This window comes from Pollutimonas bauzanensis, assembly GCF_900129885.1.
In the GTDB taxonomy this organism is placed as follows: domain Bacteria; phylum Pseudomonadota; class Gammaproteobacteria; order Burkholderiales; family Burkholderiaceae_B; genus Pollutimonas; species Pollutimonas bauzanensis.
In genome coordinates, this window is sequence record NZ_FQXE01000024.1 from 1 (window position 1) to 41674 (window position 41674).

Below are 41674 nucleotides of genomic sequence, written 5' to 3' on the forward strand. Positions count from 1 at the left end.
CATGGCAAAAGGTAAGTTCGAACGTACCAAACCCCACGTAAACGTAGGCACGATTGGGCACGTTGACCACGGCAAGACGACGCTGACGGCGGCAATCACGACGGTGCTGTCCAAGGCCTTCGGCGGCGAAGCCAAGGGCTACGCGCAAATCGACGCGGCGCCTGAAGAGAAGGCGCGCGGCATCACCATCAACACCTCGCACGTCGAGTACGAAACCAAGGCACGCCACTACGCGCACGTTGACTGCCCGGGCCACGCCGACTATATCAAGAACATGATCACGGGCGCCGCGCAGATGGACGGGGCGATCCTGGTGGTGTCGGCCGCCGACGGCCCGATGCCCCAGACGCGCGAGCACATCCTGCTGTCGCGCCAGGTTGGCGTGCCTTACATCATCGTGTTCCTGAACAAGGCCGACATGGTCGATGACGCCGAGCTGCTCGAGCTGGTGGAAATGGAAGTGCGCGAGCTGCTCTCGAAGTACGACTTTCCTGGCGACGACACGCCCATCATCACGGGTTCGGCCAAGCTGGCCCTGGATGGCGACGAAGGTCCGCTGGGCACGCAGGCGATCATGAAGCTGGCCGATGCGCTGGACACCTACATCCCGACGCCCGAGCGCGCGGTGGACGGGGCGTTCCTGATGCCGGTGGAAGACGTGTTCTCGATCTCGGGTCGGGGCACGGTGGTCACGGGCCGCATCGAGCGCGGCATCGTCAAGGTGGGCGAGGAAATCGAGATCGTGGGCATCAAGGACACGGTCAAGACTACCTGCACGGGCGTGGAGATGTTCCGCAAGCTGCTGGACCAGGGGCAGGCGGGCGATAACGTGGGCGTGCTGCTGCGCGGCACCAAGCGCGAAGATGTCGAGCGCGGCCAGGTGCTGGCCAAGCCCGGCTCGATCAAGCCGCACACGGACTTCTCTGCCGAGGTGTATATTCTGTCCAAGGACGAGGGCGGTCGCCACACGCCGTTCTTCCAGGGCTATCGCCCGCAGTTTTACTTCCGCACGACGGACGTGACGGGCACCATCGAGTTGCCGGCCGACAAGGAAATGGTGCTGCCGGGGGACAACGTGTCGATGAAGGTCAGCCTGATGTCGCCCATCGCGATGGAAGAAGGCCTGCGCTTTGCCATCCGCGAAGGCGGACGCACGGTGGGCGCCGGCGTCGTTGCCACCATCATCAAGTAACATTGCTAGCGCGGGCGGGGGCGGCGTTGCCCCTGCCTTATTCGTTCTTTAGGAATTCCCATGAAAAACCAGAAAATCCGCATCCGTTTAAAAGCGTTTGACTACAAGCTGATCGATCAATCGGCCGCCGAAATCGTTGAAACGGCCAAGCGCACGGGCGCGGTAGTGCGTGGTCCAGTACCTCTGCCTACGCGCATTCGCCGCTATGACGTGTTGCGTTCGCCGCACGTCAACAAGACGTCGCGCGACCAGTTCGAAATGCGTACGCACCAACGTCTCATGGACATCGTGGATCCAACAGACAAGACCGTTGACGCCCTGATGCGCCTGGACCTGCCCGCAGGTGTAGACGTCGAAATCGCTTTGCAGTAAGCTGTATCCAGCGCCTGTGGCGCAATGTGTAAAAAACGCCATGCTTGAACGCATGGCGTTTTTTTTGCCGCCGCGCGGTGGATGGCGCTGCCGCATGTAATCGTGTCCCAAGGAGCCCGTTCAATGATGAAACTCCGCGTTCTCCTTGGCATCGCCGCGCTTGCCCTGGCAAGCTTGTCGCTGCCGCAGGCCGGCGCCCAGGAGGCTCCCGGGCAGGCGGCGCCCTGCAACGGCGGCCAGGCCGTCAAGCTCGCCGATCAAACCTGGGAAAGCGCCAGTTTTACCACGCAGGTCATCCGCAAGCTCCTGTCCGGCGGCTACGGGTGCCGGACCGAGATCGTGCCTGGCACCCCCGCGGCCATTGAGTCGGCATTGGCGCAGAATGATCTGCAGATTATCGCGGAGCAATGGTCGGGCCGGTCGCCGATCATCGAAAAGGCGGTTGCCGCGGGCACGGTGCGGGTGGTGGGCGACACCCTGGAGGGCGGGGCCGAGCAAGGCTGGTACGTGCCCGACTACCTGGTCCACGGCGATGCGAAGCGCGGCATCGAGCCGCTGGCGCCGGGCCTGGATGCCTGGCAGGACCTGCCCAGATACAAGTCCCTGTTCACCGACCCCGAAGAGCCCGGCAAGGGCCGCTTCCTGAATTGCCCCACCGGCTGGGTCTGCGAGAAAACCAACAGCCGCCTGCTGGCCCTGCACGGCCTGGAAAAGGATTACACCAATTTCCGCGCCGGCACCGGCGCGGCGCTGGACGCGGCCATCAGCTCGGCCTACGACCAGGGCAAGCCCATATTGTTCTACTACTGGCAACCCGCGGGCCTGATGGCCAAGTACAAATTTCACAAGATACAGCAGGGGCCGTTCAACAAGGCCTGCTGGGACACCATCGTCAGCGGCCAGGGCCAGCCATGCCCATCGGACTTCCTGGCGGCGCACCTGGGAGTGGCGGTTTCGCAAGCCTTCGCCCGGCAGAACCCCGAACTGATCGCCTTCTTCGAGCGCCTGAAGTTTCAGCCCCCGCTGCTGAACCGCATGATACTGCTGATGACGGAGCAGCGGCTGTCGGGCGAGGCCATCGCCACGCAATTCCTGCGCGAGCACCCCGAGGTCTGGCATGAATGGCTGCCCGCCGCGGCTGCCGCGCGCATGGATGCCGGGCTGGGCCTTTCCGCAACACCGGCCCGCGCCGCGCCGGCGGCCGGGCTTGCCGGCTCCGGGAAAGCGCCGGAGGATGCGCGGCCTGCGCCGGACACCGCGGCGGACCTGCCGGGCCATTGGATATTCCCGCGGTGGTCGGGCGCCGAATTCGTCAACAGGCAATTGATGGGCGTGGTCCAGGCCTATGGCAGCACCTTCCGCGGGCTCAGCGACTTCATGCTGACGGCGGTGCTGCTGCCGGTCGAGCGCACGATGCAGGCGATACCGCCGTGGGTCTTTCTGGCCCTGGTGGCGGTATTGTCGTGGCACGCCACGCGCAAGGTCGCCGCCACCGTCCTGTATGTGCTGTGCCTGTATGCCATCGGGGCGGCAGGCTTGTGGGACAAGCTGATCCAGACCTTTTCCCTGGTGCTGGTGTCGACCGCGATATCGATAGTCATCGGCGTGCCGGCGGGCATAATCGCCGCCCGCGGCCGCATCCTGCGCCGCCTGCTGACCCCGGTCCTGGACGTGATGCAGACGCTGCCCAGCTTTGTATACCTGATACCCGTGCTCATGCTGTTTGGCCTGGGCAAGGTGCCGGCGCTGTTCGCCACCGTGATATACGCTGTGCCTCCCCTTATCCGCCTGACGATACTCGGCCTGCGCCAGGTCGATCCGAATGTCATGGAAGCCGCGCAGGCTTTTGGCGTGACCCGCTGGCAGATGCTGACCAGGGTCACCTTGCCGCTGGCGCGCCCCAGCATCATGGCGGGCATCAACCAGACCACCATGATGGCGCTGTCCATGGTGGTGGTGGCGTCGATGATAGGCGCGAGAGGGCTGGGCGAGGACGTGCTGGCGGGCATCCAGACACTGGACGTGGGCCGCGGCCTGCAGGCCGGCGTGGCGATCGTGATCCTGGCCATAGTCATAGACCGCATCACGCAGGCTTATGGCCGGCCGCGCCGCAGGCAGCGCGCGCTGCCGGGCCAGGAGGAGCTGTAATGCCGGAAATGAAAATCGAGATCCGCGATGTGTACAAAGTATTCGGACGGCAGCAGGAGCGGGCGCTGGAACTGCTGCGCAAGGGCGCCGACAAGGCCGCCGTGCAGGCGCAAACCCGGTGCACGGTGGGGCTGGCGGGCGTCAGCGCCAGCATTCCCGCCGGGCAGATATCCTGCGTCATGGGCTTGTCCGGATCGGGCAAGTCCACGCTGGTGCGCCACCTGAACCGGCTGATAGACCCTTCGGCCGGCCAGATCCTGGTCGATGGCCGCAATATCCTGGAGCTCGGCATGCCGGAGTTGCGCGAGTTGCGGCGGCATCGCATCAGCATGGTCTTTCAAAGCTTCGGGCTGCTGCCGCATATCAATGTCATCGACAACGTGGCTTTCGGCCTGTATGTGCGCGGCGAGAAGAAGCGCCAGGCCAGGCAGACGGCGATGAAATGGCTGGAACGGGTGGGCCTGTCCGAGTACGCGGGAAACTATCCGGACGAACTGTCCGGCGGCATGCGGCAGCGGGTGGGTCTGGCCCGGGCGCTGGCCATCGATGCCGAGGTATTGCTGATGGACGAGGCCTTCTCGGCGCTGGACCCTTTGATACGCTATGACATGCAGGACCAGCTGCTCGCCCTGCAGCAGCGTCTGCACAAGACCATAGTCTTTGTCACCCACGATATCGATGAAGCCCTGCGCCTTGGGCAGCACATCGTGATCCTGCGCGACGGCAAGGTGGAGCAGGCGGGAACGCCGGACGATATCAGGAACCATCCCGCCAATGAATATGTGGAGCGATTCGTTGTGCGGCGGCAGGCTGCGAGCTAGGGTTTACCGCAGCGAATGTAGCACTTGGCTATTACCCTGGATTCCGCCCGGCCCGCATAATTGCCAGGTCGGCAAAGAAAAAAGGAGTCAGGAGTGGCAAAGCTCATACACACCATGATCCGGGTACAGGACCTGCGGCGATCCATCGATTTCTACAAGACGGCCTTCAAATTCGAAGAAACGCACAGGCTTGATTTTCCATCTTTCACGCTGGTCTATCTCGGCAATCACGAGAGCCAGGCTGAAATAGAACTCACCTTCAACAAAGACAGAAAGGAGCCGTATGCGCATGGCGACGCCTATGGCCATGTGGCATTCGCCGTCCCGGATCTGCCTCAGGCCCATGCCGATATGACCGAAGCGGGCTATCGTCCCGCAGCCATAAAACAGCTCAGCCGCGACGGCGCGGCGCTGGCGGCTTTCTTTTTCATAGAGGACCCGGATGGTTACAAAATAGAAGTCTTGCAAAAGGCGGGACATTACCAATAAAGTCAATAAAGCCAATAAAGAGCGGGACAGCTCGATGGCGATCTCAGGAGACAAGCGATGAAAAAACTTTTCGATTCGACTGTTGAGCCTCAAGGGCGGGTGCCGCGGCCGGGATCGCGCCGCAGGTTCTTGAAGGCGGGCGTGGTCTTGACGGGCACGCTGGCCGGCGGCTCGATACTGGCGGCCTTCGCGCCGTCCCGCAGCTGGGCCCTGGAGGCGAAGGCGCTCGACAAGAGGCAGGCGGAAGCTCTGCTGATCGTGGCGAAGCGGCTGTACCCGCACCAGAGCCTGCCCGACGCCGTTTATGCGCTGCTGGTCAAGGATATCGATGCGGCCTGTAGCGATGCCGGCGTCCGCAAGATGGTGGAGGCCGGCGTCGACGCCCTGGACGAGAAGGCCGGAGGAAACTGGGCCGCGGCGCCGCAAGCGCGCCAGCTTGCCGTGCTGCGGGAGATGCAGGCCGACCCGTTCTTCCAGAAGGTCCGCGGGCAGTGCATTACGTCGATCTACGATAACCAGATGGCCTACAAGCACTTCGGCTATGAAGGGGAGATCTGGTCAAAAGGGGGATATATCAAGCGCGGGTTCGACGACCTGACCTGGTTGCCCGATCCGCCCGAGTCGGCCAGCCCACCGCCATATGCGGCTTGAATGCGGCGCTGGCGCGCCTGTTATCCATTGAATCCATTTCATGGCGCCCGGCGGGATGCATGCCGGGCGCAAAGGAGGCAGCATGGCTAAGTACGACGATAAAGACGATAGCGTGGTGGTCATCATAGGCTCCGGCGCCGGTGGCGGGACCCTGGCAAACGAACTGTGCCAGAAAGGCGTCAAGGTCGTCATTCTGGAGGCCGGGGGGCGGGAAAGCCCCGCCAGCTTTATCCAGGACGAATGGAAGTCATTTGGCCAGCTGGCCTGGCTGGACAAACGCACGACATCCGGATCCTGGCGCATTGCCCGGGATTTCCCCAACCTGCCCGCCTGGATCTGCAAGACCGTGGGCGGCACGACGACCCACTGGGCCGGCGCCTCTTTGCGTTTCCAGGCGCATGAGTTCGAGGCCAGGACGGCCTACGGCGACATCAAGGGAAGCAATCTTCTGGATTGGCCCATAAGCCTGGCCGAGATGGAGCCCTATTACGCCCGCGCCGAAGACAAGATGAGCGTGACGCGCAGCAATGGCATTCCCGGTTTGCCGGGCAACAACAACTTCAAGATTTTGTACAGCGGGGCAACCCGGCTGGGCTACAAGGAAGTCAGCACCGGGCATATGGCCATCAACAGCATCGCCCGCGATGGCCGGGCGCCCTGTATCCAGCAGGGTTTCTGCTTTCAGGGCTGCAAGGCGGCGGCGAAATGGTCGACCTTGTATACCGAGATTCCCAAGGCCGAGGCCAGCGGCAAGCTTGATCTGCGCACCCAATGCCATGTTGCGCGCATCGAACATGACCAGGGCGGCAAGGCGACGGCGGTGGTCTATTTCGACCGTGATGGAAAAGAGCAGCGCCAGGCGGCGCGGGTGGTTTGCGTCGCCGGGAATTCGATCGAAACGCCGCGCCTGTTGCTGCTGTCTGAATCAGCCAGGTTCAAGGACGGGCTGGCCAACAGCTCGGGACAGGTCGGGCGCAACTATATGCGCCATACAACGGGATCGGTATATGCCGTTTTCGATAAGCCGGTGCATATGTACCGGGGGACGACCATGGCCGGCATTGTCCAGGACGAGGCGCGGCACGATCCGGCGCGCGGTTTTGCGGGGGGCTACGAGCTGGAAACCATCAGCCTCGGCTTGCCGTTCTATGCCGCTTTCTTCGACCCGGGCGCTTGGGGCGGCGATTTCGCCTCCTATATGGATGATTACGTCAAGACGGCGGGCTTGTGGATAGTGGGCGAAGACCTGCCGCAGGAAACCAACCGGATTACGCTGAACCACGCCGTCAAGGATCAGTTCGGCTTGCCTGTGCCCAATGTCCACTACGACGACCATCCCAACGATGCCGCCATGCGCGATCACGCATTCAAGCAAAGCTCGGCAATATATGAGGCGGCCGGCGCGGTTCGCACATTCCACACGCCGCCTTATCCCTCGACCCATAATCTGGGCACATGCCGCATGAGCCGGAAGGCCGACGACGGGGTATGCGACAAGCATGGCCGCGCGCACGATGTGCCGAATCTATTCATTTCGGATGGCAGCCAGTTCACTACGAGCGCGACGGAAAACCCGACCCTGACCATTGTTTCGCTGGCGATCCGGCAGGCCGAATATATAGCGGGCAGCATGTCGCGCAAGGAGCTGTAGGTCCTTCATTCTTTCCGGAGGCAATATGTGCCATATCTATTCCCACACCGATCCCATCTCGTACGAATGCCGGAGCCGATCGGTGCGCATCTCCAAAGTGGTCACCAGCATCAAGCTGGAAAATCTATTCTGGGACACGCTGTCGCAGCTCGCCCACGACGAGGGAGTGACGACCAACCAGCTTATCGCAAAGCTGTACGACGAGGTCTACGCCTGCCGCAACGAGGTCACCAACTTCGCGTCTTTTCTCCGGGTGACCTGCATGCGATACCTCGAGGCCAAGGGGCAATCCATGCGGGATGCCAGGCATGTCTTGAGCAAAACCGGACAGCAGGCCTGCGCGGCCGCGCCTTCCGCGGGCAAGCTTGCGCTGCACGGCGAAAATCATGTCGAATAGGCCAATTCGCCGGCGACGTAAACCGCTTTCGTCGCCCTGTCGTCGCCCATGGTCATTTGCACGAACAGGGCTTCTTCGATGTTCTGGCAATGCTCCATGCGAAAGGCGATGAGGGGGGTGGACTTGAGGTCCAGCACCAGCAGATCCGCCTCCATGCCCGGCGCGATGCTGCCTATCCTGTCTTCGAGGTACAGGGCCTGGGCGGCGCCCCGGGTCGCCAGGTAGAAGGCTTTGGCCGGCGACAGCGAATAGTGGCCCAGCTGCCCTATCTTGTAGGCCGCGCCCATGGTCTGCAGCATCGACAGGCTGGTCCCCGCGCCGACATCGGTGGCCAGGCCCAGCCGCAGGGGCTGGGCCGGATCTTTGGCGCGGGAAAAATCGAACAGGCCGCTGCCAAGAAAGCTGTTCGAGGTCGGGCAATGCGACACGGCCGAGCCGCTTTCGGCCAGGTGCCGCCATTCCGCTTCCTCCAGATGGATGGCGTGGCCGAAAATGGCGCGCGGCCCGGTCAGGCCATAATGGGCATAGACGTCCAGGTAATTGCGCTGGCCCGGATACAGGCTTTTCACCCAGGCCAGTTCATGCTTGTTCTCGGCAATATGGGTCTGCATATAGGCTTCGGGGTAGCGCTTCCATAGCGCAGCCGCGGCCTCCAGCTGCTGCGGCGAGCAGGAAGGCGCGAAGCGCGGCGTGATGGCGTAGGACAGGCGCCCGCGCCCATGCCAGCGCCGGATCAGCGCTTCGGAATCATCGTATCCCGACTGCGCCGTGTCGGTCAGCGCCGCCGGCGCGTTGCGATCCATCAGCACCTTGCCCGCGATCATGCGCAGGCGGCGCCTGCCGGCGGCCTCGAAGAACGCATCGACCGATTGCGGGTGCACGGTGCAGTAGACCGCCGCGGTGGTGGTGCCGGCGCGCAGGCATTCGCCGAGGAAGAAATCCGCCACCGATGCGGCGTGGCCGGCATCGGCGAATTGCTGTTCGGTAACGAAGGTGTACTGATTCAGCCAGTCGATAAGCTGCTTGCCGTAGGCGCCTATCATTTGCGTCTGCGGATAGTGCACATGGGTATCGATAAACCCGGGCAGGATCAGCGCGTCCGCGTAATGATCGACTTCATGGCCGCGCAGTTGGCCGCGATTGGCCTGGAAGTCCCCGGCGGCGGCGATTACGCCATTTTCGATCAGGATGAGGCCGTCCGGCTCGTAATGCAGCGCGGTCGTGTCGCCGGTGAGGAAGGGGTCGTCGACGAAGGTCAGATAGGGGCCGCGTATGGCTTTCAAAGAGGCATTGTCCGCCATGTAGGGATTCTCTTGGTGAGGTGGGCTGCGGCCGCGTCGGGATGTGGAGCCGGCGCAAGCATCATAGAGGAATCATAAAGGAAGTCGGCCAGAGCGGGTAGGCAGTCTGCGCCTTGCCGGCTTCGATTCGAGCCCGGCCTGGCGGCCCTATGGCCGTCCCGCCGCGGGTGCGACTGTTGCTTTCGCGCCCTGCGGGATCCCTTTACGGGTATCTACCCGTTCCCCGACTTGCTTAGGCACCCGTAGATATGCTAAAGTGCTACGCTTGACCAAAAAAGTTTTGGATTCAAAAAAATCGTGTATGCAGAGGGCTTGCATACGGTAATTAGCCCCGACCAATCGCAGTCGGGAATGGAGAAAACGATGTCGAACTCGACACCTACGCCTGCCGCCTATCGGCTGGGACTGGTTGGGCGCAAAGTCGGCATGACCCGTATTTTCACCGAGGAAGGCGAGTCCATCCCGGTTACAGTACTGGACGTGTCGAACAACCGCGTTACCCAAGTCAAGTCACCAGAAATCGATGGCTACGCGGCAGTGCAAGTTGCCTATGGCACACGGCGCGCTTCACGCGTGACCAAGCCACAGGCAGGGCATTACGCCAAAGCCGGCGCTGAAGCCGGCAGTATCCTCAAAGAATTCCGTCTAGATCCCGCCAAGGCCGCTGAATTTACAGCAGGTTCTGTCGTGGCCGTCGAAAGCGTATTCGAAGCGGGGCAAAAAGTTGACGTCACTGGCACGACGATAGGTAAAGGCTTTGCCGGCACCATCAAGCGCCATCACTTCAAGTCGCAACGTGCTTCGCACGGCAACTCGCGTTCGCACCGCGTTCCGGGTTCCATCGGTCAAGCACAAGATCCAGGTCGTGTGTTTCCGGGCAAGAAAATGTCGGGCCACCTTGGTGATGCGACCCGTACCGTTCAAAATCTAGACATCGTTCGCGTCGACGCGGAACGTGGCTTGCTGTTGGTCAAGGGCGCAGTCCCAGGCCACAAGAACAGCGACGTCATCGTGCGTCCCGCCATCAAGATGTCGGCCAAGAAAGGAGCCTAATCATGGAACTCAAGCTCCTGAATGACCAAGGTCAATCCGCAAGTACGTTCGCTGCTCCTGACACGATTTTCGGCCGCGACTTCAACGAAGCGCTGGTGCACCAGGTCGTCGTGGCTTTCCAGGCCAATGCGCGCAGTGGCAACCGCGCCCAGAAGGGTCGCGATACGGTCAAGCACAGCACTAAAAAGCCGTGGCGCCAAAAAGGCACCGGCCGTGCCCGTTCGGGTATGACATCCTCGCCTATCTGGCGTGGAGGTGGCCGTGCGTTCCCGAATTCGCCTGAAGAAAACTTCACGCATAAAGTCAACAAGAAAATGTATCGCGCCGGCATTCGCGCGATCCTTTCCCAGTTGGCTCGCGAAGACCGCATTTCCATCGTCGACACTTTTGTTCTTGATGCGCCCAAAACCAAATTGGCCGCGGACAAGCTCAAGAGCATGGGCCTCGAATCGGTGCTGATCATTACCGACGTGCTCGACGAAAATCTGTACCTCGCAACACGCAATCTGCCGCATGTTGCCGTGGTTGAACCGCGTTATGCCGATCCGCTGTCGCTGATCCACTACAAGCAAGTGCTGATCACCAAGACGGCTATCGCTCAACTCGAGGAGATGTTGGGATGAAAGCCGAACGCTTATTGCAAATAATCCTGGCTCCCATCGTGACTGAAAAAGCCACGTTCGTTGCCGAAAAAAATCAGCAAATCGCTTTTCGCGTCGCTGCCGATGCAAGCAAGCCCGAAATCAAGGCTGCCGTTGAACTCTTGTTCAAGGTGGAAGTTGAGTCGGTGCAGGTCTTGAACCGCAAGGGCAAGGAAAAGCGCTTTGGCCGTTTCATGGGTCGCCGCCGTAACGAGCGCAAAGCATATGTTTCGCTCAAGCCCGGTCAGGAACTCGACTTTACGGAGGTGAATTAAATGGCACTCGTAAAAGTCAAGCCGACTTCGCCCGGTCGCCGCGGCATGATCAAGGTGGTAACGCCTGGTCTGCACAAAGGCGCCCCCTTCGAAGCTCTGCTCGAAAAACAAACACGTGGTTCCGGCCGCAACAACAATGGCCACATCACTGTGCGCCATCGTGGCGGCGGTCACAAGCAGCATTACCGTCTGGTCGACTTCCGTCGCAACAAAGACGGCATTCCTGCCAAAGTTGAACGCCTGGAATACGATCCCAACCGCACGGCGCACATTGCCTTGTTGTGCTATGCCGACGGCGAGCGCCGCTACATCATCGCTCCCCGCGGCCTGGAAGTAGGCGCAACGCTGTTGTCCGGCCTGGATGCTCCCATCCGCTCCGGCAATACGCTGCCCATCCGCAACATACCAGTGGGCTCCACCATACACTGCATCGAAATGCTTCCGGGCAAGGGTGCGCAAATGGCTCGCTCCGCCGGCGCTTCGGCTGTCCTGATGGCCCGCGAAGGTACTTATGCCCAGGTGCGTCTGCGCTCTGGCGAAGTCCGCCGCGTCCACATCGATTGCCGCGCCACCATAGGCGAAGTCGGCAACGAAGAACACAGCTTGCGCCAGATCGGCAAAGCCGGCGCCATGCGCTGGCGTGGTGTGCGTCCTACGGTCCGTGGCGTTGCCATGAACCCGGTGGATCACCCGCACGGTGGTGGTGAAGGCCGCACTGGTGAAGGTCGCGAACCGGTTTCCCCATGGGGCACTCCGGCCAAGGGCTTCAGAACCCGTCGTAACAAGCGCACAGACAATATGATTGTCTCGCGCCGCAAGCGCAAGTAAGGGGCGAACAACATGTCACGTTCGATCAAGAAAGGCCCATTCGTCGACGCGCATCTGATCAAGAAGATCGATGCCGCTGTCGAGGGCAAAGACAAAAAGCCGATCAAAACCTGGTCGCGCCGTTCCACCATCCTGCCCGAGTTCATTGGGCTGACGATTGCTGTGCACAATGGCCGCCAGCACGTTCCCGTGTACGTCAACGAGAACATGGTCGGTCACAAGCTCGGCGAGTTCGCACTGACCCGTACGTTCAAGGGCCATGCTGCGGACAAAAAGTCCAAGAGGTAAGTGATGGAAACTACAGCTATTATCCGTGGAGTCCATATCTCGGCCCAGAAGACACGTATTGTTGCGGATCTGATCCGCGGCAAGTCGGTTGCCCAGGCGCTGAATATCCTGACTTTCACACCCAAGAAGGCCGCGGGTCTGCTCAAGAAAGCTCTTGAGTCCGCGATCGCCAACGCCGAGCACAACGACGGCGCCGACATCGATGAGCTTAAAGTCACTACGATTTATATTGACAAGGCTCAGTCGATGAAGCGCTTCTCCGCCCGTGCAAAAGGCCGCGGTAACCGCATCGAGAAGCAGACTTGCCACATTGTGGTCAAAGTCGGCGCTTAAGGAGTCACAATGGGACAGAAAATACACCCGATTGGGTTCCGCCTCGCGGTTAACCGCAACTGGACTTCGCGCTGGTATGCGGACGACAAGGCCTTTGGCGGCATGCTCGCCGAAGACATCCGTGTGCGCGAGTATCTGAAGAAAAAACTGAAAAGCGCTTCTGTCGGTCGCGTGATTATCGAGCGTCCTGCCAAGAATGCCCGCATTACCATTTACTCGGCTCGTCCGGGCGTGGTGATCGGCAAGCGCGGCGAAGACATCGAAAACCTCAAGTCCGATCTGCAACGCTTGATGGGCGTGCCTGTGCACGTCAATATCGAAGAAATCCGCAAGCCCGAAACCGATGCCCAGCTTGTCGCCGACTCGATCGCCCAGCAGCTCGAAAAACGCATTATGTTCCGCCGCGCCATGAAACGCGCCATGCAGAATGCAATGCGTCTTGGTGCCCAAGGCATCAAGATCATGAGCGCAGGACGTTTGAATGGCATCGAAATTGCCCGTACCGAATGGTATCGCGAAGGCCGTGTGCCACTGCACACCCTGCGCGCCAACATCGACTACGGCACTGCCGAAGCCCAAACAACCTACGGCATCATCGGCATCAAAGTCTGGGTCTACAAGGGCGACATGTTGCCTAACGGCGAAATGCCCCCCGAGACCGCGGCTCCCCGTGATGAAGAGCGTCGTCCGCGTCGTGCGCCTCGTGGCGACCGTCCAGACAGCCGTCGTCCCGCTGGTGCTCCCGGACGTGGTCGCGGCCCTCGCAAGCCAGACGCCGCGCCGGCGCCTGAAGGAGAATAACCATGCTGCAACCAGCACGCAGAAAATACCGCAAAGAGCAAAAAGGCCGCAATACCGGCCTGGCCACTCGCGGTGCAGAAGTTTCGTTTGGCGATTTCGGTCTGAAGTCCATCGATCGTGGCCGCCTGACGGCACGCCAAATCGAAGCCGCTCGTCGTGCGATCAACCGCCACATCAAGCGTGGCGGCCGTATCTGGATCCGCATCTTCCCCGACAAGCCGATTTCGCAGAAGCCTGCCGAAGTCCGCATGGGTAACGGCAAGGGCAATCCGGAATACTGGGTCGCAGAAATTCAACCCGGCAAGGTGCTCTATGAAATGGAAGGTGTAAGCGAAGAGCTTGCACGTGAAGCTTTCCGCCTGGCCGCCGCTAAGTTGCCATTGCGCACGACCTTCGTGTCGCGCCACATCGGCGCTTAAGGAGACCTCATGAAAGCCAGCGAACTCCGTTCCAAAGACGCCACCGAGCTCGGTAAAGAGCTCGAGAGCCTGCTGAGAGCACAATTCAACCTGCGTATGCAGCGTGCTACCCAGCAGCTTTCCAACACCAGTCAAATTGGCAAAGTCCGCCGCGATATCGCGCGCGTCCGCACCATCATGACTGAGACCGCAGGAAAGTAAGATGAGCGAAACTCAAAACACCCAGCCAGCCAAGCGCCAACGTACCCTCGTTGGCCGGGTTGTGAGCAACAAGATGGACAAGACTGTCGTGGTCAGCGTTGAGCGCCGCGTCAAGCATCCCGTCTTGGGCAAGATCGTCATGCGCTCGAACAAGTACAAGGCGCATGACGAGACGAACCAGTACAACGAAGGTGACATGGTCGAAATCGCGGAGGGTCGTCCGATCTCCCGCGACAAGTCATGGACTGTCGTGCGTTTGCTCGAAGCCTCGCGCGCCATCTGAAGTCAGATAGGCCGGAAAATCCCTACACGCAGATAATGCGGTAGGGATTTTTTTACGTCCCGCCATCTTGAAATGATATGCCCCTAGCTGGAAAGTGTATTTCTACTAGTCTCCCGTGTTTGTATAGTATGGCGATACCAGCTCTCGCCACGAGAGCGACGACCAAAGGAGACTATCAAATGCAATCCCCCAATAACCGCCGCCGCGTGCTGCAGGCGCTTGCGCTGGGCACCGCCCTGCTCGCCTGTTCCGCAAGCCGCGCCGAGAACCCGGCGGTGCGCCTGGTCGTGATCGTCGCGCCGGGCGGCAGCGCCGATGCATTGGCGAGAATGGTGGCGGACAAGGTCGGCCAGCGCCTGCAGACGACATTCATTGTCGAGAACAAGCCGGGCGCCGGCGGCAACATTGCCGCCCAGTCGGTGGCCCGCGCCGCGCCCGACGGCAACAACCTTCTGGTGACGGCGAACAATCACACCATCAACCCGTCGCTGTTTCGCAATGCGGGCTACAAGATAGAGGATCTCGCGCCGGTGGCCCAGCTGATGCAGGGCCCGTCGGTAATCGTCGTGCCCAACGATTCCAAGTACCGGACGCTGGAGGCGCTCATAGCCGACGCGAAAAAGAATCCGGGCACGGTCAGCTACGGCAGCGCCGGCATAGGCACGCCCAGCCATATCGCCGGCGAAATGCTGGCCACGGCGGCCGGCGTCAAACTCGTCCATGTGCCCTATCGGGGTTCGGGGCTGTCCCTGAACGACGTTGCCGGCGGCCAGATCCCGGTGGTCATTGCCAGCCTGGTGGCGGCGATGCCGCTGGTCAAGGCGGGCAAGGTCAAGGCGCTGGCGGTCACCTCCAAAGAGCGCTGGCCCGTCACTCCGGAAATCCCGGCCGCATCGGAGTCCGGCCTGCCGGGTTACGAACACATCACCTGGCTGGGCCTGTTTGCGCCCAAGGGGACGCCGGCCGCGCGGGTATCCGAACTCAATGCGGCGACCCGGGCGGCGCTTTCGGAGCCGGACATGAAAGAGAGGGTGAAGACGCTAGGCGGCACGGTAGGGACTATGGATGTGGCCGCGTTCACGGCGTTTGTCGATTCGGATTACACCGCCTCCAGGAAATTGGTGGAAACCTTGGGCATGCGCGCCGATTGACGGCGCCGGCCAACCCCTTATGCGAGGTATTGAATGAAGCACCTTCCTATTCCGGCTGGCGCGCCAGCCGGCGCGACCCCGCAGGGCGCCGCGCCCCGCCGCCAGCCGCTGGCCGCCATGCGGGTGATAGACCTCACCCAGGTGATGGCCGGCCCTTATTGCTCCATGCTGCTGGCCGATATGGGCGCCGACGTCGTCAAAGTCGAGCCCCCGGTGACCGGAGACCAGACACGCGGCGCGATGGGATTCAAGCTGAAAGGCAATGACAGCCTGGGCTTCCTGAACCTGAACCGCAACAAGCGCAGCATCGTCCTGAACCTGAAGACCGATGCCGGCCGGGAGGTCTTGCTGCGCCTGGTGAAAGACGCCGATGTGCTGATCGAGAACTTCCGGCCTGGCGTCATGAAGCGGCTCGGGCTGGACTACGAAACGCTTGCCGGGCTGAACCCGGGATTGGTGTACGCCAGCATTTCGGGCTTTGGCCAGACCGGCCCGCTATCGCAGCGCCCGGGCTACGACCTGATGGCCCAGGCGATGTCGGGCATCATGAGCGTGACGGGGCATCCCGGCGGCCCGCCCGTCAAGGCGGGCGTCCCCGTGGGCGACATAGGCTGCGCGCTGTTCACCTCGTATGCCATTCTGTCGGCATATATCGGCAAGCAGGCCGGCGGGTCGGGCCAGTATATCGATGCCTCGCTGATGGATACCGCGATGGCGTTTTCGGTATGGGATATCTCCGAATATTGGGGCACGGGGAAGATCCCCACGCCGGTGGGCACCGCCAACCGCATGAGCGCGCCATACCAGGCCGTGCAGGCCAGCGACGGCTATTTCGTCATGGGCGCCACCAACAACAAACTGTGGAAACTGCTGTGCGAAGTGATGGATCGCGCCGAGCTGCTCGGCGACGAGCGCTTCAAGGATATCTCGGCGCGGCTGGCCAATCGCGAAGTCCTGATCGAGGAACTTGAAAAGACCTTTGTTACCCGGACGCGCCAGGAATGGACCGATACGCTGGTGGCCGCCGGCATTCCGGCCAGCCCCATGCAGTCGTATCCGGAAGCGTTTCAAAGCGATCATGCCGTCCACAGGGAAATGCGCATCGACATCGATCATCCGGTGGAGGGCAAGATTCCGAATATCGGTTTTGCGGTCAAGCTGTCGGGCACGCCCGGGCAGGTCCGCATGCCGCCGCCGCTGCTCGGCGAACATACACAGGCCATTCTGGCCGAAATCGGCATAGACGGCGCCGAGCTTTCAACGCTGACCGAAGCAGGAGCATTCTCATCATGAGCGAAGGCAACGTTACACTATCCATCAGTGGCGGCGTGGCGTCGGTGCTGTTCGACCGGCCCGAGGCGCGCAACGCCATGACCTGGCGCATGTACGACCAGCTCGCCGAAATCTGCGGCGTGCTGCAAGCCCATCCCGGCGTGCGCGTGGCAACCTTCCGGGGCGCGGGAGGGCGGGCTTTCGTGGCCGGCACCGATATCGAGCAATTCCGCGAATTCGCATCCGGGGAAGACGGCGTACGCTACGAGGAAACCATCGAGAGCCGCATCACGCAGCTCGAAAGCCTGCCGTTTCCCACTGTCGCCGTGATCGACGGTTACGCCATGGGCGGAGGGCTGGCCATAGCCGCCGTCTGCGACTTCCGTATCGCCACGCCGCAGGCCAGCTTCGGCGCGCCCATTGCGCGTACCCTGGGCAATTGCCTTTCAAGCGCCAATACCGCGCGCATCGTGGCTGGCTTCGGCGCGAGCCGCGCCAAGCGCATGCTGATGCTAGCGCAGACCATAGCCGCGGCCGAAGCCTGCGATTGCGGCTTCGTGCATTTGATCAGCGACCCTGCCGAACTGGACGCCAAGGTCCTGGAGCTATGCGAAAGACTGGCCAGCAACGCGCCGCTGACGATGCAGGTTGCGAAAGAAACCATACGGCGCCTGGTCGCGCACGGCTTGCCATCCAATGACGACCTGGTGCGCATATGCTATGGCAGCCGCGACTTCAAGATAGGCGTGGAAGCATTCCTGGAAAAGAAGACGCCTACCTGGACGGGAGCCTGATCCGGCATATTCCGCGGCGCCCCATGCGCCCGCGCTTCAGATGGGCCGCGCGCCCTGCCAGCCGCCACTGTGCAGCAGTCGATGGAAAACCGCCAGCAGCGTCTCCTGCACCGCCAGCAGCGGCGGTTCCTTGGGCGCTTCCGTGGCGCGGCAAAGGGCTAGGGTGCGGCTGAGAGTAGGCTCGATCAGCAAGGCGGGCACAGTGCCTTTCATATCGGGGCAGGAATGCAGCGCCGACAGCGGCAGGACGGTGGCGCCTATTCCGGCCTGGGCCAGCCGTATCATGGTCGCGGGGGAAGAGCACTCCGCCACGACATTGAGTTCGATATCCAGGGCGCTGCAGGCGCGCTCCAGATTGGTGCGCACCGAATTCGGAACCGCGGGCAGCACGACAGGCTGCCGGTGCAGCGTCCTGAGGCGGCGTTCCTTGGCCGTCCAGCCGGCAGCCGCATCGATGACATAGAAATCCTCGACCAGGACGGGAAGGGCATCGATGCCGCGCGGCACCTGCTCGACATACAGCAGGGCCAGGTCGAGCCGCCGGTTCACCAATAGTTCGGCCAGGTGCGAGCTGGGGTATTCGATCATGCACAGCATGATCCCCGGGTAGCGCTTGCGCAGCGCGCCCACGAAGTCGACCGACAGCATCTGGGCCACGCTGACCGGCACTCCCAGCGTCACATGGCCCTGCACTTTGCCCTCGGCGCCGCGGCCGATGAGCTTGAGGCCGTTGATCTGGATCAGCGCGCCGCGCGCCTGCCGGTAAAAGCGCAAGCCTCGCTCGGTCGGGACCACGCCTTGCGAGCTGCGGGTGAAAAGCTGGCAGCCGACTTCCTTTTCGAGGCGGGCGATATGCAGGCTGAACGCGGACTGCGCGATATGCATGGCGTACGCCGCCTTGGACAGGCTGCCGAGCTCCACGGCCTTGATGAAATACTCGAGCTGTTTCAATTCCATGGAATGCGATAGTCCCGGACCACTAGCCCTTGAGCTCGCGGCGCAGGATCTTGCCGACATTGCTGCGCGGCAGGTCGTCGCGGAACTCCACCGACTTCGGGGTCTTGTAGCCGGTGAGCATGCTGCGGCAGTGCTTGATCAGGGCTTCTTCCGTCAGGCTGTCGTTCTTGCGGATGACGAACAGCTTCACCACTTCGCCCGAATGCTCGTCGGGTACGCCGATGGCGGCAGCTTCCTGCACGTCGGGATGCTGCATGGCGACCGCTTCCACTTCATTGGGATATACATTGAATCCCGAGACCAGGATCATGTCCTTCTTACGGTCCAGGATGAAGATATAGCCTTCTGGATTGACATAGCCGATATCGCCAGTGTGCAGGAAACCGTCCGGATCGAAGGCCTTGCTGGTTTCGTCCGGGCGGTTCCAGTAGCCCGGGCTCACCTGCGGCCCGCGCACGCAGATTTCGCCGCTTTCGCCCTGGGGCAGGTCGCGGCTGTCGATGTCGCGTATGGCAATTTCCGTGGACGGCACCGGCAAGCCGATGGAGCCGTTGAAATCCTGCCTGTCCAGGGGATTGATGGTGACCGCCGGCGAGGTTTCGGTCAGGCCGTAGGCTTGCGCGATGGGCTTGCCCGTGACCTTCAGCCAGCGCTGCGCAATGACTTCCTGCACCGCCATGCCTCCGCCGAGGGTCAGGCGCAGTGCGGAGAAATCCAGCTTGGCGAATTCGGGATTATTCAACAAGGCGTTGAACAGGGTGTTTACGCCGGTGATCGCCGTGAATCTGACCTTGCCCATGCTCTTGACCAGGTCGGGGATGTCGCGCGCATTGATGATAAGCAGGTTTTGCGCGCCGAGTTTCATGAAGGTCAGGCAATTGGCCGTGAGGGCGAAGATATGGTAGAGCGGCAGGGCGGTGACGATGCATTCCCCGCCTTCGCTGACATAGGGCTGGACCCAGGCGTGGGCCTGGCATACATTGGCCACCATGTTGCCGTGGGTCAGCATGGCCCCTTTGGCCACGCCCGTCGTGCCGCCGGTGTACTGCAGAAAGGCCAGGTCGGAGTGGCCCAGCGGCGCCGGGGCATAGGGCGCTTTCCTGCCGGCCGCCAGCGCATGTTTCAGGCTTACCGTGGCTGGCAGGCTCCAGCTTGGCACCAGTTTCTTGACATGCCGTACCACCAGATTGGTCACCGCGCCTTTCACCGTGCCCAGCATCTCGCCTATCGAAGTCACCACAATATGCTTGATGGCGGTTCTCGGCAGCGCTTTCTGCAGGGTGGCGGCGAAGTTTTCCACGATGACTATTGTTTCGGCGCCGGAATCGGCCAACTGGTGTTCCAGTTCGGTGGCGGTATACAAAGGATTGGTGTTGACCACCACCGCCCCGGCGCGCAGTGCGCCGAAAAGGCAGACCGGATATTGCAGCAGGTTGGGCATCATCAGGGCCACGCGGTCGCCTTTCTTGATGCCGATGGCATGCAGCCAAGCCGCGAAGTGGCGCGCATGCTCGTCAAGCTGCCTGTAGCTGAGCGTGGCGTCCATGCTGATATAGGCTGTTTTATCCGCGTACCGCGCGCAGCTTTCTTCAAGCAGGGCGACCAGCGAGCCATAGGCGTTTGCCTGCTCGGTGATGTCGGCCGGTATGCCCGGTGGATAATGATCAAGCCAAATGCGTTCCATACTGCCTGCCCCCTCTTGTTTTATTTTCGCCCCAGCAAGGCTTGCTTCAAGGACTCTTGCGCGGGCTTTTCTCCCAGCCATACGCGCATGAGCGCCGCCGGCAAGTGCGGGTCCTTGACCTGTCCAAGCTCGCGGCCCTTGAATGATACCGCTATACCCGTCGCGTTGAAGTCCAGTTCGATCGTATCACCGTTGCGGCCCGGCCCGGCGCTCTTCATGATCTCCCTGAACTGGGCGATGGCGCTGTCCATCTGCCTGAGTTCCTGCGCCGGGTTGTTGGCCTTCAGGCCCTCGTCCAGCGCGTCGAGCAGGGCTGCGCCATCGATGCTGCGCAATAGCGTCAGCTGCAGGCGGCGCGGCTGGTTGCTGTGGATGATGGCCTGGGCGTCGGGGGTCGGGGCGGCGGTGTAGAGGGCCGCCGCATAGACGTCGAAGACGAAGCGCTTGCGCACGCCGGCGCCATTGAGGAACAGCGGCTGCACATCGGTCGATACCTGGTTGGCTATCTTGACGCCGCCGGCCTGCGCCGCCGCGGCAAGGGGCGCCAGGCACAGGCCGCCCGCAAGAACCGCCAGGGCGAGCAGCGCCTTGGCGAATAAGAAGGTCTTCATGGTTTCTCTCCTGGTTCTTTTTCCAGTATTTTTTGTTTGTAGAATGCCTTGTCGGCGATATATACCATGCGTTCCACCACGGTGTATATCGTGCCGGCCTTGTCCTTGAGCTCCACCGTGTAGCGGCGCGATGTCTCGTGATGCGCATCCAGCTCGGCATTGATATGGGCGAGCTCGGCCGGATCCAGACGAAAATCCGCATAAAGCGTGCAATACGCCGGCTTGCGGTAGCGTATGGCCGCGGCCTTGTCCCAGATGACGACATCGCGGTGCAGGTTCGCAAGCAGCATTATCACGTGTGCGCCGTCGGTGACGGCAAATAGCGACCCGCCGTATAGCGAGCCCACGAAATTGCGCGTGCGCCGGCTCAGCGCCAGGCGTATGCGCACGTGCAATATGTCGCGCGAAATGAATTCAACCCGGCCGCCTGTGCCGCGAAAGGCCGGGTTGAGGTTGAAGCCCGCGCGCAGGACCCTGGCGCGCCAGCGCAGCGGAATCCGCTTGAGCGTGGAGAGCTTCATGCCAGGCTACGGACAGCGCGGATCAGAAGCGATACGACAGCTGCACCCCCAGCAGATTGGCGTTGGAATCGTAATCGCCGCGGACCGCGCCCTTGCCGGCGGCCGAGTTGTTGATGGATGTGCTCTTGACAAAGAGATGGGCATAGCCGACGTCCACGGTAGTGCGCTCATCGAAATTGTACTGCGCGCCGATGGAGACCCAGTAGCGGTCATTGTCCGGTAGCGAGGTCGGACGATGATTGTCGCTATGCACCGGCGATTGGTCCCAGGCAATGCCGCCTTTCAAAGTCCACTGGCGATTCCACTTGTAGTTGGCGCCCAGCGCTACCCGCCAGGTATTGCGAAAACGCAGGTCGAGACTGTCCTGGCCGAGCGCGCCGTTGTCGATATCCAGTGACGGTATGCTGCTCCATCCCGTCCACGAGACGTCGGCCAGCAGTTGCCATTGGCTGTTGAGATCATGCACGACGCTCAGGACGGCGCTGTCGGGAAGCTTCACCGTGGTGCTGGCATTCGCATTCCTGGGGGGCACCGCGGCGGCATAGGGGCTGGGGACGTTATGGTTCCTCAGCCTGGTCGTCCCGTCCGCGTCTATCTTGACCCTGGATCGATACGCCAGGCCTATGCGCGTTGCGGGCGTGGCCTGGTACAGCGCGCCCAGGTTCCAGCCCCAGGCGTCGCCGTCCATTTTCACCGTGGCGTCCAGGTCGCCGAGGTACATGCCGTTAGGCGCCAACGCGGGCACCGCGCGGCTGAATTCGGCGTCCAGCCGCATCCAGTTGACCCCGGCGCCAAACGACAGCTGGTCATTCACCTTGTAGGCGATGGACGGATTGACATTGACGCTTCTAATGTCGAATTTCTTGGAGTGGTAGCGGCCCGTCCAGTTGTCGTCCTCGTACTCGGTCATCAGGCCGAAAGGCGCGCCTATGCCCAGGCCCAGGTACCAGTTGGGGTTCAGTTCCCACGAAATATAGGCGTTGGGCACCACGCCCCAGGAACCCGCATCCCCGCCGTTGCCGCCTGTGCTTCCCGGCACAGTGCTGCCATCGTTCTTGAACTTGAACGACGGCCGGATGGCGGTCGCGCCGCCGGATACATTGACGCCTGGCAGGCGCGTCATCCCGGCGGGGTTGTAGAAGATCGTGCTGGCGTTTTCGGCCAGGGCGGCAGAGCCGGCATAGGAGTTGCCGATGCCGCTGGCATTCTGTTCCAGCAATTGAAAACCGGCCGCATGAACGCTTGCCGCGCCCATGCCCAGAACGACGGCCGAAACGATACGTAACGACGTTGCTGCTTTCATATGTCACCTCCGGTTGAATCAGATGTTTGCTCTGATTTCTGATGAGTCACTCTTTTCTTATGGAACTGCCTGATGCCGCCTGGTAACGCCATGGCGTTCGCCGCTGGCATGAACGCCATGTAAAACAATGGCCGCGCGCGCCGTCCCCAAGCGGGCGCGCGGCAGGGTTCTAGTCCTTATGTACTAAGCCTTGCGTAGCAAGTATCCTGCCATGCTCTTGCGCCGCATAATGCAAAGGGCCTCCTGTGAATGGGGCGAAACCTGTGCCGAAAACAACACCCGCGTCGGCAAGATCGGCGTCGGCCACCACCCCGCTATCCACCTGTTCCCGGGTTTTCTCGATGAGCGGGGTGAGCAGCCTCTGCGCCAGGCCGGCGGGAATGGGACCTGCGCCCTGCTTGACCGGCTTGTCGTTCTTCCAGGGGTAGAAGCCCTGGCCGGACTTGCGCCCGAGTTGCTTGCGCGCCAGGCGCGTTTCCAGGCAGGCGGGCATGCTGGCGGCGCCTGAAAGCTGCCGTCCGGCGTCGCGGGCGATGTCCAGGCCGACCGTGTCGATGAGCTCTATCGGACCCATTGGCATGCCGAAGGCCAGCATGGCGGCATCGATGGTCTCGGGCTTGATGCCTTCGTCGACACAGCGCATGGCTTCCAGCATATAAGGTGCAAGCACGGCGTTGACCAGAAAGCCGGGCGTGCTTTGCACCGGCAAGGGCAGCTTGTCGATCTGGCCCACGAAGGCATAGGCGGCGGCTTTTACGCCGGGATCCATTTCGGCCGTTTCGACCACTTCAACCAGAGGCATCCTGGCGACGGGATTGAAGAAATGCAGACCTATCAGCCGTTGCGGCGCTTGCAGGCCGGCGCGCAGGGTTTCCAGCGACAGGCTGGAGGTATTGGTGGCGAGGATGGCGCCGGGCTTGAGCAGCGGTTCTATCTGGGCGTACAGGCGGCGCTTGATATCCGCGTCCTCGGTAATGGCTTCGATCACCAGGTCGGCGCGGCGGATGCCGTCGCCTTTCGGATCGGGCAGCAGGCGGTCGGCGGCGGCGCGCGCTTCCCGCGGGTCGCGCTTTTTCCGCGCAAACAGGGCGCTGGCCCGGCCCTGGGCCGCGGCGATCCGGCCGCGGTCCTGGTCCTGCAAGGTGACGGTCAGGCCTTTCAAGGCGCACCACGCGGCAATGTCGCCGCCCATGACCCCGGCCCCTATCACATGCACGTGCCCCGAGTGGCAAGCGTGGGGGCCTTTTTTCCCGTAGCCTTTCAGGCGCTCTTGCAAGCGGAACACGCGCAGCAGATTGCGCGCGGTGTCGGAACGGATCAACTGGTCGACCAGCCCGGGCGCCTCAAGGGCATTGCCCTTGTGCCGGGCCCAGATCTGCAGGATGGCCCGCGGCGCGGGATAATGATGCTGCGGGTCCCGCGCGTCGAGTTTCCTGGCTGTGCGCCGGGCCACCAGGGGGCGGGCCCAAGGGTGGTTGAGCCACCTGCCCAGGCCTTGCGCCTTGCGCCGCGGCTTGCCGCCGAGCACCAGCATTTTGGCGGCCTGATGCATGAGCCGGGGCGCCACCATGCCATCGGCCAGGCCCAGCCTGGCCGCCTTGCGGGCGTCCTGCGCCCGCCCGGTCAGCATCATGTCCAGCGCCGCCGGCGCTCCTATGAGTTCCGGCAGGCGCCGCATGCCGCCCCAGCCGGGGAAAATCCCCAGCATGACTTCCGGCAAAGCCAGGGACGTGCCGGCTTGATCGACGACCAGGCGGTATCGGCACGCCAGCGCCAGCTCCAGGCCGCCGCCCAGGCAATGGCCGCGTATCAGCGCCAGCGTGGGGTAGGGTGTCTTGGCCAGGCGGTCGAACAAGGTCCAGCCGCGCGCGACCAGTTCCCTGCCTTTTTCGGGAGTGTCCAGCCCGGCGAATTCATCGATATTGGCGCCCGCTATGAAGCCGGCGTCTTTGGTGGAATGAATCACCAGGCCGGCGGGCAGCGCCTGCTCGAAATAGTCCAGCGCCCGGCTGAATTCGTCCAGCACTTCCGCGGACAGGCGGTTTACGGGGCTATCGAGGCAGTCCATGGCCAGCCATGCCACGCTATCGGCGTCGACCCGGCAGCTGAAATTGCGCAGGCCCAGTGATTCGAAATTGCTAGTCATGGTCAGGCCTCATCGCAGGTTTCTATCAGCATGGCGCCGCCTTGGCCGCCGCCTATGCATATGGCGGCAATGCCGCGCTTGAGGCGCCGGGCGCGCAGCGCGTTGAGCAAATGCAGCACGATCCGAGCGCCTGAAGCGCCTACCGGATGCCCCAGGGCGATGGCGCCGCCGTCCACATTCAGCCGCTGCGGGTCGAGCGCGCCCAGCGCGCCGCGGCCCAAGTGTTCCTGGCACCACGCCTCATCGTTCCAGGCCGCCATGCAGCCCAGCACCTGGGCCGCGAAGGCCTCGTTGATTTCCCACAAATCCAGGTCATTCAGAGCCAATCGATGGCGGTCGAGGATGGGGGTGGCGGCGTGCACGGGGCCCAGCCCCATCACCGCCGGGTCCAGGCCGGCCCATTGGGCATCCATGATCCTGCCCAGCGGCTGGAGCCGGAAGCGCTCGACCGCGGCTTGCGAGGCCAGCAGCAGCAAGGCTGCGCCATCGGTCACCTGCGAGCTGTTGCCCGCGGTGATATTGCCCCACGGCTTGTCGAACACCGGTTTCAGCTTGGCCAATCTGGCGGGCGTGGAATCTTCGCGTATGCCATCGTCCTCGGCGTACAGCGCGCCTTTCTGGTCGACCAGGGGAACGATCTCCTGGAACGCCCCGGCGCGCTGGGCGGCCAGCGCGCGCTGATGGCTCTGGGCGGCATAGTGGTCCATGTCCTGGCGGCTCAGGTGGAAGCGATGCGCCAGGTTTTCGGCGGTCTGCCCCATGGACAGCCCTATGACCGGATCGGTCAGGCCTTTCAACAGGCCGATTACCGGCGCCAGATACTTGGGGCGCAATGTCTTGAGGGTGGCCAGTTTCTGGCCCAGGCTGCGGCTTTTGCCCCACGCCGCCAGCCAGTTGACCATCTCGTCGGTAAACAATATGGGCGCGCGCGAGAGCGCGTCGACGCCGCCCGCCAGCACCAGGTCGCTGCGCCCGGTCTGGATGGACATCAGCCCCGAATCCAGGGCCTGCATGCCGGAAGCGCAATTGCGCATAACGGTCCAGCCGGGCACCTTGTGGCCGCAGCCCAGGCGCAGGGCAATCACCCGGCCGATATTGGTTTCGTCGGGCGAGGGGGCGGCGCAGCCGACAATGACCTCGTCGAGGTCGGCCGGATCGAACGGCTGGCGCAGCAGCAGTTCGCGCCCGGCCTGGACGGCCAGGTCGGATGCGGCGAAAGGGCCGGGGGCGCTGCGCGCTTTCAGGAACGGGCTGCGCGCCCCGTCTACGATGTATACCGGTTCGAAAGCCATCAGCGCCATCCTCATGCAACTTTACGTTCTGGCGCGGGAGCTTGCCCGCTCGCGCCGCGCAGATCAAAGGGGAAGTCGTCCACCGCGATGACGCGGTCGCGCAGCGCATTGCGCTGCCGCACGATTTCGTATTCGGCCTCGCTGATTCCGCCCGCCGCGTATACGGCCTGGGCGATATCCCGCACATTGGCGGCGGGATTGTCGGCCAGCCGGCCGCTCTTTTCGAATTGGCGTATCTTGGCGTCTATGGCTTCGGTGCCCAGGCTGGCGGCAAATGCCGCCTCGATGGCGCCCACGGGCTCCATCGCGTCTTTCGGCACATAGCAGTCGTGGGTCAGCCTGTCGCGAGCGGCGCCCGGCCGGATCAGTATGCGCGCCACGGCCTGGCCGAGCTTGTCGGTGGGTTGCGCACAAGGATGTCCGAACGGAAAGACCAGGACCCGCAAGCCGCGCGCAATGGCCCGGTTGGGGAAATTGGCGAGCACGCCGTCGAAGGCCGCCTGCAGCCGGTGCATTGCGTCCTGTATGGCCCAATGCGCCAGCGGGGCGTCGGCGGCCTGCCGGCCGTCATCCTCGTAGCGCTTGAGCGTGGCCGATATCAAATACATTTGCGACAGGATGTCGCCCAGCCGGGCCGACAGGCGCTCGCGCATTTTCAAAGAGCCGCCCAGCACCAGCATGGCGGTGTCGGCGAAGACGGCGAACGCGCTGGAAAAGCGGCTGAGCTGGCGATAGTAGCGGGCCATTTCCGGCGCCACATCGGTATCGATCTTCACAAAGCGCGCACCCGTGAGGCCATGGCCCAGGGAGCGCCATACATTGCCGAGGGTGTAGCGCACATGCCCCCAGAAAGCCTGGTCGAAATCGCGCAGGCCCTGCTCGGGATCGGGATGCCGCGCCGCATGCATTTCCGCCAGCACAAAAGGGTGGCAGCGTATGGCGCCCTGGCCGAAGATGATCAGGCTGCGCGTGAGGATATTGGCGCCTTCCACGGTGATGCCCACGGGGATCTGCTGGTAGGCGCGGCCTAGGAAATTTTGCGGCCCCAGGCAGATGCCCTTGCCGCCGATGATGTCCATGCCGTCGTTGACCACGCTGCGGCCACGCTCGGTGAGGTGGTATTTCACGATGGCGGAAACCACCGAGGGCTTTTCGCCGAGGTCGACCGCGATGGCGGTCATGCTGCGCGCGGCGTCGATCAGGTAGGTGTTGCCGCCTATGCGCGCCAGCGCTTCCTCGATGCCTTCGAACTTGCCGATGGGGGTGCGGAACTGATTGCGCACCAGGCAATAGGCGCCCACTGCCCGGGCGGTCATCTTGGCCATGCCGGTAAACGAGGACGGCAGGGAAATCGAGCGGCCGGCCGCCAGGCATTCCATCAGCATGCGCCAGCCCTGTCCGGCCATGGCGGCGCCGCCTATGATGAATTCGAGCGGCATGAAGACGTCGGCGCCGCGGGTCGGGCCGTTCATGAACATGGCGTCTAGCGGGAAATGGCGGCGGCCTGTTTCGACGCCTGGGTGGGTGGCCGGCACCAGCGCGCAGGTGATGCCGAGGTCTTTTTTATCGCCGAGCAGGCCGTCCGGATCGTACAGCCGGAATGCCAGGCCCAGCAGCGTGCATACGGGCGCGAGGGTGATATAGCGCTTGTCCCAGGTAACCCGCATGCCCAGCACTTCGCGCCCCTGCCATTCGCCCTTGCAGACAATGCCGCTGTCCGGGATGGCGGCGGCGTCGGATCCCGCCCAGGGGCTGGTCAGCGCGAAGGCGGGGATTTCTTCGCCGGTGGCCAGGCGCGGCAGATAATGGTTCTTCTGTTCGTCCGTGCCGTAGTGCAGGAGCAGTTCGGCGGGACCCAGGGAATTGGGCACCATGACGGTGACCGACAGCGCCGAATTGCGGGTCGACAGCTTGGTGACCACCTGCGAGTGCGCCAGCGCCGAAAAGCCGCGGCCGCCATATTCCTTGGGAATGATCAGGCTGAGAAAGCGGTTTTCCTTGATGTATTGCCATACTTCCTGGGGCATGTCGCGCAATTCCTGCGTTACCTGCCAGTCATCTATCATGGCGCACGCTGTCTCGACCTCATTGTCCAGGAAGTCGCGTTCTTCCTGCGTGAGCGCGGGTTTGGGAATGGCGTGCAGCCTGGACCATTGCGGCTTGCCGCGGAACAGCTCGCTTTCCCACCAGACGGTGCCCGCCTCGAGCGCGTCGCGCTCCGTGTCGGACATCTGCGGAAGAATGCTGCGATACAGCGCAAACATGCGCCTCGACAGTATTGCGTAGCGCAAGGGCCGCAAGCCCAGGACGATGAATGCCGCGATGACGATGCCCGCCAGGATGATCAGAAAAGTGCTCATGAGGGGTTCCTGTTTGCCGGCGCCTTCGCGGCGCCGTATTCATGCCTGCCATGAGGCAAAGGCGCTGTCGCGCCGGGCAGGGGCGCGCGCAGCCCGCCCAGCAGGAAGCTCATGAGCCGGGCAAGCAGTTTCTGGGCGCCGTCGCCATCGCCGGGTTCGGGCTCGGGCCAGCCCATGGCCAGGCGCAGCACTTCGGTGCCGGAAATGGCGTAAGAGGTGGCGCCGAGCATGAAATGGAAGCGCCAGACGATCTCCTCTTCGGGCACGTCGGGCAGCGATTTCAGCAAGGCATGCTTGAAACGTTCGATGACGCCGGTATGTTCGTCCACGAACATGCTGCGTATGAAGCCGCCGGGGTCGGACATGCTGCGTTCCAGCAGCGGCACGAAGGCCTTTTCGCCAGGGCTGGCGCCGCTGGCATGGCGAACCAGCGGGCCGAAGAAGGCCTCGACGATGAGCGAGGGCTTGAGCGGCTGGCCCTGGGCTTCGTTTTCCAGTTCGTCCAGCAGCGCGAGCCGTTCCTGGTTCAAGGCGGTCAGCCGGCGCTCGAAGACAGCATGCACCAAGCCGTCTTTGGAGCCGAAGTGGTAATTCACCGCGGACAGGTTCACGCCCGCGGCAGCGGTGATCTGGCGCATGGAGGTGTTGTCGTGCCCTTGCTGCGCGAAGAGCTGTTCGGCGGCATCAAGGATGGTGTTGCGGGTGGATGAGCGAGAGAGAGTCATAGGGCCTAGTTCAAACGTTTGTTTGAAATATAGGCTTTATGGCGGGAAAGAGAAAGCTAGTATTTACACGTAGGCCACGGGAATGGCAGCCCGGCCCTGTCTTGCCGACGCCGATATGGCGTCGGCAAGACAGGGCCGGCAGGACGGAGCCGCCGCCCGGGCTAAGACAAGGCTGGCCCCGCGCCGGCGGGTCATGGGCTTACCCCGCCGGCCAGCGCCCTGGGGAAGTGCTGTCGGCCATTCCTAGAAGTAATAGGAAACGCCGATATAGACGGCGGGAATGAATTTGTATTTTTCCACCTTGTCGCGGAATTCGTCGAATTGTTCGTTGACGGCCTGATCGACGCGCTGAGGGTCGGACAGGCGGGCGGCATCATAGGTCGGGCCCGAAATCGCATACGATGTCCTGGGCTTGTTGGCGTAGTACACGCCCAGGTCGGCGACAAAGCCCCAAGTGTTCGCTTTTTGCTGCGCTACATTCAGCCCGTAGCCGATACCGATGTAGGGGGTCAGGGACCGGTATTTGGCTTTGGTGGTGTAGGAATCGCCCTCGCCCAATTGAAGCGTCGTGCCGTTCAGCTTGACGGCGTTGGCTTTTCCGCTCAATTCGGTATCGCGCCAAGCCAGTCCGCCGGTGAGGCGAAAACCGTTATCGACCGGAAACCAGTCCAGATAGAGGCTGGCATTGTCGTTTTTCAGCTTGCCGGAGTAGTCGATGGCGCCGGCGCTGAAATCGCGGTTGATCGAGCCGATGGTGGTGAAATCCGCGCGCAGGGTGAACGACCTGTTCAAGCCATAGGCATAGCCCAGCCCGGCGCCCAGAAACCCGGCCTTGGCATAAACGCCATGGCGGGAGTCCCGATCGGCGGCGGATGCGTCCAGGGATTGGGACAGGGCGGGGGCGCACAGCAGCGTGAACAGGGCGCCCGCGCAAAATGATTTGGATTTGAAAGACATGATCGTGGGAAGATTTTGAAAAAACAGAAGGAGCGCGAAGCTTAGATGGATTGAACGCCGTTCAATCCGTCGAATAAGGGGGGAAGTGCGCGATTCCAACATTTCCGGCCTGCGCCAGTCCGGCTGCTTGATATTATTCATCGTAGGCTGGATCAGCGCCGACGGCGCGTGATCCAGCGTGGCTGCGTGGCGAAAAACTAGATATGGGTGACGAACTTGGTGACCAGGTAGCCGTCGAAGGTTTCCGAGCCGCCTTCGCTGCCGATGCCGCTGTCCTTGACGCCGCCGAAGGGGGTTTCGGGCAGGGCGCTGCCGAAGTGATTGATGTTCACCATGCCCGCTTCGATATTGTTGGACGCCCTGGTGGCGGTTTGCAGCGAATTGGTGAACACATACGAGGACAGGCCGAAGGGCAGGGAGTTGGCGCGCCTGATGACATCGTCGGTATCCGAGAATCGCGCAATGGGGGCGATGGGGCCGAAGGGCTCCTCGGTCATGAGCATGGAGTGCTCGGGCAGGTCGGTGACGACGGTGGGGGAAAAGAAGTGGCCGGCGCGATCCAGCGGTTCGCCGCCCAGTATTACCTTGCCGCCGAGCTCGCGTGCGTTTTGCATGAATTTGGTCATGGTGGGAACGCGCCGCGCATGCGCCAGGGGACCCATCTGTGTTTCGGGATCCAGGCCGTCGCCGACTTTTACGGTTTTGAGAGTATCGACAAAGCCTTCCAGGAACTGGTCGTAGACTTTTTCGTGGACATAGAAGCGGGTGGGCGATACGCAGACCTGGCCGGCATTGCGCACTTTGAATCGCGCCAGCTGCTTGGCGGCGCGGTCGACGTCGGCGTCGTCAAAGACGATGACCGGCGAGTGCCCGCCCAATTCCATGGTGACGCGCTTCATGTGCGCGCCGGCCAGCGAGGCAATGTGCTTGCCTACGGGCACCGAGCCCGTGAAGGACACCTTGCGCACGATGGGCGAGCGGATGAGGTAGTCGGACACTTCGCTGGGCACGCCCCATACTATATTGAGCACTCCGGGGGGCAGGCCGGCGTCGTGGAAAAGGCGGGCGATGGCCATGACGGCACTGGGGGAGTCCTCGGGGCCTTTCAGGATAATGGTGCAGCCGGCGCCGATGGCGGCGCAGACTTTGCGTATGGCCTGGTTGTAGGGGAAGTTCCAGGGCGTGAACGCGGCGCATACGCCTATGGGCTCGCGCAATACCATCTGGCGGACTTCCGGGCTGCGGGGGGTGATGACGCGGCCGTATATGCGGCGGCATTCTTCGGCATGCCAGTCGGCATGATCGGAGCACGACATGATTTCGCCTACCGATTCAGCCAGCGGCTTGCCTTGGTCCAGCGTCATGTTGCGGCCGATTTCCTGGGCGCGGTCGCGTGAAAGCTGGCCCACCTTGCGCAGGATTTCCGAGCGCTGCATGGGCGAGCTGTGGCGCCAGGTTTCGAAGGCTCGCGCGGCCGCGGCCAGGGCGCGGTCCAGATCCGCGGTGGTGGCGTGGGGCAAATGGCCCAGCACGTCCAGCGTCGAGGGATTGCTGACTTCTTCCGTCTTGCGGCCTTCGCCGCTTATGAATTCGCCGTCTATATATAGTGCTAGTGTCTCGTACATATCGTGCTTTTTCTCTTTCGTCGGGAGGGGAATGGGGTCGTCGCGCCGATGGCGGCGCAGGCTAAGGACTTTATAGCATGCCTGCCGCCGTCGCCGCGAGCTTGCGTTCATGCAACGATGGGCGGCGTCCATTTCCGGATCCGCCCGGGCCGAATGGCCTAGTCATTTCGGCGGACTGTATCGTTTTTAACGAACTTTACAATTGTTGATATTAATCAGTTCACCCTATTTACGTTTATATGTAGTCATGCCAGTAAATTACAGATACAATCCGCTTTCAGATTGAAAGCCCCTGCTTCCTTCCCTCAAAAGGCGCGGCATTTGGCGGCCCCCCAACGGGGAACACGGGCGGCTTCATTCTTCCAGACGCAAGGTTATGCTCCAAGAATACGGGCCAGAAACCCGTAGCTCCGCCTTGCCACGTAGCGAGCTTATCGCGTGAATCCCCGTTATTGGTATGTTTCTCCTCCGCAGGAGTCTTGCGGACGAGCATACGATTCATACAGCACCGTTCCAAACCGGCCATTTTCTTCCCACGAGTCCTATCGGACACGACCGCGATGCGCGGGCTCAACCGCCCGGCGTACTTGCTTCAGGCGTGTTCGACGGCTCGGCGCAGCCGTGGACGCTCGGGCAGGGTGAGCTTCGTTTCCATGCTTTCCGCATGAATAAAAACTTGAATTGATTTAGGAGAAGTTCTTGTGCATTTGCGTAAAACTCTGAACGTAGCCGCGCTCGCGGCTACCGCAACGTTTGTCAATGTGGCGTGGGCGCAGTCCAGCAGTCTGGAGCAGTCGGTGGAAAAAACCGTGCTGAGCAATCCGGAGGTGCGTGCCCGCTTCCAGGATTTTCAATCGACCCTAGAAGGCCAGAATGTGGTCAACGGGGGCTTGCTGCCTCAGGTCACAGCCCAGGGGTGGACGGGGCGCGAATGGCGCGGCAGCACGTCGGAAGATGAATCGGCGCACTGGGGACGCAGCGGCTATAGCCTGCAATTGCGCCAGCTTTTATTCGATGGCTTCTCCACCATCAACAACGTGAAGCAGCTGGGCTTCGAAAAGCTGTCCGGCTACTATGAACTGCTGGCGACGGTCGACAACCTGGCCATCGAAGCGGCCAATGCCCACCTCGACGTGCAGCGCTACCGCGAAATGGAACACCTGGCGCGCGACAACTTTGGCGTGCACGAAACGACATTGAAGCAGTTGCGCGAACGCCAGGAATCCGGCGTCGGGCGGGGCGTCGATCTGGAACAGGCCAACGGCCGGCTGGCCCTGGCGCAATCCAATTTGATGACCGAGAGCAACAACCTCAACGATGTGAACCAGCGCTATCGGCGTGTCGTGGGCGAGTATCCGCCTGCGACCTTGCTGGACGCGCCCGATGTATCGGGATTCCTGCCCAAGGATCCCAAGGATTTCATGGGCTCGTTGCGCGGCAACCCTTCGATTCTGGCCAAGCAGGCCCTGGTGCAGGCCGCCCAGGCCGGCGTGTCGTCCGCCAAAGGCCGGCACGCTCCCACGCTGGAACTCCAGGCCGCCACCGGCAAAGACCGCGCCCAGCCCGGCACGCCTTACCGCGACGCGCAAAGCTCCAATGTGCAATTGGTGCTGTCCTACAACCTGTTCCGCGGCGGCGCCGACCAGGCCCGCGTGCGCCAGACCACCGCGCAATCCTATGCCGCTCGCGACGTGCGCGACTACACCTGCCGCAACGTCCAGCAAGACCTGTCCGTCGCCTGGAACAATATCATCAAGCTGCGCGAACAGCTGCCCTTCCTGCGCGAGCATGAAATGGCCACCGCCAAAGTCCGCACGGCCTATATGCAGCAATTCCAGATCGGGCAGCGCTCGCTGCTGGACTTGCTGGATACCGAAAACGAATTGTTCGATTCGCGCCGCGCGCTCGCCAATGCGGTATTCGACCTGAAAAAGGCCGAATACCGGTGGCTGGCCCTGTCGCACCAGGTCCTGCCCGCGATCGCGATTTCCCAGCCCTATAACGATGCGCCCGAAGAAGCCGCCGGCCTGGATTTTCCCGAGGAAAGCCTGACCGCCTGCCTGACGCCCGCGCCCGACACCAGCAATCTCAAGCCGGTGGCCCTGGAATACCGCAACGGCATGCTGCCTCCCGTGATCAAGACCACGGTGCCGGGCAACAGGCAGATCCAGTGAGCCAGGCGTATTGAACCGGGCTTGTCTACTTGAAGGAGCCTTATTTGGAACAGGATAAGCCGCGGAAGTCCGATCTTTCAGTGCTGGATGCCGGATTCATCCGGGTGCTGGAAGATCTGATCGATGCTTTGTTGGCCAATGGCACCTTGCGGCTTACCGACTTGCCGCCCGAGGCCCTGGAAAAGCTCAACCAGCGCAAACACACCCGCCAGCGCCTGCGCGATTCGCTCGATTTGATAGATGACGAGGACAGTCTGCTGTGATGGATGCCGTAGCCGCTAGAGCCGAACAGGTGCCGCCCCACCTGACGCATGATGATCCTCTGCTGGGATGTCTGGTCGAATTGAGCCGCATGCACGGCAACCCTTGTTCGGCCCAGGCGCTGTCTGGCGGCTTGCCGCTGGTCGACGATAAACTGACCCTGGCGCTGCTGCCCCGCGCGGCGGCGCGCGCGCATTGTTCGGCGCGGCTGTTGCGCCGCCAGCTGGACAATCTCCCGGCGGTGCTGCTGCCCGCCATCCTGGTATTGCGGGGCCAGCGCGCCTGCCTGCTGCTCGAAGCGCGGGCGGATTCCTACCTGGTGCAGTATCCGGAATCCGGCAGTCCGGTCGAGGTCGCCGCCGACGCGCTGCGCGCCGACTACACCGGCCTGGCCTACTTCATCAAGCCCTTGTTCCGCTTCGAAGCGCGGGCGCGCGACGCGACCAGGCCGCGCAGCAAGCACTGGTTCTGGGCCGTCGTGTTCGAGAACTGGCGCCTGTATCGCGACGCCATCATCGCCGCGGTGCTGATCAATATCTTCGCGCTGGTGATGCCCCTGTACACCATGAATGTGTACGACCGGGTGGTGCCCAATAACGCCATCGAAACCCTCTGGGTGCTTACCATAGGCATTGCGCTGACCATGGTGTTCAACCTGGTCCTGACTTCCGTGCGCGCCTACGTCGTGGATACCGCGAGCAAGCGGGTCGACGTCAAGCTGTCGGCGCAGATCATGGAGCGCGTGCTGGACCTGCGCATGGAAAGCCGGCCGGTGTCCGTCGGTTCCTTCGCATCCAATCTGCGCTCTTTCGAGTCGGTGCGCGATTTCATCGCGTCGGCCAGCCTGACGACGCTGGTCGATCTTCCATTCGTGCTGCTGTTCCTGGCGATAATGGCCTGGATATCGCCCTGGATGATCATTCCTCCGGCCGTCGCCATTGTGGTGGTGCTGGTCGTGTCCTTTGTCGCCCAGGCGCGCATGGGGCGCCTGGTCGTTGAATCCTTCCAGGCCAGCGCCCAGCGCAATGCGGGCCTGGTCGAATCCCTGGCGGGCCTCGAAACCCTGAAAACGCTCAATGCGCAGGGGACTGCCCAGCGCAAGTGGGAAAGCTCCACTGAATTCCTGGCCCGCATCGGCGCGAGAATCAAGCTGATCTCGTCGGTAACCGTGGCCTTCGTGCAAACCACCCAGCAACTGGTCACCATCAGCGTCATTGTCATCGGCACTTTCCTGATCCAGGACACGCAGCTGTCGCTGGGCGGCATCATTGCCTCGTCCATGATAGCGGGCCGCTGCCTGGCGCCGCTGGGCCAGGTCGCGGGATTGATGATGCAATATCAGAATGCGCGCATCTCGCTCAACTCCATCGACGGCTACATGAAAATGGCGGTCGAGCGGCCGGCGGAAAAGAACTTCGTGCCGCGTCCTTTTCTGGAAGGCTCCATCGAGTTTCGCGATCTCAGCTTCACCTACCCCGGCAGCACCCAGCCCTCGCTGGACAAGATCAACCTGAAATTCAAGGCCGGCGAAAAGGTGGGGATCATCGGGCGCATAGGGTCGGGCAAGACCACCCTGGAAAAACTGGTGCTGGGGCTGTACGAGCCCACCGCCGGCGCCGTGCTGATCGATGGCATCGACATCAAGCAGATCGACCCCGCCGACCTGCGCCGCGCCATCGGCTATGTGCCGCAGGACCCGGTGCTGTTCTACGGCAGCCTGAAATACAACCTGATGATGGGCGCCCCATTCGCCGACGACAGCCAGATGCTGGACGTCGCGCGCATCGCCGGCATAGAGGACTTTGCCGCCCGCCACCCGGAAGGCTACGACATGATGATAGGCGAGCGCGGCGATTCGCTGTCCGGCGGCCAGCGCCAGTCCGTGGCGGTGGCTCGCGCGCTGATCAACGACCCGCCCATATTGCTGCTGGACGAACCCAGCAGCAATATGGACAACCAGAGCGAGGCGGCGCTCAAGCGCCGCCTGAAGGACGCCTCGGCGGGCAAGACCATGGTGCTGGTCACCCATCGCACCGCCCTGCTGGAACTGGTCGACCGCCTGATCGTGATCGATAACGGCAGGGTCATGGCCGATGGCCCCAAAGACCAGGTCGTCGAGGCCTTGCGCAATGGCCAGATCGGCCGAGCCAAGGGGGCGGCATGATGTCGGGCGAATTGAGCAACGCCATGGTTTCCAGCCAAAGCGAAACGGCCGGGCGCGACGCCCACCAGGCCATAGACCTGCAGTACGCCCGGGGCTCGCGGCTATTGCTGTGGGTGGCGCTGCTGGCGGTGATCGCGCTGATGGGCTGGGCGTCATGGGGCAGCATAGACGAAGTGGTGCGCGGCGAAGGCAAGGTGGTGCCCTCGCGCCAGGTGCAGATCATACAAAGCCTGGACGGCGGCATAGTCGAACAAATCCTGGTCAGGCCGGGCCAGTCGGTCGAGGTCGGCGAGGTTCTGTTGCGCATCGACCCGACCCGCTATTCCTCGTCGCTGGGCGAGAACCATGCGGAATTCATGGCGCTGACAGCCAAAGCGGCGCGGCTCGAAGCGCTGGCCAGCGGCGAGCTGTTCAAAGCTCCCGAGGAGGTGGTGGCGGAATCCCCGCAAATCGTCGAAATGGAACGCCGCGTATGGGAAACCCGCACCCAGGAACTGAACGCCGCGGTCAAGCAGGCCCAGGACCAGCGCAACCAGCGCCAGCAGGAATTGCGCGAAACCCAGGCCAACCGCGACCAGGCCTCGTCCAGCTGCGGGCTGACCTCGCAGGAACTGCAGCTGACCCGCCCGCTGCTGAAAAGCGGCGCGGTGTCCGAAGTGGATCTGCTGCGCCTGCAGCGCGACGTGGGCCGCTATTGCGGCGAAGCCAAGGCGGCGGGGGCGCAGCTCGATCGCATACGCGCAGCCATACAGGAAGCCGACAGCAAGATAGAAGAGGCGGAACTGACCATACGCAACCAGGCGCGCGTGGAATTGTCGGAAGTGCGCTCCAAGCTGTCCACCCTGCGCCAGGGGCAATTGGCCCTAGCCGACCGGGTCAAGCTGGCCGACGTGCGCTCGCCGGTGCGCGGCACCGTAAAGACCCTGATGGCCAATACCGTGGGCGGAGTGGTGCAGCCTGGCAAAGACATACTGGAAATCGTGCCGACCGATGATTCCTTGCTGCTGGAAGTGCGCATCAACCCGCGCGATATCGGTTTCCTGTACCCGGGCCAGAAAGCCGAAGTCAAGTTCACCGCCTACGATTTCGCCATCTACGGCGGCCTGGCCGGCAAGGTCGAGCAAATTGGGGCCGACACGATTACCGATGAAAAAGGCAATTCGTTCTACGTCGTCAAAGTAAGGACCGAACGCGCTTATGTCGGGGACGACGCCCGGCCCATCCTTCCCGGCATGGTATCCGAAGTGCATATATTGACCGGGAAACGTACGGTAATGCAGTACTTGCTGAAGCCGGTGTTACGAGCGAAATCCAACGCATTTACTGAACGCTGACGGGGTAGAGGGAAGATATGCAAGCAGGTTCTGTATTGTTGATGACTCACGATGATTCCTTATGGCAGCACTGGCGCCAGTTGGACCAGGCCGCGTGGCTGCCCGCCCGCGGCCAGACCCTGCAGGACCTGTCGCGCTGGCGCGAACAGGGCCGCTCCCTGGTCGTGATTGACGCCGGCATGCCTCGCCTGCCCGCCTGGAACGACGCTTCGTGGTCCGACTATATGCGCGACCTGAAAGTGGTGGTCGCCAGCATGCGCACCAGCGATGAAGAGGGCAAGCAGGCCCTCGCCGCCGGCGCCAGCGGCTACATACACGCCTACAGCCCGGCCCAGAGCCTCAATACCATCCTGCAAAGCGTGGTCGCGGGCAATGTCTGGCTCGGCTCCACCCTGCTGGCGCGCCTGCTGCGTGAAATCGACCAGCGCATGCCCCGGCAGGGCAACTGGGACGCGGGGCTGACCAATCGCGAAAAAGAAGTCGCCCAACGCGCCGCCATCGGCCACAGCAACCAGGCCATCGCCGACTCCCTGAACATCAGCGAACGCACCGTGCGCGCGCATTTGTCCGCGGTATTCGAAAAGCTGGGCGTCAACGACCGCCTGCTGCTGGCCCTGAAGGTGCATGGCATCAACTGACGGTGAAGTGCTTTAGGTCGGGGAACGCTTCATATAAGAAGAGCTGTTACTGCGATCCGTTATTCGCGTCGCCGCGTATGCTAGCCAGTTGGCTCAACAATTCATGCAAGGCTGTTTGTACTGTATCCCAGACGACGTCAAGGTTGATGTCGAAGTATCCGTGCGCAATGCGGTTGCGCATTCCACGCATGCTTCGCCATGGCACCTCACCATGCTGTTCGGCAAAGTCGGGATGACGCTCCACTACCTTGGCTGCTGCTTCGCCGATGATGATAAGGCTCATGACCACGGCCTGCTGGGTGCGCTTGTCAGCAAGAAAAGCCTCTTTGCTCAAGCCTTTGATGAAGCCGCAGGCATCCATCGCGGCCTGCTGCATATGATCCAGGTAGTCGGACAGGCGGCTTTCATTCATACCGGCCGAGCCTCTGAAAGAACTCGGGCGCGGAATTTCGGCGGTAAATCGGAAGGCGTCAACAGATCCACACGGACGCCAAGCAGGTCTTCAAGTTCGACTTGTAAGCCGCCAAGATCGAACAACGTTGCCCCGGGAAGCGCGTCTACCAAGAGATCAAGATCGCTACCGTCATCGTCAGTGCCGTGCAGGACCGATCCGAAGACACGGGGATTGGCCGTGTGAAAACGGCGAGCGGCCTCGCGCACGGCGCGCCGCTTGAGATCGAGCGCAATAGATGGTTTCACAGGCGACCCTCACGACATAATCCGTTTCCATAGTAGCAGACCACCGGAGATGTCCGGACCATAATCCGCTTCCTCCGCTGCGCCTTACCTTGCTGACTATTAACAATAGTAAATAAACGCACAAAATCCTTCATACCTGTCGTCGCCGCCAATAGCCCGGTCCGCGAATGTTACTTAAGATTCGTCTAACTTTTTAATAATGCGTCGTTTTGTTACTCAAGCCGGACGCCGCAAACTTATCCAATATCCTCTCCGGGAGCTACACCGAACATGGCTGCTACTACTTCTCTCGTTACCCAAATCACTGGTCAAGCCTGGGTCCGCGGCGCGGATGGTTCCCTGACGCCTCTGCATCAAGGCATGCGCGTGCCGGTCGACGCCGACATTGTCACGGCCACGGGCGCCAGCGTCCAGTTGCAAGCCGACGGCGTCCCCCCGCTGACCATAGGCGAGAACCGCGATGTCCAGCTCAGCGCCGATACCGTCCAGCCCGATGTCGACCCCTCCACGGCAGCCGTGGCCCCGCCCGCCGATCCCGATGTGGCCCAGGTCCTGGCCGCGCTGAACGCCGGCGACGATCCCTTGGCTGAACTCGATCCCACCGCCGCTGTCCTGCAGGGCGGCGCCGGCGGTGACGGCGGCAGCAGCTTCACGCGCCTGGTCAGCATCGTCGAAACCACCAATCCGCTGGGCTTGGAGTACCCGCGTCCGGGAACGCCGGCGGTGGAAGATGTGCGCCTGGCCGGCACGGGTGGCGGCGAGTCCGACCAATTGCCCGCCCCCACGCTGGCGATCGCCGACGGCAACGGCATCGAGGCGGGGCAGCTTACGATAGCCGAGGATGCGTCGGAATCGGCTCCGGGCAGCTTCACCATCAGCGCGCCCGCGGGCCTGGCCTTCGTGACGATAGGCGACACCACCCTTAGCGCGGCCCAACTCGGCAACGTAGGCAATGCGCCAGTCACCATACAGACCGCCAACGGTCAAATCACGCTTACCGGTTTCGATGCCGCAACCGGCACGGTCACCTATGAATACACCGTCGGCGGCGCGCAGGATCACTCCGCGGGCGATGATACGGTCGTGGATACCGTGGCCATTACCGTTACCGACAGCACCGGCCGCCAAGTGACCGACAACCTTGGCGTTCATATTACGGATACCAATCCCATGGCCGCGAGCGAAGACGGCGGCCAGCTCGTCGAGGACAGCCAGCAGGCGGGCGAGATTTCCGGCAATGTACTGGATAACGACACCGTCTTTGATGGCCCGGGTTCAGTCAGCTGGAACAACCCGGTCAATGCCGAGGTTTTGAGCCGGCTTGAACAATTCGGCACCATCACCTTGGGCGCCGATGGGAAATGGACATTCACGCTGGACAACAGCAAGCCAGCCGTGCAGGCGCTTGCCGAAGGTCAGGAAGTTGATTTCGAGATTTCCTATACCGTAACCGACAGCGATGGCGACACGGCCAGCGCGACGCTGACTTTCAAGGTTGTCGGGACCAACGATGCGCCGACCATTACCTCTGCCGACCAGGCCGCTACGGTGACTGAGCTGGTTGATCTGGTTGATGGCGAGAACACAACGGTGCATGAAGCGGGCGGCGCGGTAACGTTTGCCGACGTGGACCTGACCGACACCCACACGGCAACGGTTGCCGCCAGGGCCGAAGGCTACGTGGGTACGCTGACGCTGGGCGCGGTGGACCAGGCCGGCAACAGCGTGGGCTGGACCTTCCAGGTCTCCGACGGCGTGCTCGATTCCCTGGCCGAGGGCCAGACGCTGACTCAATCCTACGATGTGACGATTGCCGATGGCAATGGCGGCAGCGCTACGCAGACCGTGACGATCACGATCGTGGGTACGAATGATGCGCCGACCATTACCTCTGCTGACCAGGCCGCTACGGTGACTGAGCTGGGTGATCTGGTCGATGGCGAGAACACAACGGTGCATGAAGCGGGTGGCGCGGTAACGTTTGCCGACGTGGACCTGACCGACACCCATACGGCAACGGTTGCCGCCAGGGCCGAAGGCTACGTGGGTACGCTGACGCTGGGCGCGGTGGACCAGACCGGCAACAGCGTGGGCTGGACCTTCCAGGTCTCCGACGGCGTGCTCGATTCCCTGGCCGAGGGCCAGACGCTGACTCAGTCCTACGATGTGACGATTACCGATGGCAATGGCGGCAACGCCACGCAGACCGTGACAGTTACGATCGTGGGTACGAATGATGTGCCTACGATTACCTCCACAACTCAGTCCGCCACCATTACCGAAGTCGCCGATAACGCAGTCGGCGAGAACACGACGGTGCATGAAGCGGGCGGCGCGGTGACGTTTGCCGACGTGGACCTGGCCGACACCCATACGGCGACGGCAAGCGCCAAGGGCGAAGACTACGTGGGTACGCTGACGCTGGGCGCGGTGGATCAGGCCGGCAACAGCGTGGGCTGGACCTTCCAGGTCGCCGACGGCGCGCTCGATTCCCTGGCCGAGGGCCAGACGCTGACCCAGTCCTACGATGTGACGATTGCTGACGGCAATGGCGGCAGCGCCACGCAGACCGTGACGATCACGATCGTGGGTACCAACGATGCGCCGACCATCACCTTCGCTAACGACGGCACGGTTGCGGTTTCCGAAGAAGGTTTGAACCGCTACCTGTTACGCCCCGATGGTATTCCCGATGGCGCACCGGATTCCGACACGACCAACTCCACCAAGGCCAGCGGCGCTTTCCAGGTCAACGATGTGGATCATAGCTCCGTGCTGGCGGTAAAGCTGGGTATTCCGGTCGATGCATTGACGTCTGACGGCAAGCCAGTCACCTGGACCTTGTCGCAAGACGGAAAAACA

General features: G+C 62.4%; 41 protein-coding genes. 27 read left to right on the forward strand and 14 right to left on the reverse strand.

The genetic code is table 11. The annotated features are described in order from the left end of the window. Position 1: 1 nt before the first annotated feature. The 8 genes from tuf (at position 2) to BUB23_RS25345 (ending at position 7721) form a co-directional block, all read left to right on the forward strand. Positions 2–1192, forward strand: coding sequence for an elongation factor Tu (gene tuf / locus BUB23_RS25310; RefSeq protein WP_073109947.1), 1191 nt, complete (start codon positions 2–4; stop codon positions 1190–1192). 60 nt (positions 1193–1252) lie between these two features. Further along, the gene (rpsJ, locus tag BUB23_RS25315; protein ID WP_013743964.1) at positions 1253–1564 is read left to right on the forward strand and encodes a 30S ribosomal protein S10; all 312 of its coding nucleotides are present in this window, start codon (positions 1253–1255) and stop codon (positions 1562–1564) included. A gap of 123 nt (positions 1565–1687) precedes the next feature. Next, the gene (locus BUB23_RS27900) at positions 1688–3712 is read left to right on the forward strand and encodes a glycine betaine ABC transporter substrate-binding protein (RefSeq protein WP_073109950.1); all 2025 of its coding nucleotides are present in this window, start codon (positions 1688–1690) and stop codon (positions 3710–3712) included. Beyond that, complete coding sequence (locus tag BUB23_RS25325; RefSeq protein ID WP_084136255.1) at positions 3712–4533, forward strand: quaternary amine ABC transporter ATP-binding protein; 822 nt, start codon at positions 3712–3714, stop codon at positions 4531–4533. The genes BUB23_RS27900 and BUB23_RS25325 overlap by 1 nt, the downstream gene beginning before the upstream one ends. 93 nt (positions 4534–4626) lie before the next feature. Beyond that, positions 4627–5022 (forward strand): VOC family protein, encoded by a 396-nt coding sequence (locus BUB23_RS25330; RefSeq protein ID WP_073109953.1) that lies wholly within the window; start codon positions 4627–4629, stop codon positions 5020–5022. A 57-nt stretch (positions 5023–5079) separates the two neighbouring features. Next, complete coding sequence (locus BUB23_RS25335; protein WP_073109956.1) at positions 5080–5673, forward strand: tat (twin-arginine translocation) pathway signal sequence; 594 nt, start codon at positions 5080–5082, stop codon at positions 5671–5673. A gap of 82 nt (positions 5674–5755) precedes the next feature. Continuing rightward, complete coding sequence (locus BUB23_RS25340; protein WP_073110038.1) at positions 5756–7324, forward strand: GMC family oxidoreductase; 1569 nt, start codon at positions 5756–5758, stop codon at positions 7322–7324. Between the two features lie 25 nt (positions 7325–7349). Beyond that, a complete protein-coding gene (locus BUB23_RS25345; RefSeq protein WP_084136256.1) occupies positions 7350–7721 on the forward strand; it encodes a ribbon-helix-helix domain-containing protein in 372 nt (123 codons plus the stop codon). On the opposite strand, the gene guaD is transcribed toward BUB23_RS25345, so the two are convergent. Continuing rightward, complete coding sequence (gene guaD / locus BUB23_RS25350; RefSeq protein WP_073109958.1) at positions 7709–9022, reverse strand: guanine deaminase; 1314 nt, start codon at positions 9020–9022, stop codon at positions 7709–7711. The two genes, BUB23_RS25345 and guaD, sit on opposite strands and share 13 nt — an antisense overlap. A 363-nt stretch (positions 9023–9385) precedes the next feature. On the opposite strand from guaD, the gene rplC reads away from it, so the two are divergent. From rplC to BUB23_RS25415, 13 genes are all read left to right on the forward strand, one after another. Next, positions 9386–10075 carry a 50S ribosomal protein L3 gene (gene rplC / locus BUB23_RS25355; RefSeq protein ID WP_073110042.1) on the forward strand — a complete coding sequence of 230 codons (690 nt, stop codon included), beginning with the start codon at positions 9386–9388 and terminating at the stop codon, positions 10073–10075. A gap of 2 nt (positions 10076–10077) precedes the next feature. After that, entirely contained in the window at positions 10078–10698 is a 621-nt protein-coding gene (gene rplD / locus BUB23_RS25360; protein ID WP_073109961.1) for a 50S ribosomal protein L4, read from the forward strand. Further along, a complete protein-coding gene (rplW, locus tag BUB23_RS25365) occupies positions 10695–10991 on the forward strand; it encodes a 50S ribosomal protein L23 (RefSeq protein WP_073109963.1) in 297 nt (98 codons plus the stop codon). The genes rplD and rplW overlap by 4 nt, the downstream gene beginning before the upstream one ends. Continuing rightward, entirely contained in the window at positions 10992–11819 is an 828-nt protein-coding gene (rplB, locus tag BUB23_RS25370) for a 50S ribosomal protein L2 (protein ID WP_073109966.1), read from the forward strand. It begins immediately after the preceding gene. A 12-nt stretch (positions 11820–11831) separates the two neighbouring features. Further along, positions 11832–12107 carry a 30S ribosomal protein S19 gene (rpsS, locus tag BUB23_RS25375; RefSeq protein ID WP_073109968.1) on the forward strand — a complete coding sequence of 92 codons (276 nt, stop codon included), beginning with the start codon at positions 11832–11834 and terminating at the stop codon, positions 12105–12107. A 3-nt stretch (positions 12108–12110) separates the two neighbouring features. Next, positions 12111–12440, forward strand: a complete 330-nt coding sequence (gene rplV / locus BUB23_RS25380) for a 50S ribosomal protein L22 (protein ID WP_073110044.1) — start codon at positions 12111–12113, stop codon at positions 12438–12440. Positions 12441–12449: 9 nt separating this feature from the next. Then, positions 12450–13241, forward strand: a complete 792-nt coding sequence (gene rpsC / locus BUB23_RS25385) for a 30S ribosomal protein S3 (RefSeq protein WP_073109971.1) — start codon at positions 12450–12452, stop codon at positions 13239–13241. A 2-nt stretch (positions 13242–13243) separates the two neighbouring features. Next, a complete protein-coding gene (rplP, locus tag BUB23_RS25390) occupies positions 13244–13660 on the forward strand; it encodes a 50S ribosomal protein L16 (RefSeq protein ID WP_073109973.1) in 417 nt (138 codons plus the stop codon). 9 nt (positions 13661–13669) lie between these two features. Continuing rightward, a complete protein-coding gene (rpmC, locus tag BUB23_RS25395; protein ID WP_073109976.1) occupies positions 13670–13861 on the forward strand; it encodes a 50S ribosomal protein L29 in 192 nt (63 codons plus the stop codon). Position 13862: 1 nt separating this feature from the next. Next, positions 13863–14144 carry a 30S ribosomal protein S17 gene (gene rpsQ, locus BUB23_RS25400; protein ID WP_073109979.1) on the forward strand — a complete coding sequence of 94 codons (282 nt, stop codon included), beginning with the start codon at positions 13863–13865 and terminating at the stop codon, positions 14142–14144. Between the two features lie 179 nt (positions 14145–14323). Continuing rightward, positions 14324–15295 (forward strand): tripartite tricarboxylate transporter substrate binding protein, encoded by a 972-nt coding sequence (locus BUB23_RS25405; protein ID WP_073109982.1) that lies wholly within the window; start codon positions 14324–14326, stop codon positions 15293–15295. A 117-nt stretch (positions 15296–15412) separates the two neighbouring features. After that, a complete protein-coding gene (locus tag BUB23_RS25410; RefSeq protein WP_245801389.1) occupies positions 15413–16588 on the forward strand; it encodes a CaiB/BaiF CoA transferase family protein in 1176 nt (391 codons plus the stop codon). Continuing rightward, positions 16585–17361, forward strand: coding sequence for an enoyl-CoA hydratase/isomerase family protein (locus BUB23_RS25415; protein ID WP_073109988.1), 777 nt, complete (start codon positions 16585–16587; stop codon positions 17359–17361). Before BUB23_RS25410 ends, BUB23_RS25415 begins: the two co-directional genes overlap by 4 nt. A 36-nt stretch (positions 17362–17397) precedes the next feature. On the opposite strand, the gene BUB23_RS25420 is transcribed toward BUB23_RS25415, so the two are convergent. The 11 genes from BUB23_RS25420 to BUB23_RS25470 form a co-directional block, all read right to left on the reverse strand. Beyond that, entirely contained in the window at positions 17398–18318 is a 921-nt protein-coding gene (locus BUB23_RS25420; protein WP_073109991.1) for a LysR substrate-binding domain-containing protein, read from the reverse strand. Positions 18319–18340: 22 nt separating this feature from the next. Further along, positions 18341–20002: an AMP-binding protein gene (locus BUB23_RS25425; protein ID WP_073109994.1), complete on the reverse strand. Its 1662-nt coding sequence runs from the start codon at positions 20000–20002 to the stop codon at positions 18341–18343. A 20-nt stretch (positions 20003–20022) separates the two neighbouring features. Further along, on the reverse strand, positions 20023–20613 hold the full coding sequence (locus BUB23_RS25430) for a chalcone isomerase family protein (RefSeq protein ID WP_073109997.1): 591 nt from the start codon (positions 20611–20613) through the stop codon (positions 20023–20025). Further along, positions 20610–21134 carry a DUF4442 domain-containing protein gene (locus BUB23_RS25435; protein ID WP_073110000.1) on the reverse strand — a complete coding sequence of 175 codons (525 nt, stop codon included), beginning with the start codon at positions 21132–21134 and terminating at the stop codon, positions 20610–20612. The genes BUB23_RS25430 and BUB23_RS25435 overlap by 4 nt, the downstream gene beginning before the upstream one ends. 22 nt (positions 21135–21156) lie before the next feature. Continuing rightward, positions 21157–22437, reverse strand: coding sequence for an OmpP1/FadL family transporter (locus BUB23_RS25440; RefSeq protein WP_073110003.1), 1281 nt, complete (start codon positions 22435–22437; stop codon positions 21157–21159). A gap of 169 nt (positions 22438–22606) precedes the next feature. Beyond that, entirely contained in the window at positions 22607–24583 is a 1977-nt protein-coding gene (locus tag BUB23_RS25445) for a 3-hydroxyacyl-CoA dehydrogenase NAD-binding domain-containing protein (RefSeq protein WP_073110006.1), read from the reverse strand. Between the two features lie 2 nt (positions 24584–24585). After that, positions 24586–25875: an acetyl-CoA C-acetyltransferase gene (locus BUB23_RS25450; protein WP_073110047.1), complete on the reverse strand. Its 1290-nt coding sequence runs from the start codon at positions 25873–25875 to the stop codon at positions 24586–24588. Between the two features lie 11 nt (positions 25876–25886). Next, complete coding sequence (locus tag BUB23_RS25455; RefSeq protein ID WP_073110008.1) at positions 25887–28235, reverse strand: acyl-CoA dehydrogenase; 2349 nt, start codon at positions 28233–28235, stop codon at positions 25887–25889. Beyond that, on the reverse strand, positions 28232–28960 hold the full coding sequence (locus tag BUB23_RS25460; protein WP_073110011.1) for a TetR/AcrR family transcriptional regulator: 729 nt from the start codon (positions 28958–28960) through the stop codon (positions 28232–28234). Before BUB23_RS25460 ends, BUB23_RS25455 begins: the two co-directional genes overlap by 4 nt. Positions 28961–29203: 243 nt before the next feature. Next, positions 29204–29917, reverse strand: coding sequence for a hypothetical protein (locus BUB23_RS25465; RefSeq protein ID WP_073110013.1), 714 nt, complete (start codon positions 29915–29917; stop codon positions 29204–29206). A gap of 197 nt (positions 29918–30114) precedes the next feature. Next, positions 30115–31542, reverse strand: a complete 1428-nt coding sequence (locus BUB23_RS25470) for an NAD-dependent succinate-semialdehyde dehydrogenase (protein ID WP_073110016.1) — start codon at positions 31540–31542, stop codon at positions 30115–30117. Positions 31543–32243: 701 nt separating this feature from the next. On the opposite strand from BUB23_RS25470, the gene BUB23_RS25475 reads away from it, so the two are divergent. From BUB23_RS25475 to BUB23_RS25495, 5 genes are read left to right on the forward strand one after another with little or no spacing between them, the layout of a single operon-like run. Beyond that, positions 32244–33716, forward strand: a complete 1473-nt coding sequence (locus BUB23_RS25475) for a TolC family outer membrane protein (protein ID WP_084136259.1) — start codon at positions 32244–32246, stop codon at positions 33714–33716. Between the two features lie 44 nt (positions 33717–33760). Continuing rightward, positions 33761–33979, forward strand: a complete 219-nt coding sequence (locus BUB23_RS25480) for a hypothetical protein (RefSeq protein ID WP_073110050.1) — start codon at positions 33761–33763, stop codon at positions 33977–33979. After that, complete coding sequence (locus BUB23_RS25485; RefSeq protein WP_073110020.1) at positions 33979–36141, forward strand: type I secretion system permease/ATPase; 2163 nt, start codon at positions 33979–33981, stop codon at positions 36139–36141. The genes BUB23_RS25480 and BUB23_RS25485 overlap by 1 nt, the downstream gene beginning before the upstream one ends. A 23-nt stretch (positions 36142–36164) precedes the next feature. After that, the gene (locus BUB23_RS25490; RefSeq protein WP_245801391.1) at positions 36165–37475 is read left to right on the forward strand and encodes an HlyD family type I secretion periplasmic adaptor subunit; all 1311 of its coding nucleotides are present in this window, start codon (positions 36165–36167) and stop codon (positions 37473–37475) included. A gap of 17 nt (positions 37476–37492) precedes the next feature. Next, the gene (locus BUB23_RS25495; protein ID WP_073110023.1) at positions 37493–38113 is read left to right on the forward strand and encodes a helix-turn-helix transcriptional regulator; all 621 of its coding nucleotides are present in this window, start codon (positions 37493–37495) and stop codon (positions 38111–38113) included. Between the two features lie 46 nt (positions 38114–38159). Here BUB23_RS25495 and BUB23_RS25500 read toward each other — a convergent pair whose 3' ends face one another. Further along, positions 38160–38525, reverse strand: a complete 366-nt coding sequence (locus BUB23_RS25500; RefSeq protein WP_073110026.1) for a HepT-like ribonuclease domain-containing protein — start codon at positions 38523–38525, stop codon at positions 38160–38162. Continuing rightward, positions 38522–38812 (reverse strand): nucleotidyltransferase family protein, encoded by a 291-nt coding sequence (locus tag BUB23_RS25505; RefSeq protein ID WP_073110029.1) that lies wholly within the window; start codon positions 38810–38812, stop codon positions 38522–38524. Before BUB23_RS25505 ends, BUB23_RS25500 begins: the two co-directional genes overlap by 4 nt. A gap of 270 nt (positions 38813–39082) precedes the next feature. Here BUB23_RS25505 and BUB23_RS27125 point away from each other — a divergent pair. Further along, on the forward strand, positions 39083–41674 hold a 2592-nt coding region (locus BUB23_RS27125), incomplete at its 3' end, for a retention module-containing protein (protein WP_084136261.1).

What these genes read in the sequence shown, in the direction of transcription:
- rpsC (WP_073109971.1), top strand. Translation starts at nt 12,450, where the DNA reads ATGGGACAGAAAATACACCCGATTGGGTTCCGCCTCGCGGTTAACCGC.
- BUB23_RS25345 (WP_084136256.1), top strand. Translation starts at nt 7,350, where the DNA reads ATGTGCCATATCTATTCCCACACCGATCCCATCTCGTACGAATGCCGG.
- BUB23_RS27900 (WP_073109950.1), top strand. Translation starts at nt 1,688, where the DNA reads ATGATGAAACTCCGCGTTCTCCTTGGCATCGCCGCGCTTGCCCTGGCA.
- rpsJ (WP_013743964.1), top strand. Translation starts at nt 1,253, where the DNA reads ATGAAAAACCAGAAAATCCGCATCCGTTTAAAAGCGTTTGACTACAAG.
- rplC (WP_073110042.1), top strand. Translation starts at nt 9,386, where the DNA reads ATGTCGAACTCGACACCTACGCCTGCCGCCTATCGGCTGGGACTGGTT.
- BUB23_RS25425 (WP_073109994.1), bottom strand. Translation starts at nt 20,002, where the DNA reads ATGGAACGCATTTGGCTTGATCATTATCCACCGGGCATACCGGCCGAC.
- rplW (WP_073109963.1), top strand. Translation starts at nt 10,695, where the DNA reads ATGAAAGCCGAACGCTTATTGCAAATAATCCTGGCTCCCATCGTGACT.
- BUB23_RS25470 (WP_073110016.1), bottom strand. Translation starts at nt 31,542, where the DNA reads ATGTACGAGACACTAGCACTATATATAGACGGCGAATTCATAAGCGGC.
- guaD (WP_073109958.1), bottom strand. Translation starts at nt 9,022, where the DNA reads ATGGCGGACAATGCCTCTTTGAAAGCCATACGCGGCCCCTATCTGACC.
- BUB23_RS25405 (WP_073109982.1), top strand. Translation starts at nt 14,324, where the DNA reads ATGCAATCCCCCAATAACCGCCGCCGCGTGCTGCAGGCGCTTGCGCTG.
- BUB23_RS25440 (WP_073110003.1), bottom strand. Translation starts at nt 22,437, where the DNA reads ATGAAAGCAGCAACGTCGTTACGTATCGTTTCGGCCGTCGTTCTGGGC.
- BUB23_RS25495 (WP_073110023.1), top strand. Translation starts at nt 37,493, where the DNA reads ATGCAAGCAGGTTCTGTATTGTTGATGACTCACGATGATTCCTTATGG.
- BUB23_RS25335 (WP_073109956.1), top strand. Translation starts at nt 5,080, where the DNA reads ATGAAAAAACTTTTCGATTCGACTGTTGAGCCTCAAGGGCGGGTGCCG.
- BUB23_RS25465 (WP_073110013.1), bottom strand. Translation starts at nt 29,917, where the DNA reads ATGTCTTTCAAATCCAAATCATTTTGCGCGGGCGCCCTGTTCACGCTG.
- BUB23_RS25420 (WP_073109991.1), bottom strand. Translation starts at nt 18,318, where the DNA reads ATGGAATTGAAACAGCTCGAGTATTTCATCAAGGCCGTGGAGCTCGGC.
- BUB23_RS25410 (WP_245801389.1), top strand. Translation starts at nt 15,413, where the DNA reads ATGCGGGTGATAGACCTCACCCAGGTGATGGCCGGCCCTTATTGCTCC.
- rpmC (WP_073109976.1), top strand. Translation starts at nt 13,670, where the DNA reads ATGAAAGCCAGCGAACTCCGTTCCAAAGACGCCACCGAGCTCGGTAAA.
- rplV (WP_073110044.1), top strand. Translation starts at nt 12,111, where the DNA reads ATGGAAACTACAGCTATTATCCGTGGAGTCCATATCTCGGCCCAGAAG.
- BUB23_RS25430 (WP_073109997.1), bottom strand. Translation starts at nt 20,613, where the DNA reads ATGAAGACCTTCTTATTCGCCAAGGCGCTGCTCGCCCTGGCGGTTCTT.
- BUB23_RS25450 (WP_073110047.1), bottom strand. Translation starts at nt 25,875, where the DNA reads ATGGCTTTCGAACCGGTATACATCGTAGACGGGGCGCGCAGCCCGTTC.
- BUB23_RS25460 (WP_073110011.1), bottom strand. Translation starts at nt 28,960, where the DNA reads ATGACTCTCTCTCGCTCATCCACCCGCAACACCATCCTTGATGCCGCC.
- BUB23_RS25455 (WP_073110008.1), bottom strand. Translation starts at nt 28,235, where the DNA reads ATGAGCACTTTTCTGATCATCCTGGCGGGCATCGTCATCGCGGCATTC.
- rpsQ (WP_073109979.1), top strand. Translation starts at nt 13,863, where the DNA reads ATGAGCGAAACTCAAAACACCCAGCCAGCCAAGCGCCAACGTACCCTC.
- BUB23_RS25415 (WP_073109988.1), top strand. Translation starts at nt 16,585, where the DNA reads ATGAGCGAAGGCAACGTTACACTATCCATCAGTGGCGGCGTGGCGTCG.
- BUB23_RS25325 (WP_084136255.1), top strand. Translation starts at nt 3,712, where the DNA reads ATGCCGGAAATGAAAATCGAGATCCGCGATGTGTACAAAGTATTCGGA.
- rplD (WP_073109961.1), top strand. Translation starts at nt 10,078, where the DNA reads ATGGAACTCAAGCTCCTGAATGACCAAGGTCAATCCGCAAGTACGTTC.
- BUB23_RS25500 (WP_073110026.1), bottom strand. Translation starts at nt 38,525, where the DNA reads ATGAATGAAAGCCGCCTGTCCGACTACCTGGATCATATGCAGCAGGCC.
- rpsS (WP_073109968.1), top strand. Translation starts at nt 11,832, where the DNA reads ATGTCACGTTCGATCAAGAAAGGCCCATTCGTCGACGCGCATCTGATC.
- BUB23_RS25445 (WP_073110006.1), bottom strand. Translation starts at nt 24,583, where the DNA reads ATGACTAGCAATTTCGAATCACTGGGCCTGCGCAATTTCAGCTGCCGG.
- BUB23_RS25485 (WP_073110020.1), top strand. Translation starts at nt 33,979, where the DNA reads ATGGATGCCGTAGCCGCTAGAGCCGAACAGGTGCCGCCCCACCTGACG.
- tuf (WP_073109947.1), top strand. Translation starts at nt 2, where the DNA reads ATGGCAAAAGGTAAGTTCGAACGTACCAAACCCCACGTAAACGTAGGC.
- rplB (WP_073109966.1), top strand. Translation starts at nt 10,992, where the DNA reads ATGGCACTCGTAAAAGTCAAGCCGACTTCGCCCGGTCGCCGCGGCATG.
- BUB23_RS25435 (WP_073110000.1), bottom strand. Translation starts at nt 21,134, where the DNA reads ATGAAGCTCTCCACGCTCAAGCGGATTCCGCTGCGCTGGCGCGCCAGG.
- rplP (WP_073109973.1), top strand. Translation starts at nt 13,244, where the DNA reads ATGCTGCAACCAGCACGCAGAAAATACCGCAAAGAGCAAAAAGGCCGC.
- BUB23_RS25340 (WP_073110038.1), top strand. Translation starts at nt 5,756, where the DNA reads ATGGCTAAGTACGACGATAAAGACGATAGCGTGGTGGTCATCATAGGC.
- BUB23_RS25490 (WP_245801391.1), top strand. Translation starts at nt 36,165, where the DNA reads ATGGTTTCCAGCCAAAGCGAAACGGCCGGGCGCGACGCCCACCAGGCC.